The organism is Allobacillus halotolerans, assembly GCF_018967645.1.
Classification (GTDB): domain Bacteria; phylum Bacillota; class Bacilli; order Bacillales; family Alkalibacillaceae; genus Allobacillus; species Allobacillus halotolerans.
Map to the genome: position 1 here is coordinate 57,672 of NZ_JAHLZF010000008.1, position 49,351 is coordinate 107,022.

The 49,351-nt window shown below is 39.8% G+C and carries 42 protein-coding genes and 1 pseudogene (1 of these 43 running past the window's edge); 11 read left to right on the forward strand and 32 right to left on the reverse strand.

The genetic code is table 11. The annotated features are described in order from the left end of the window. From KQ486_RS07040 to tnpA, 9 genes are all read right to left on the reverse strand, one after another. On the reverse strand, nt 1-498 hold the 5' portion of the coding sequence (locus tag KQ486_RS07040) for a response regulator transcription factor (protein WP_216687161.1). The gene continues 186 nt to the left of window position 1, outside the view; only the first 498 of its 684 coding nucleotides appear in the window; it begins with the start codon at nt 496-498; the stop codon falls past the left edge of the window. 36 nt (nt 499-534) lie between these two features. Beyond that, the gene (locus KQ486_RS07045) at nt 535-1,113 is read right to left on the reverse strand and encodes a peroxiredoxin family protein (protein WP_144163203.1); all 579 of its coding nucleotides are present in this window, start codon (nt 1,111-1,113) and stop codon (nt 535-537) included. Between the two features lie 15 nt (nt 1,114-1,128). After that, nucleotides 1,129-1,887 carry a cytochrome c biogenesis CcdA family protein gene (locus KQ486_RS07050; RefSeq protein ID WP_144163202.1) on the reverse strand — a complete coding sequence of 253 codons (759 nt, stop codon included), beginning with the start codon at nt 1,885-1,887 and terminating at the stop codon, nt 1,129-1,131. After that, on the reverse strand, nt 1,887-2,534 hold the full coding sequence (locus tag KQ486_RS07055; protein ID WP_216687162.1) for a hypothetical protein: 648 nt from the start codon (nt 2,532-2,534) through the stop codon (nt 1,887-1,889). The genes KQ486_RS07050 and KQ486_RS07055 overlap by 1 nt, the downstream gene beginning before the upstream one ends. A gap of 576 nt (nt 2,535-3,110) precedes the next feature. Beyond that, entirely contained in the window at nt 3,111-4,502 is a 1,392-nt protein-coding gene (locus KQ486_RS07060; RefSeq protein WP_144163200.1) for an MATE family efflux transporter, read from the reverse strand. Beyond that, the gene (locus tag KQ486_RS07065; protein ID WP_255439848.1) at nt 4,503-4,946 is read right to left on the reverse strand and encodes a MarR family winged helix-turn-helix transcriptional regulator; all 444 of its coding nucleotides are present in this window, start codon (nt 4,944-4,946) and stop codon (nt 4,503-4,505) included. It lies immediately after the preceding gene. A gap of 153 nt (nt 4,947-5,099) precedes the next feature. Beyond that, the gene (locus tag KQ486_RS07070; protein WP_186278631.1) at nt 5,100-5,273 is read right to left on the reverse strand and encodes a hypothetical protein; all 174 of its coding nucleotides are present in this window, start codon (nt 5,271-5,273) and stop codon (nt 5,100-5,102) included. Between the two features lie 158 nt (nt 5,274-5,431). Next, nucleotides 5,432-6,511 (reverse strand): RNA-guided endonuclease InsQ/TnpB family protein, encoded by a 1,080-nt coding sequence (locus KQ486_RS07075; RefSeq protein ID WP_144163198.1) that lies wholly within the window; start codon nt 6,509-6,511, stop codon nt 5,432-5,434. A gap of 6 nt (nt 6,512-6,517) precedes the next feature. Beyond that, nucleotides 6,518-6,916 (reverse strand): IS200/IS605 family transposase, encoded by a 399-nt coding sequence (tnpA, locus tag KQ486_RS07080; RefSeq protein ID WP_144163196.1) that lies wholly within the window; start codon nt 6,914-6,916, stop codon nt 6,518-6,520. A gap of 210 nt (nt 6,917-7,126) precedes the next feature. Between tnpA and KQ486_RS07085 the strand changes: the two genes are divergently transcribed. Further along, the gene (locus tag KQ486_RS07085) at nt 7,127-7,798 is read left to right on the forward strand and encodes an RluA family pseudouridine synthase (protein WP_144163194.1); all 672 of its coding nucleotides are present in this window, start codon (nt 7,127-7,129) and stop codon (nt 7,796-7,798) included. A gap of 37 nt (nt 7,799-7,835) precedes the next feature. Here KQ486_RS07085 and KQ486_RS07090 read toward each other — a convergent pair whose 3' ends face one another. From KQ486_RS07090 to KQ486_RS07100, 3 genes are all read right to left on the reverse strand, one after another. Further along, on the reverse strand, nt 7,836-8,237 hold the full coding sequence (locus KQ486_RS07090) for a hypothetical protein (protein WP_246569229.1): 402 nt from the start codon (nt 8,235-8,237) through the stop codon (nt 7,836-7,838). Between the two features lie 276 nt (nt 8,238-8,513). Beyond that, on the reverse strand, nt 8,514-10,448 hold the full coding sequence (locus KQ486_RS07095; RefSeq protein WP_216687164.1) for a coiled-coil domain-containing protein: 1,935 nt from the start codon (nt 10,446-10,448) through the stop codon (nt 8,514-8,516). A 3-nt stretch (nt 10,449-10,451) separates the two neighbouring features. Continuing rightward, nucleotides 10,452-12,446 (reverse strand): efflux RND transporter permease subunit, encoded by a 1,995-nt coding sequence (locus tag KQ486_RS07100; RefSeq protein ID WP_216687188.1) that lies wholly within the window; start codon nt 12,444-12,446, stop codon nt 10,452-10,454. A gap of 224 nt (nt 12,447-12,670) precedes the next feature. On the opposite strand from KQ486_RS07100, the gene KQ486_RS07105 reads away from it, so the two are divergent. Further along, nucleotides 12,671-13,243, forward strand: coding sequence for a TetR/AcrR family transcriptional regulator (locus KQ486_RS07105; protein ID WP_216687165.1), 573 nt, complete (start codon nt 12,671-12,673; stop codon nt 13,241-13,243). Between the two features lie 549 nt (nt 13,244-13,792). Here KQ486_RS07105 and KQ486_RS07110 read toward each other — a convergent pair. From KQ486_RS07110 to KQ486_RS07140, 7 genes and pseudogenes are all read right to left on the reverse strand, one after another. Beyond that, complete coding sequence (locus KQ486_RS07110; RefSeq protein ID WP_216687166.1) at nt 13,793-14,443, reverse strand: SDR family oxidoreductase; 651 nt, start codon at nt 14,441-14,443, stop codon at nt 13,793-13,795. A gap of 16 nt (nt 14,444-14,459) precedes the next feature. Then, the gene (locus KQ486_RS07115) at nt 14,460-15,791 is read right to left on the reverse strand and encodes a CoA-disulfide reductase (RefSeq protein ID WP_216687167.1); all 1,332 of its coding nucleotides are present in this window, start codon (nt 15,789-15,791) and stop codon (nt 14,460-14,462) included. 319 nt (nt 15,792-16,110) lie between these two features. Next, a complete protein-coding gene (locus tag KQ486_RS07120; RefSeq protein WP_216687168.1) occupies nt 16,111-17,277 on the reverse strand; it encodes an MFS transporter in 1,167 nt (388 codons plus the stop codon). Between the two features lie 123 nt (nt 17,278-17,400). Beyond that, on the reverse strand, nt 17,401-17,814 hold the full coding sequence (locus KQ486_RS07125; RefSeq protein WP_274236889.1) for a YbaN family protein: 414 nt from the start codon (nt 17,812-17,814) through the stop codon (nt 17,401-17,403). Nucleotides 17,815-18,198: 384 nt separating this feature from the next. Continuing rightward, a complete protein-coding gene (locus KQ486_RS07130; RefSeq protein ID WP_216687169.1) occupies nt 18,199-19,329 on the reverse strand; it encodes a CaiB/BaiF CoA transferase family protein in 1,131 nt (376 codons plus the stop codon). 156 nt (nt 19,330-19,485) lie between these two features. Beyond that, nucleotides 19,486-20,020: pseudogene (locus KQ486_RS07135) on the reverse strand (hypothetical protein). Nucleotides 20,021-20,124: 104 nt separating this feature from the next. Then, nucleotides 20,125-20,688 (reverse strand): TetR/AcrR family transcriptional regulator, encoded by a 564-nt coding sequence (locus KQ486_RS07140; protein WP_144163176.1) that lies wholly within the window; start codon nt 20,686-20,688, stop codon nt 20,125-20,127. 141 nt (nt 20,689-20,829) lie between these two features. Between KQ486_RS07140 and KQ486_RS07145 the strand changes: the two genes are divergently transcribed. After that, entirely contained in the window at nt 20,830-21,750 is a 921-nt protein-coding gene (locus KQ486_RS07145) for a DsbA family protein (RefSeq protein WP_144163174.1), read from the forward strand. Between the two features lie 173 nt (nt 21,751-21,923). Here the strand turns inward: KQ486_RS07145 and KQ486_RS07150 are convergent, their stop codons facing one another. Then, on the reverse strand, nt 21,924-22,835 hold the full coding sequence (locus tag KQ486_RS07150) for a cation diffusion facilitator family transporter (protein WP_216687170.1): 912 nt from the start codon (nt 22,833-22,835) through the stop codon (nt 21,924-21,926). A gap of 268 nt (nt 22,836-23,103) precedes the next feature. Here KQ486_RS07150 and KQ486_RS07155 point away from each other — a divergent pair, with 268 nt between their 5' ends. After that, complete coding sequence (locus tag KQ486_RS07155) at nt 23,104-24,243, forward strand: tetratricopeptide repeat protein (RefSeq protein WP_216687171.1); 1,140 nt, start codon at nt 23,104-23,106, stop codon at nt 24,241-24,243. A 56-nt stretch (nt 24,244-24,299) separates the two neighbouring features. On the opposite strand, the gene gdhA is transcribed toward KQ486_RS07155, so the two are convergent. Continuing rightward, nucleotides 24,300-25,676, reverse strand: a complete 1,377-nt coding sequence (gene gdhA, locus KQ486_RS07160; RefSeq protein WP_216687172.1) for an NADP-specific glutamate dehydrogenase — start codon at nt 25,674-25,676, stop codon at nt 24,300-24,302. A gap of 119 nt (nt 25,677-25,795) precedes the next feature. On the opposite strand from gdhA, the gene gltC reads away from it, so the two are divergent. The 3 genes from gltC (at nt 25,796) to KQ486_RS07175 (ending at nt 27,791) form a co-directional block, all read left to right on the forward strand. After that, entirely contained in the window at nt 25,796-26,707 is a 912-nt protein-coding gene (gltC, locus tag KQ486_RS07165; protein ID WP_216687173.1) for a glutamate biosynthesis transcriptional regulator GltC, read from the forward strand. A gap of 76 nt (nt 26,708-26,783) precedes the next feature. Continuing rightward, nucleotides 26,784-27,491 (forward strand): SDR family oxidoreductase, encoded by a 708-nt coding sequence (locus KQ486_RS07170; RefSeq protein ID WP_216687174.1) that lies wholly within the window; start codon nt 26,784-26,786, stop codon nt 27,489-27,491. Next, on the forward strand, nt 27,492-27,791 hold the full coding sequence (locus KQ486_RS07175; protein ID WP_216687175.1) for a hypothetical protein: 300 nt from the start codon (nt 27,492-27,494) through the stop codon (nt 27,789-27,791). Nucleotides 27,792-27,813: 22 nt separating this feature from the next. On the opposite strand, the gene KQ486_RS07180 is transcribed toward KQ486_RS07175, so the two are convergent. The 11 genes from KQ486_RS07180 to KQ486_RS07230 form a co-directional block, all read right to left on the reverse strand. Continuing rightward, the gene (locus tag KQ486_RS07180; protein ID WP_212367865.1) at nt 27,814-28,467 is read right to left on the reverse strand and encodes a class A sortase; all 654 of its coding nucleotides are present in this window, start codon (nt 28,465-28,467) and stop codon (nt 27,814-27,816) included. 63 nt (nt 28,468-28,530) lie between these two features. Further along, the gene (locus KQ486_RS07185; protein WP_216687176.1) at nt 28,531-38,139 is read right to left on the reverse strand and encodes a Cna B-type domain-containing protein; all 9,609 of its coding nucleotides are present in this window, start codon (nt 38,137-38,139) and stop codon (nt 28,531-28,533) included. A gap of 172 nt (nt 38,140-38,311) precedes the next feature. Then, nucleotides 38,312-39,436 carry a response regulator gene (locus KQ486_RS07190; protein WP_274237397.1) on the reverse strand — a complete coding sequence of 375 codons (1,125 nt, stop codon included), beginning with the start codon at nt 39,434-39,436 and terminating at the stop codon, nt 38,312-38,314. Further along, a complete protein-coding gene (locus KQ486_RS07195; RefSeq protein WP_216687177.1) occupies nt 39,423-42,491 on the reverse strand; it encodes a hybrid sensor histidine kinase/response regulator in 3,069 nt (1,022 codons plus the stop codon). Before KQ486_RS07195 ends, KQ486_RS07190 begins: the two co-directional genes overlap by 14 nt. A 256-nt stretch (nt 42,492-42,747) precedes the next feature. Next, nucleotides 42,748-43,530, reverse strand: a complete 783-nt coding sequence (locus KQ486_RS07200) for a sulfite exporter TauE/SafE family protein (protein ID WP_216687178.1) — start codon at nt 43,528-43,530, stop codon at nt 42,748-42,750. A gap of 70 nt (nt 43,531-43,600) precedes the next feature. Beyond that, entirely contained in the window at nt 43,601-44,731 is a 1,131-nt protein-coding gene (locus KQ486_RS07205) for an MBL fold metallo-hydrolase (protein ID WP_216687179.1), read from the reverse strand. Nucleotides 44,732-44,793: 62 nt separating this feature from the next. Then, a complete protein-coding gene (locus KQ486_RS07210; RefSeq protein ID WP_216687180.1) occupies nt 44,794-45,366 on the reverse strand; it encodes a sulfurtransferase TusA family protein in 573 nt (190 codons plus the stop codon). A gap of 18 nt (nt 45,367-45,384) precedes the next feature. Continuing rightward, nucleotides 45,385-45,681, reverse strand: coding sequence for a rhodanese-like domain-containing protein (locus KQ486_RS07215; protein WP_144163149.1), 297 nt, complete (start codon nt 45,679-45,681; stop codon nt 45,385-45,387). An 18-nt stretch (nt 45,682-45,699) separates the two neighbouring features. Further along, entirely contained in the window at nt 45,700-46,179 is a 480-nt protein-coding gene (locus tag KQ486_RS07220) for a DsrE/DsrF/DrsH-like family protein (RefSeq protein WP_144089519.1), read from the reverse strand. A gap of 100 nt (nt 46,180-46,279) precedes the next feature. Next, nucleotides 46,280-46,507, reverse strand: coding sequence for a sulfurtransferase TusA family protein (locus KQ486_RS07225; RefSeq protein ID WP_144163147.1), 228 nt, complete (start codon nt 46,505-46,507; stop codon nt 46,280-46,282). Nucleotides 46,508-46,608: 101 nt separating this feature from the next. Next, nucleotides 46,609-46,869 carry a metal-sensitive transcriptional regulator gene (locus KQ486_RS07230; protein WP_144163145.1) on the reverse strand — a complete coding sequence of 87 codons (261 nt, stop codon included), beginning with the start codon at nt 46,867-46,869 and terminating at the stop codon, nt 46,609-46,611. Nucleotides 46,870-47,052: 183 nt separating this feature from the next. Between KQ486_RS07230 and KQ486_RS07235 the strand changes: the two genes are divergently transcribed. From KQ486_RS07235 to KQ486_RS07250, 4 genes are read left to right on the forward strand one after another with little or no spacing between them, the layout of a single operon-like run. Then, nucleotides 47,053-47,556, forward strand: a complete 504-nt coding sequence (locus KQ486_RS07235) for a sigma-70 family RNA polymerase sigma factor (RefSeq protein WP_216687181.1) — start codon at nt 47,053-47,055, stop codon at nt 47,554-47,556. Continuing rightward, the gene (locus tag KQ486_RS07240; protein ID WP_216687182.1) at nt 47,549-48,565 is read left to right on the forward strand and encodes an anti-sigma factor; all 1,017 of its coding nucleotides are present in this window, start codon (nt 47,549-47,551) and stop codon (nt 48,563-48,565) included. The genes KQ486_RS07235 and KQ486_RS07240 overlap by 8 nt, the downstream gene beginning before the upstream one ends. After that, on the forward strand, nt 48,550-48,843 hold the full coding sequence (locus tag KQ486_RS07245; protein WP_144163139.1) for a hypothetical protein: 294 nt from the start codon (nt 48,550-48,552) through the stop codon (nt 48,841-48,843). Before KQ486_RS07240 ends, KQ486_RS07245 begins: the two co-directional genes overlap by 16 nt. Nucleotides 48,844-48,854: 11 nt before the next feature. Next, a complete protein-coding gene (locus KQ486_RS07250) occupies nt 48,855-49,151 on the forward strand; it encodes a hypothetical protein (protein ID WP_216687183.1) in 297 nt (98 codons plus the stop codon). The last annotated feature ends 200 nt before the right edge of the window (nt 49,152-49,351 follow it).

Below are 49,351 nucleotides of genomic sequence, written 5' to 3' on the forward strand. Positions count from 1 at the left end.
ATTCTCCATAAGATAAAAGAGTAATTGAAACTCATGCTTGGTTAAGGGTAGTTTTTCATCAAACAACAGCACTTCGCCTTTACGTGGCTTAATGCACAATCCATCATGAATAATCTTCTGACAGAATTGACCGGTGCGTCTTAAAACTGCCTCGACATGAGCCATCAATTCTTCTGGGACAAATGGTTTCACCAAATAATCATCTGCTCCCAATTTCAACCCATTGATTTTATCTTCCGTACTCGACTTTGCTGATAACATAATAATCGACACTTCATTCTGCTCTTGCTTACGGACCCACTGGCAAACTTCTTCACCAGATAATTTAGGTAACATCAGATCAAGAATAATCATACAAGGATGCTCTCTCAAGAAAACTTCCTTCGCCTCTTCCCCATCTGCTGCTTCAACGACAAAATATCCGTTTTCTAACAAAGCATTTTTAACTAACTTTCGATTGACCGGATCGTCTTCAACTACCAAAATGGTTTGGCTCAACAGCATTCACCTCAAGCTCATTATAACGAAGGAGCCTTACTCAATCTTCCCTAATGCTTGCATCATGAAATCGTGATTCATCGCACCTTGTACGACATATGCTGTACGACCTTCTGAATCAATGATATAGGAGGTTGGATAGGCATTAATTTGAAAGTGATTCGCCACTTCTCCTTCTGTATCCATCAATACAGGAAAAGTCATTTCAAACTCCTCGACAAAATCTTGGACGCCTTCTACGCTGTCTTCTGTATTGGTCATATTAATAGCCAAAATTTCTACGTTTTGATCTTCATCGTCATAAAGCTTTTGAAAATCAGGAATTTCAGCTCGGCAAGGTGGACACCAGGTTGCCCAAAAATTTAAAATGACCGGTTGACCACGATAGTCTGACAAACGTACTGTCTCTCCATCGATTGTTTCCAACTGAACATCCGGTGCATATTGTCCTTGTTTAATGCCAGTTCCTACCTTTTGGTTAGGTTCATCGAGTTCAGGATAAATCACTGCCCGATCGTCTCCCTCACTGGCCGAATCATCTGAGGCAATGACAAAATCGTAAAGTGCATAGCCTAGCATCAATACAACGACAGCAAGTAAAATCCATTTTTTCATTGATAACAACCTCCATTAACCTAGATTTTCCATCCAAGTACCTTCGATTAAATCAAGCAAGTAGCTAGAAATCAGTGGCATCCAGCCGAAGAACAACACGAGTCCCATAGCAATCATGAATACTGCGCCGACTTTCATGATGATTCCACTATATTTAACAATCCATCTCGTTGAACCAAGAAAGAACGTCAAAATAATAAATGGAATGATGAAACCAAGTACATACATGACCGTATAAAATATGCCTTGTCCTGGATTACTTGCCGCAAGCAATAAAATTGATCCGAAAATTGGTCCAATACATGGCGTCCATCCGGCTGCGAAACCAAGACCAATAAAAAACGTTCCCAAAAACCCTGCTGGTCTTTTTGAAAAATGCATTCGTTTTTCTCTCATTAATGTTGGTATATTGATCCAACCAGCAACGAAAAAGCCCATGAAAATAATGAACACACCGGCAATTCGCTGAATAAGCAATCCGGATTCACCGACAAGCAACTGTTGAGCCCACTGCCCTAAGAAGGATGCACTCGCGCCTAGTGCGATGAAGACAAGCGAGACACCCGCTAGGAAGAAAAATGAATGGCTGAGTAACTGCTTACGAATTTTACTCGTTTGATTCCCTTGCAACTCTTTTACGCTAACTCCTGTTATATATGAAAGATAAGCTGGAAAAATCGGCAACACACAAGGAGACAAAAATGACAACGCCCCTGCGCCAATGGCCATAATCATTCCGACCAATAAAAATGTATCTGTTTCAATTCCGCCCATTAATTATCCCTCTTTCTGCGATGCAATAAAATTAGTGCAAACATCCCTACAAAAAACGTACCAATAAACCATGGTTTCATCAGATAATCGAAGACGGTGACGAATGGTTGCATAAAAGTAAGCCCCATCATACCGACTGACCATCCAACTAGCATGATCAATATAAGTAGATCAATCGATACCTTCCCTTGAATCCAATAAAAAACAATCAACAACAACCCAGATAATACGATTTGACTAATCGCATATGATTCATCCATGACAGTGAACTGCATGAATTCAAAGAGAAAAGTGCTTATCAAAAATACCGGAATAAACGTCATAATCAATGGTATGACCTGTAATTTTTTCCGATAGGATTGAATGGCTAAAGTAATCACACTGAATAAAGCAGCCAGATAAAAGGCCTCTGCACTACTAGGATAAGCCAAAACTGCCATTGGGTCAGTGATAAAGAGTGACAGATTTAGAAGAATTTTCGCTATCCATATGTAAATAACAAAATTAACAATTTGTGAAGTCAATTCATCGATCTGCTTCTTCTTTTCCTTTTTTGGGAGATCCGTCATCAAGTAATAGACGGCCAGCGCGACAACCATAGAAATCACAATCATCGCAATCGCATATATTTTTGTAGTTAAAACCATGTCTGCTCCTCCAACGAAACGTCTACTATTAAGTATATAGTGACTCTGTGAAAATTTGATGAAACGATAGGATTTATTTTTATAATCATTACGAAAACCTAGCTGGGGCGCTCTATACACCCGAATGAGCGTGATTTCTTCTCGGAAAGTCCTATAGAAACGTTCTATTCTCCCGAACGAGCGCGATTTCTTCTCGGAAAGTCCTATAGAGACGGTCTATACACTCGAATGAGCGCTGTTTCTTCTCGGAAAGTCTTATAGAGACGTTCTATTCTCTCGAACGAGCACGATTTCTTCTCGGAAAGTCCTATAGAGGCGCTCTATACTCCCGAATGAGCGTCAGTTCTTCCCGGAAAGTCCTATAGAGACGTTCTATTCACTCGAACGAGCACGATTTCTTCTCGGAAAGTCCTATAGAGACGTTCTATTCTCCCGAACGAGCGTCGTTTCTTCTCGGAAAGTCTTATATATAAACAACCGATTCAACCTCAATCAATAAAAAAGCGTAAAAAAACCGCCCAATCTTAGAATAGCAAACGCTACGCAGTTGGGCGATTAATTGAACTTATATATGACCTAACTCATCACAGGTACATTCTTCTTTTCTGAATCCTCGTCTTTTCCTTTTACCAACATTGGAGCTCGGTCTCGGTATAATAAGTATACGGCTAACACGACCGCTAACAGATCTGATATCGGAAATGCTAACCATACGCCAATTACACCGAAGTATGGTGGAAGGATTAATACGAGCGGAATGAGAATCAATAGCTGTCTAGACAATGAAAGGATTAATGCTTGCTTCGGTTTTCCTAAAGCTTGGTATAATCCTCCAGCTACAATTTGTACGCCGACGACGAAGAATACGGCAAATAAAATTCGCATCGCTGTTGAACCTTCTTCAATAACTTCCGGATTTGCCGTAAAAATACGTAAAAACGGTCCTGGGATTGCTAGTAATATAATCGTGATAGAGGTAGCACTGATCGTTACAACCTTTAGCGTTAACCATATGGTTTCTCTCATTCGGTCATAATTTTGTGCCCCATAATTGTAACCGACAATCGGCATCATCCCCTGCATGACAGCCATAATTGGAAGTGCCATAATCATGACAATACGCTGGATGATTCCATAAATACCTACATAAAACTCGGTTCCATATTCGATGAGCATCGCATTAACAGCGATCACCAAAATGCTTCCTGCCGATTGTTGAATAAACGCCGGCATACCAACGGATAATGTTTCTTTAACAATTGCCGATTTCAACTTCATATTTTCAAAAAAGAATTTCAACGAACTTTTGCCTCGTGCGTAATAATTAAAGATCATACCGAAAACAGCTGCTTGAGAGATTACTGTCGCAATCGCTGCTCCTTGCACACCCATATTCAAGCCAAAAATGAAAATTGGATCAAGTGCAATATTAATCGCAGCAGGGATAATCATCAAGACCATTGCAAATCTGGCATTCCCTTCCGCACGCACGAGATTGTTCGCCGCGAAACCACTGGCAAAGAAAAATGTTCCAAGTAATATTGGGAACATATAATCCATGGCATACCCGATGGTTGATGGTGTTGCACCAAATAGGACAAGTAATGGTTCAAGTGTGAATAACGCAATCAATATTCCTGCCACACTGACTAAGAGAATCAATGTAATGATATTGCCGAATATGAGATTTGCTTCTTCTGGCTTTTGAGCTCCAAGGCGTCTGGAAATAACGGACGAACCACCGACACCGAGTGCTGCAGCGACAGCCAACATAATCATCATCATCGGAAACGCTACCGTCGTTCCAGCAACCGCTTCAATTCCGACACCGTAGGAAATAAAAACCGTATCTACGACATTATATAAAGTCATGACAAACATGCCAATTAACGCAGGTACAGATAAATTACGAAGCAGTGTCGAAATCTTTTCGGTACCTAGCTGCTCTGTTTGTTGTTTTGGCTCCATCTACTTCACTCCTTCCTCTTGTATAAGTAAATTACTTTTCATTCGTTGTAACCATTTCAGGAACAAAGCTGCTTCCTCTTCAGAAAATCCGTCCATTAATTCATTCTCTTGCACGTTTAGATTTTCCCAGAGATCTTGATCAAGCTTTCTGCCTTTTTCATTGATCGTAATAATTTTTGAACGTTTATCTACTTTACTATCCGACTTCTCAACTAAGTCTTTCATTAATAGCGAGTCTATAATCCCTGTCATCGTCGAGCCTTTTATATATAAATATTGCTGCAATTCCACTTGTGATAACGGACCATTCTCAACGAGTAAAAAAAGAACCTTAGATTGTGCAACCGTTAATCCGTGGACAGCGAGTTGATCGTTATATTGATTTTCCAACAAATGAGCTACCATTCCTACCTGGTAGACTAGCTTTTCTTGCATATTCCTCACCAAATTACTTACCTCCCTAACTAAATAACAAAGAATATCTTACCTTTTTTGCACGTTAAAAACAAGATATAAGTTTTATCTTTTTAGGTGCCTAACAATCTTAGTGAATAATGTCCGATTTTTTTCACTAAAAAAGCAATGTAGCCATAAAAATTACATTGCTTTCTTCTCTTCAATTTCTTTGAATAAAGATTTACCTAAAATCAGCCATTGAATGATAAATAACAAAAGAACCGTGATTGCCATTCCATTTAAGAACACACTCACCCACGTCTGAACCGCTTCTTGACCGATGACAAACGTTCTCTCTGTAAAAAATAAAAACATACCAAATTTGATACTCCCACCCCTGAAGGGGCAAGCCCAAACTAACGTTTGAGTAGGATTCTTAAGTGATGAACCGTTTCCGTCCGTTTCCGGTAGAAACCACCCTTAAGCTTAAGGGTGTATCAGCACCCCGTCCTAAGACAGTGCAATATAGCATCTTAGGCTGATGCACTTTTACCATGCATCAGAGGTGCATGAATAATATTCATGGCACCCACTCTGTCTCTATGAGTTGAAAAACCGCAGTTTTTACAGTGATATTGTCTATCCGCAGCTTTGTTCCTTTCAGAACAAGATGGACACTTTTGAGACGTATAAGCAGGGTCAACATACTCAACTGCAATACCAATGAGATTCGCTTTATATTCAATAAAGTTCGCTAATCGATAAAAAGACCAAGAATGTAGGTTTTGATTGTTTTTTCGGCTTGTTCTTGCCGTCTGTCGAATGTTCTTAAGTTTTTCTAAACGAATGACAGAAACATCGTTTTTGATAGCAAAATCAACTATCGCACGACTTATTTGATGGTCTTGGTTTTTCATCCACCGTTGCTCTTTATCATGAATAGTGCGAATCGCTTTGATTTTTTTAGCTTTCCCTAATGATTTGCGTTTTTTTCGAAAATAACGCTTTTTGAATTTGTTCATGCGGCCATTACCGAAGAACTTTGTTTGACCGCCTTCTGTAACGGCAACAGCCGGGACTTTTAATCCCAAATCGACACCCATCAATTGGTGTCCGTTAATGGGTTTGGTCGGAATAGTCACCGAAATTTGCGCTATCCATTTGTGAGATTTTTGGGTGATGCGTAGAGTCCCACGCTTCCCTTTCATTAATTCTTGGAAACGATTGTTCTTTTCGTTCCATTGCACTCGAATCGGAATTCTTTTAGATCTACCATCAACAAATAAAGGCACAGAAATTTCACGTTCGCTAACTGAATAGTTTTGATTATTCCATATACAAACGGGTTTTTTTAGGATAGGAATCATAGCGTATCCAGTCTTTTTAGACTTAGTGAACACGCTTTTCGCATCTTTGATAGCTTGGTTTTTCACAGCGCTTGGGAGTGGTGCCACAACATTTTTAGTAGTTTTCTTCGTTGGTTGTTTGTATTCAACCATTTCAGAAACCAAATCATTTATGACGCAGATATACGTTTTAGACATTTTCTCCAACAACTTTTTTTGAAAGCGATTGGGTTGAAGCTTCAATTTAATGGTGATTGTTTGTTCCAAGGATTATCAACCCCTTGTTTTTTGTTCTTCAACATAACGTTTGATGGTTTCACTCGACATATTCCCCGCAGTCGATACAAAATAAGAGCGCGTCCATACGCTCGGCAGATGGTTAAGATGTTCAAACTCCTTTCTAATGGCTCTGGATGTAGTACCTTTAATTTTCGCCATGATGTCTGAAGGACTTAATGTTGGAACCGACTGAACGAACAAATGAACATGGTCTACGTCACATTCCATAGAAATGATATCAATACCTAGCTGATCACAAACTTCTTTTGTTTGTTTTTTGAAAAACTCTTCGACCGCATGGTTGAGAAAGATTTTCCTGCGGTATCGTGGGCAAAATACAAAATGATAATTCAATAAAGAAACCGTTTTGTTCCTACGTTTAAAAGTATTCATATATTAATTGTATCATTAAAACAGTCATAGTGAGACAAAAAAGGAAAAGCATTAACGATTCATACCACACCTGAAGGAATTGGCTTTCTCGTTAAAAAGTTCTGTAACATACACGGTCAGCCGTATCATGAGTTATATGAGAACGGCTTTTCATTTTCCCGCTGTTTTGAGATAATAAAGCCAAATCTCAAGTTATAGAGGAGCACAATAATGAACATACCGATTTTATACGAAGATAACCACTTATTAATTGTCGAAAAACCGGTCAATATACCAGTTCAAGAAGATCAATCGAAGGATAAAGATTTATTGACGTTACTAAAAGAAGACATTAAAGTTCGCCATAAGAAGCCAGGTAATGTGTTTTTAGCTCTCGTTCACCGGTTAGATCGCCCAGTTGGAGGTGCGATGGTTTTCGCAAAAACTTCAAAAGCCGCTTCTCGCCTATCGGATCAGCTACGAAGAAAAGCCATTGAGCGAACTTATCTTGCTGTCGTACATGGCGTTCCATCAAAATCTAAGGATCAATTGGAAGATTATTTAGTCAAAGATCACAGGAAAAATATTGTGCGCACAGCGAAGCCAAAAGAAAAAGAGGCCAAAAAAGCGGTGCTTGATTACGAAGTAGCCAGTGAGAAAAAAGGATTTTCATTGTTGTCCGTCAAACTACAAACTGGTCGACCTCATCAAATCCGTGTTCAGCTTTCGTCTCGCGGATTTCCGCTTTATGGGGACCAAAAGTATGGACAACGTGTCAATAAACCAGGTCAGCAAATCGCACTTTGGTCAAATAAATTAGTATTGGAACATCCAACAACGAAAGAAGAGATGGAGTTCACTTCCACACCTCCTTATGAGTATCCGTGGAAACTTTGGCAATAACGATAAAAAAGGTTGGGGAAACGTCTTCCCAACCTTTTTATTTATTGACGATATGCTCCAAATAGACAATTCCCATAAAAATAAGCCAAACGCCAAACGGAAACGCAAAGCTTTTTACCGCTTGTAATGGTTTATACGTTCTATTTCTACTTACGAGGATTCGGTCTGTCATAAAAAATAGCATGGAGGCACCTAAGCTATATAATAATAAAATAAGTCCGAACAAGGCATGTAGAATTCCTGATAGAACCGTTTCAATTTGATCATCTTTCATTTTCGCGGCAAAAAATTGACTCATTTTATCACTTAGGATGGAAGCTAGCACTCCGTACGTTAAAATCACTGGAAAACTATACATTAAATAGATCGGTGTGCTTAACGTGAAGGAAAATAAATAATTCGTTAGTGATGAAATGTCTTCCCTAAACGGATTGGGCATGATCAAACCTAATAGAATAGCGAATATAGAGCTAGATATAGATGCTGAAATAATTTTACGTGAAATGATTTTGTTTCCCTCCAATTGTATAACTGAACTTTGTAATTTGTTATGTCGTTACACTTCATAAAAGTCATTATGTTATTGTTATCTTCCTAATTATACCCATCAACAACCCACCATCAATACGTTAATTGAACTAACTCTTGAGGGCATTCCTTATAATAACAAAAACAGAAGCGCTCCACCATCAGGGAGTCACTTCTGCTTTCAACTTTATGAAAATAATGCTTTAAATTTTTCCCAAAAACTACTTTTTTCTTCTTTTTCAGGCTCTTCTTCATCAGGTTCATCTACTTCAATACTTTTCGTTTGGATCACAAACTGAACGTGGTCCACTTGTTCATTTTTCTCAGAAACAAACGAAACGGGGTCGAAATCTGATTTATCATATTGTGAGATCATCTCGTCAATTTCTTCGGTCATCTCTTGTGGCATATCTTTTGTTGAATCATGAAGCTCTTGTGTGCCGTCTTTCAGTTCAACGACGCCTTCTTCCAATTCGCTGACACCTTGGTCGAATTCATTGATTCCTGTATGAATGTTTGAATAAGAATTCGAAAGTTCACTGACACCGTTTGTGTATTCAGCAAGACCAGTATGGAAGGAGCCGTATTCTTTCGTTAAACTGGCAATTCCATCTTTTAATTGTTGCAAGCCGTCTACGCCATCTGACGCAGGTGAAATCTCACTCGCCATCGTATCAACGTTAGTAGTCATTTCATTTAATCCCGCAATCGTCTCTTCTAATGAACCGACTACTGCTCCAAGAGCTGCTTTTGCACCTGGTTTTTCTTTGTTACCGAAATATGTGCCTTTAGCAGCTTTCACTTTATTAAAAGCACCTTCTAACTCTTTTATCGTGGATGAGAATTGTTCATTGCTAGATGGACCTTTTTGTAATTTTTGTAATGTTTCCTGTTCAATACCTGCTTCCCGTAGTGCTTCGATTTCTTCTTCATTGAATGTAACCGATTGTTTTTTCCATTCATTAAGAGCTGCAAATTCTTCGCTTAAATCGGATGGAATGTTAGCCATCGCTCCATCTAACGCTTGAAAAGCAGTAGAGTAATTGTCTTTAAGCTTTTGCAATCCGTCTTTCATTTCCGACAAACCTGCAGATAACTGCTTAAGTCCTTCGACCAATTGATCCTGCTGACTTGTATCGACGTCAACATCACTTAACGAACCATTCATCGATTGTAGTGCATTCTCAATTTCTTTTGATCCATCAACTAATTCTCCTGATGATCCATCAAGTTCTGCAATCCCATCTCGATATTGAGCGGACCCGCTAACCAATTCAGTGGCGCCGTCGTTCATTTCTTTGATTCCAACGACTAAGTCACTGACACCAGTATTCAAATCAGCAATCGCATCGGATAACGTTCGAATATCACCCGTCATCTCATCCGTTTCTGGATCTTCAATCGACATGGATGATGGAACACCCGATATTTCGATGCCGTCGAATTCAAATTGAGTCGTATTCGCTTCAACGGTAAATGTTTTTTCTTTTTCAGGCATTAACGTAAATGTGACTTGCTGTGTTTTCCCTGCGTTCGCTACCATTCCATCTGGTGCTTGGATATCGGAAAATGATGCCGAGTCAAACGGTAGTGTCAATTGTAGCATATAGTTGTTGAAAAACGCTGAACCATGATTCCCATTGGCTTTTGCGTCCACTTCAATTTTCACTTGACCTTCTTTTCCCGCCAATTTTTCCGGCGAAATTTTTTCTCCATCCAAATAATACGTCACACCGATCGACCATGGGAGCTCAGGGTTTTCCATATTTCCTTGATAGTAAAATTCTTCATCAGACGCTGTAAATTCGACTTTGTCACCATCCAACGCGACCTCTGTCATATCGGTCAAATTTCGAACACTCGTATAGTCACCATAGTCCACAATCGTTCCTTCATCTACTACATCGAAACGATTGACGACATATAGTTCTTGCTGTTCACCAGTCGGTGATAATGTTGCATAAATCACTTCATCTTTCCCCGACATTTTCCCCGTCTCTTCACGTTCATTATCTTGATTCGTCTTGTTATCACTCGTGTTCGCTGAAACCGTCGTAAGCAGTGTTGACACGAGTAACACAACGATCGTTAGCAGAAAAAGAATCTTTTTTATATGTTTCATGCATCATTTCTCCTTATAAAAGTTGGATTTCCATGTCGTTTTTCCAATGACTCTATCAAATACAAACAACATCGCCGGTAGGAAGAAGACGACCATAATGAATGCCAATAAAGCGCCTCGTCCCAATAACAGACCAATCGCTGATACGACCGGATTTGTGGATGTCAGCCATAAAATGAAGCCGACACTCGATAAAATAGATGCCGAAATGGCTACAGCAAATATTTTTTCATCGATCGTTTTCTTAATCGCTTTAAAGGCTGTCATTTCTTTTCGGTTTTCCGTGTAGTTCTCTGTAAATAGTATTGCGTAATCAACCGTAGCCGCCAGTTGCACTGTACTGACTATTAAATAACCGACAAATACTAGTGCTGAATCGGTGAAATATGGAACAGCCAAGTTAATCCAAACGGCCGATTGAATCGTCAGCAACAAGATCACTGGGTAGGAAATCGATTTAAATGAAATTAATAATACGAGCGCAATTGTGACAACTGTTAATACGTTTACAACCGTGTTATCTCGCTCGACGACGTTTTTCATGTCATATAATGTCACGCTTTCGCCTAGTGAGTAGACTCGATCTTCTGCATAATATTGATTTGCTTTATCTTGAATTTGTTCCACGACGTTGAAGGCTGTCTCCCCTTCTTTATCCGTGTTCGTCTGTAAAATAATCCGGCTGTAATTTTCTGAATAGAACTGCTCGACCTGTGATTCTTCCAGATATTCTGGTGGAATCGCTGGATCAACGGTATTCACATAAGCTAAGACACTTGTCACATGCTTCATATCTTCTAGTTCATGTACGAGTTGCTCTTCTTTAGCAACTTCGCCTTTTGGAACGAGCAAGACCATTTGTGTATTTTTACCAAATTCTTGTTCTATTTCAGCAATGTCTGCTCCAGCCCTTGTGTTTTCAGGCTGGTCACCAATTCCGTAAATAAAGTCTATTTCACTTTGAGCCAAAAACGCTGGTATGATCAACGCAAAGACAATTAATAGGCTTGGGACCTTAAATTTCATGACCCATTTTCCAATTCGCTTGAATTCAGGAATAATCGGTTTATGTTGTGTTTTATCAATCCATTTATAAAACATAATCGTCATCGCAGGTAAAAAGACCATGACACTGATAAAACTTAACACAATCCCTTTCACAAGGCTGAAACCTAAGTCTGAACCGATTTCGAAATTCATAAACGTTAACGCAATAAACCCGAAAAAGGTTGTTGAAGCACTAGCGATGATTGCTGGGAATGAGCGTTTCATTGCCAGAGTCATCGCTTCTTTCGGATCCGCTACCTTTTTCCGATAATCACTGAAACTATGGAGTAAAAAAATTGCATAATCCAGTGAAACGGCGAGTTGCAGTATCGGTGCCACTGATGATGTGACAAATGAAATTTCTCCGGTGAAAATATTTGTCCCCATATTGATCAAGACTGACACACCGATCGCGGTCAAAAAGAAGATAGGTTCCGCCCAGGAGTTCGTCGATAAAATTAGTATGATAATGATGGTTGGTATAAGCAATGCCGCTGCAAACATTGTTTCAGAAAACGCCATCTTTTGCTGGGTCGCTGTATCTAGGGCTTCCCCTGCCATCGCATTTTCTTCACCGATTAATTCATAGATTTCATCGGTTACTGCGACTTCATCGCCTTCACGGATTGTAAAATTGAAAAGCGCATTACCGTTTTGATAATAGGATTCGACCGTCTCTTCATTTGCCATCTCAAGTGGCTGCTTCAAATCAACGGCATCATCCAGCCAAGTGACATCGGATACACCATCGATTGCTTCTAATTGTTCCTTAAACTGAAGTGCTTCTTGAATGGTAATGTCTTTCATCATGACATTCGTATTCGGAACAGCACCATCAAACTCTTCATCCATAATATCCATTGCTTTCGTTGATTGAGCATCCTCCGGTAAATAATCAGCTACATTATAATTAACGGATACTCCAACTTGCGCAATGGCACTTAAAATCATTAACGCGATAAATGTAAAGAAAATTGATTTTTTATATTTAATAATCTTAGCTGCAATGTCGATTGCCACGCACCCTCTCTTGCATCAAACAAATTTCCACTATATCATTATATAAACACCGTGTTGGATTTACAACAAACAGTATTGTATCTCATGTCTGAAAACCAACACATTGCAAGTAAGTTGTTGGATATCCATAAAAAGTTCACAAAGAAGGTGCTGAAATGAACAAACGGTTAGATCGAAGAAAGCAATATACACGCATGGTTCTAAAGGAAAGCTTAATGGATTTAATGAAAGAAAAACCTATTTCCAGTGTGACGGTGAAAGAATTATGTGAACGGGCAGACATCAACCGATCGACATTTTACACACACTACGCAGATCAATTCGCTTTAGTCGAACAGATTGAAGACGAACTGATTCAAGATCTTGAAAAATACTTAAACACAGTTAACTTTGATACAGAAGAAGAGACGAAGGAAATGACGGAAAGGCTCCTTGAATACCTCGCTTCAAGGGCAGATGACTGTAAAACATTATTAAACTATGATGGAGACTCTACTTTTCAGCGAAAAGTGACACTGGTTGCTTATCGTTTTATATTAAATGAACAAATGACCGCCAAACAAATTGACCCAACCATAACGGAATACATCAGCTCTTTTATTGTGAATGGATGTATTCAAATGATGAAGCTGTGGCTCTATAACAATATGGACAAGAGCCCAAAAGAAATGTCTCTATTAATCAACAATTTCATTAATAAGGGGCTATATGGGTTAAGTGTGAAGTAGAAGATCACTTCCTAAAGCTCAATTCGCAGATAGAGTGCTATAAGGTAGCGTTATCTTTAATTCGACGAGCTCTATTCATAGTTAGCACACTAAATTTTAGTTCTATTTTTGATTAGATGCGTTCTATTCAGGGGTAGCACAGTTGATTTTTGCTCTACCCTCGATTAGAAACGTTCTATTCAGGGGTAGCTCGGTTAAATTTTGTTCTACCCTCGATTAGAAGCGTTCTATTCCGGGATAGCACAGCTAATTTTAACTCTACCCTCGATTAGAGGCGCTCTATTCAGGGGTAGCTCGATTAAATTTAGCCCTTCCTTCGATTAGGAGCGTTCTATTCAGGGGTAGCACAGTTAAATTTTGTTCTACCCTCGATTAGAAGCGTTCTATTCCGGGATAGCTCGATTAAATTTAGCCCTTCCTTCGATTAGGAGCGTTCTATTCCGGGGTAGCAATTGAAAAATCACTTCTATCCCTGATTAGAAAGTGCTCAAATCCAGACAGCTCATCCAAAAAACTAAAACGCTTGGACAAATGTCCAAGCGTTCCCATCTAAACTGATTTCACCGCTTCTTCCACCGGTGTTTCTCCACTAATGACTTGAAACTCTTTTCCGATTGTTGAATCATTTTTCAACGTAGCGAAAATTGTTTGTGCAACGTCTTCACGTGGTACCTTTCCAAGCTCTCCACTCATACCGACAGTCACTTTACCCGTCGCTTCATCGTTTGTGAGACCGCCTGGATGAACAATTGTATAATCAAGGTCAGTGTCTTTCAACCACTCATCTGCATAATGTTTCGCTGCAACGTACGGTGCGAATGATTCAGGTGCTTCTTGAATCGCTTTTCGTGTTGTGTCAAATGAGCTGACCATTACAAACCGCTTCACCCCAGCTTTTTTCGTCGCTTCAATGGTTTTAACCGCACCATCCAAGTCAACCATAATCGTCTTATCTTTTCCGGTCTTCGGTCCAGATCCTGCAGTGAATACAACTGCATCAACATCTTTAGCCGCTTCAGCTATGTCATCGATTTCACCTTCTAAATCAACAATGGCTGTATCTGCGCCTAACTCCTTAAAATAAGATGCTTGCTCTTCTTTGCGAATCATCGCTTTTGCTTGTAAGTCATCTGACTTTTGAATGAATGAAACTAAATGTTTACCGATTTGTCCGTTTGCTCCGACAACAAGTACTTTCACACTACCACTCCTTTATTTATTTAGCTTTTCTACCCATTTGCTGTAGCGGATCCCATACTCCGTTATAAGGTGGCGCATAGGATAGGTCGACATCAACGAGTTCGTGAATGGTCATGTCGTGATATAATGCCATCGCCAAAACATCGACGCGTTTATCGACGCCTTTCTTTCCGATAATTTGCCCACCGAGTAGTTTTTTCGAATCGCGATGGTAAATTAACTTCATATGAAGCGTTTCCCCTCCAGGATAATAGCCAGCATGAGAATTTGCCTTTGATGTTTGGACTTCGTAAGGGAATTTCAACTGTTCAGCTTCACGTTCAGATAAACCGACTCGACCTAAAGTTAAATCAAAGAATTTAATGATCGATGTGCCAAGAACTCCTTTGAACTGAAGTGGGTTTCCTGCCATATTTGCGCCAGCGATTCGACCTTGCTTATTGGCCGTCGTTCCAAGCGGAATATGGTCATCCTTCTGTTTTATCCGATGAAAATCCGTCGCGCAATCTCCCGCTGCATAGATATTTTTCAGTGACGTTTCCATATATGGGTTCACTAAAATAGCTCCCCTTGGATTTAAATGAATGCCGGTTCCCTGTAAAAATTGGGTGTTGGCCAAGACACCGATCGCCAATAATACGAAGTCTGTTGAATAAGTATGCTGATCGGTTTTCACACTTTCCACTCGATCTTTCCCCGAAAATCCTGTGACGGATTCACCAAGTTTCAGGTCAATTCCCTTTTGTTTCGCTTCCTCATGGATGAGGTCTGCCATATCCGAGTCAAAAATCGGGGCAACCTGTTCTCCACGTTGAATCAATGTCACTTCTTTGCCTAATGTTTTGAAGCTTTCAGCCATTTCCAGACCGATATAGCCTCCACCTACTATTGTTACATGTTCCACACCTTCATCCAAGTCTTGCATGATTTCTTCAGTATCCGTCAATGTTTTCAACGTATGGACACCCTTCAAGTCAATTCCTTCCCATTTCGGTTTGACAGGATCTGCTCCGGTTGTAATCAACAGCTTGTCGTAGGAAACTTGAAATCCATCTCCTGTCTCCAGGTCGATTCCATAAACGATTTGATCTTTTACATTAATATTCGTGACTTCTGTGGAAATTCGTGCATCCATTCCATACTTCTCTCTAAACGTTTCAACCCGCCGTGCAACGACATCCTCCAGCTCAGGAATCACATCATTAATGACATAAGGCAACCCACATTGCCCGTAAGAATAATCTTCACCACGTTCAAGAACGGTAATTTCTGCTGTTTCATCCGTTCGATAAATCTCCATCGCTGCACTCATCCCTGCAGCCACACCACCGATAATGACATATTTCATCTCTATTCCTCCTCTGCTTTCTCAATACCCGAAAAATGGAATTGTTATTTTTTGTTGGTCGTATATATTTTGAATTTGGGTCCATATATCTGATGACCGGGAGCATATCTCACCCGCTTGGTCCCATATCCATATGTAATAGGCACATATAACGAAGATCATGGCTCATATATTGCCCAAAAGGTCACATATCGTCACATTCATTTGACTTAATTCAACATACCAAGCGCATTTTTCTCCACAAAAATGCTCAGAAAGTCAAAGATCACCTACTTAAATCCATATAGAAAAACAAACCCAGTGAAGATCCCTGAGTTTGTCATCCAATAGATAGTTTATTCCGTTTGATATAAATCATGAACAGTCCAAATGCGATCGCAGAAAGAACGATCCCTGATACATATGGCAAGCCAATCCAAACCATGTATAATGCTCCACCAAGGACCGGACCAATAATTCTTCCTAACGAACCGAAAGAAGATAAATAACCAGTCACTTCACCATAACCTGACTTGGCTTGTTTCGTCAGTAACGACGATACGCTCGGTCGAATGACTCCGTTTCCGACACCGAAAATCGTTAAGAAAACGGCTGCGGTAAGGAAGTTTTGCGTTAACAAAATCAAGCCCATACCTAAAGCAGAAACAACAATTCCCATTTGAATGATTTTTATTTCTCCAAATTTCTTTGTCAGCTTTCCCATCGAACCTTGGACCGTCGCACTTGCAAGGCCCATAATCATGAAAACGTAACCCATCGACACCGCATTTAACCCAGCTTTTACAGCGGCAAAGTATGCAAATGTCGCTTCAAGACCCGATAACGACACGGCGATAAAAAATTGTAAGAAGTACAACATCGCCATCGGGCTTTTCATTGCTTGTCCAAGTGCTTTTGTCCTTTTCTCTTTCGGCTGCTGTTTTCGATCAGAAAGTTGTATAGATTCCTTCAAAATAAAGAAAACAAAAATCATCGTTAAAAACGACACCGTTCCGGCTATGTAAAAAGGAGCTTCAAGGCTTATTTTTGAAAACACCCCACCGACAGCAGGACCAAAAATAAACCCGAGCCCAGTCGCCGCTCCGATGATGCCCATTCCTTTACCACGATCTTCTTCAGAAGTCACATCAGCTACATACGCCATAACTGTCGGCATATTGGCGGCTGATAAAAATCCACCAATAACTCTTGCGACGAAAAGCATCCATAAATGTGTCGCAAATGCGAGAAGAAAAAACGATAGGGATAACCCGAAAATACCGAGCATGATCACCGGTTTCCGGCCAATTCGATCGGACACCCTCCCCCACATCGGTGCAAAGACAAATTGCATGAATGAATAAACGGCCATCAACAAACCGAGTTCAGTTGCTGATGCACCTATTTCTTCCGCATAGTAAGGAAGAACGGGAATAATAATCCCAAACCCGAGCATAACGAGAAACATGATTAAAAATAAGATCGGTAACACACGTTTTGTAGTCAAAATATTCACCTAGTTGCTTGTTTATTTACTTGATTCCATGCACATTATAGCACAATGATTTCTGTTCAAAATAGTCTTGTCCATTTTTCGGTCACCGATTGTCATCTAATTTATATAAAATCCTTAATAAGATTGTCTTTCATCGCTTACTTGATTAGGTGGTAACGTAGGGATTTTTTTAATGAAATAGTAATGCTTTATAATTCCTAACGTGAAAATAATTAGTTTTACTGCCCATATATCTACAATAATAATAGATATAATGATGAAAAAGTCCGCCACTATATTAATACGCACCTTTTCTTTCATCGTCATTCCTTTATTTTCACGAAAACGGACAACGTAATTTTCGTAATACGTTGTTCCTTTAAACCATTTCTCCAGTCGTTTTGAACTTTTCAGGAAACAATAGGAAGCAAATAAGAAAAAAGGAATCCCTGGTATGAGCGGCATAATCACACCGACGACACCCATAGCAAATGAAAGTAAACCGAGTACGGCAAAGATAAATTTCCTTACAGCTATTATAGTAATCACCTAACTTATCTTCTATTCTTATCTGTCTCTATTGTACATGAGAAATGTTCAATAAATCATTGAAAAGAGAACAGTTTAATGAACAATGAGCTTCGAGGTAAGGATAGAGAGCACTTCTATAAGACTTTTCGAAAAGTTATCATGACCATTCAGGGGTATAGAGTGCTTCTATAGGACTTTCCGGTAACTTTTTATGGCCTTTCGGGGGTATAGAACCCTCCTATAGGACTTTCCCGTATTTTTTTCACGTCGTTCAGGGGTATAGAAGCCTTCTATAGGACTTTCCCGTATTTTTTTCACGTCGTTCAGGGGTATAGAAGTCTACTATAAGACTTTCCGGTAACTTTGCACGGTCGCTCGAGGGTATAGAACGCCGTCTCCCCACTAAACTTGCTTTTTATCCGCCAATTCTTCAAGGATTTCTTCCGTATGTTCACCATGTTTGGGTGACGGGTCAGTTGCACGACTTTTAGCATTTGATAATTTTATCGGATTTCCAATCATTTGCTTCAACCCCGATTCACTCGATTGAATCATCTCACGTTCTTGTAACTGAGGATTTTCTAGCATTTCATCGAACGCATAAACAGGTGTCAAACAAGCCTCCAACTGTTCAAAGTTTTTGAGCCATTCCGACTGGGATTGTTGTTTCATAATCATTTCGATTTCAGCAATCATCTCATTTTGAACATCAAGAGCGGCATGTTGTAACGGAACAAAATGTTCACGATTGATTCCTTCACAAAACGCCTTCCAAAATTTCGCTTCAACCGCACCGAGGGCGACATACTTCCCATCCTTCGTCTCATATACCTGATAACATGCATAACCGCCATTCAACAATTCTGATCCACGCTTTGGCGAAACCCCCGCTACATGGTTTGGCAGCATCATATGTAACCAAGAAACCACGCCATCCAACATGGAAATATCAACAAACTGACCTTCCCCCGTTTTCTCTCGTTCGATAATCGATAGTAAAATGCCAACCACTGCCGGATAGGCTCCTCCACCGATATCTGCAATCTGGGTCGACGGTACGATTGGTTTCCTCTCTTGATCTCCCATTAATTGCAGTAAACCAGCATAGCCCAAATAGTTTAAATCATGTCCTGGTTCTTGTTGAAATGGGCCATTTTGCCCGTAACCCGTAATAGCACAATAAATAAGACCTGGATTCACAGACTTTAACGTTTCATAGTCCAAGCCAAGACGTTCCATCACACCTGGACGAAAAGACTCAACAATGACATCAGCCGTTTCGACCAAATTCAGAAAAGAATGCTTATCCGCTTCATCTTTTAAATTTAGTACTACACTCTTTTTATTCCGGTTCAGTGAATGGAAGACAGCGCTATTTTCATCTACTTTTGGTTCAAAATCCCGCAAATAATCTCCTCGGCTAGGGTCCTCAATTTTAATGACTTCCGCCCCAAAATCCGCTAACATCATCGTACAATAAGGACCTGGCAACAATCGTGATAAATCTAATACTCGAATGTGATTCAAAATCATTTGCATTACCCCATTTAGCTATCGTATTTATCTTAATTGTAGCTGGAAAATTGTTTTATTGTAAGAGTAATTAGACATTTCACGCAATTTATTCTATGTGCACAAAAAAACTCAGACTAAGTCTGAGTATCTTTTCGAATGTTCTCGTTAAACGATTTATTTCTCACGAGGCCATATAAAATATGTTAGAGAAATCACATTATCCACAATAACAATAATTCCCCAAAACTTCAGCGTACTCTCTAGGACGGTGGTATCTGTGTCATTTCCTATGTAATAAATCATAAATAACAGGACTGCTCCCCCAATCATATAAGCCAAAATATGTTGGAGCGAGCCTTTCATACTATGTTTCGCATATGCGATACCAACACGACGGGATCGGTTTTGGCCCTTCTCGTTTTACATAATACGCAAAACGTTCGTCAGCCCATTGAATGATGCTTTTTCCATAAATAATAGAGACCGCAATATAAATAGGCGCAATCGCATCAGCAGTAGTCGGCTCTCCACCTCGATACATATCAATCCCAGTCACTAAAATTAAGATTAGATCAACAACTGGCGTCATCGCTAAAAGGAGGATGCCTATTCTTTTTTGGTTAAAGATATACCTCATCACTAATCCAGCAATAATAAAAATCCAAAAACCAACCTCACAAGCTACAATTGTCCAGGCGATTAAGTTCATGTGTCACCCCCATCAAATATAATTGCCGTACAATATACACTATTTTCGCGACATTCATAGAACCTTTATTGTTCTAAATACGGCTTCATTGTATTAAAGATGTTTTATTCTTTTACAAGTTTGACTAGATAAGGAATGACAGATTGGATATACCCCTCTGGTTTTTCATCAAAATGGTATTTTTTCCACTGATCAGACGCGCCGTACAATCCCCAGGCGAGCATATTAGACAATATTTTTAATCCTTGCTCTTTGAAGTCCTTCTCCTCTTGTCCGTTTGCCAACAGTTGAAAAATAACTGTTTCAAGCTGTTCACGAATGATACGGGCGATCGTCTCTTCATACCCACGATGACATCGATTGGAAAGAGATTGTTGGAATTCAGTAATGGCTAAAAACATATCGGTTATTGATTGCTCGTCAAGCGTTCGTCCGTCGAATTGGTCAGCACTCAAATTGATTAACAGAACTTCGGATAATGCTTTTTCCAACAGATCGTGTATGTCTTCAAAATGATAATAAAAGGTCGCTCGGTTGATCATCGCTTCTTCCGTAATATCTTTCACGGTAATATCCCGAAATTCTTTTTGTCCGGAAAGATTGATAAACGAATCCATAATAAGCTTTCGGGTCCGCAAAACTCTTAAGTCTGTTTTTGCTTCGGACATGATTTTCACCTCATTATTTTCAACACTTTCTTAAATGTGTCGGATATACAACAGATTCAATGTTTTACTGGTTTTTCTCTTCTATATTATCGACTATGATGGAATCACAAGCAAATTGAATGTTTAAGAGGAGGAGTTTCAATGAAAAATAATTTAATATGTGATCCAAATACAGGTGTGTGCGGTGTCGGCGATGAAGAAGAAATGGAGGTAATTGATTTGAATCAACCACAAAAAACAATCGACGTTTATTATGTTACGGACCCAATGTGTTCACATTGCTGGGCAATTGAACCAGTACTACGACGTTTCAGAAAACAGTACGGTCACTATTTCCGTTTCCATACGGTGATGGGTGGTTTGCTGGAAAAATGGGGAGACGGACCTGTTGACCCAGCTAACGGAATTTACGGACCTGCTGATGTCACAAAACATTGGCGCGAAGTCGGTGAGCAAACACGGATGCCAATCGACGGATCACTCATGCAAGACAATCCAGTGCAATCATCATACCCTGCATCAAGAGTATTTAAAGTCATTCAAAATATGCACGGAGATGATGTTGCAAGCACTTATTTACGTCGTACACGGGAAGCTGTTTTTGCTTTCAACAGAAATATTTCTGATAAAGAAGTACTCGTGAAAATAGTAGATGACATGGGGCTCGAAGGTGAAAAAATCGTTACACAAGCGGAAGAGCCTAGTGCACAAAAATTGTTGAACGAAGACTTCCAGCAAGCGAGAAATCTTGGTGCGATGGGCTTCCCTTCTATTTTAATGATTAATGAAGAGAAGAAAGGCATTAAGATTGTCGGCGGTCGTCCATTGGATGCATATATTCAAGGATTGAAACAAGTGTTAGGCGTAAATGAATTAGAGCCGAAAGAGCAACCAACGCTTACGGAACTACTCGCTGAAGAAGAGCTTTTATTTTCTAAAGAAATTGAAGTGATGTATGACGTGGATCAAACGAATATCGCAAGCTTTATCGATGAGCATCTGAACTCGGAACAATATGATGAAAATGAACTGCTCGGTGAAAAGTATATTCAAATAAAATAATGTTACTGAAAAGCCCACGAAACGTTGATTTTGTGGGCTTTTATTTATGAGCGTAAATACTTAGCGACTGGCGTAACTCTGCCCGATAAATGTGGTGAACCGTCCGACAAACGCGACGAGCCGCCCGATAAACACGCCGAACCGCCCGACATATGCGAGGCTAAGTTTGTTATTTATGCCTTTTGATCATGATGACAAACCAATGAATCTCCATGTCCATGATCTTCACTCTCGAGCTGCACCGTCACATGACCGACTCCTTTTTCTTCTAAATCCGTTTCAATTTTTTTCAAAATAAGTTGACAGTCACGAATTGGAAGGTCGGGGTCCACTACAGCGTGGCAAGATAAAGCGTTTTGACCACTTGTAATACTCCATACGTGTAGATCATGAATAGAATGAACACCATCGACATTTTCAATCGTTTCAATAATTTCATCCATATCGACATTCTTTGGCGTTCCTTCCATCAGCACATGAAAAGATTCCTTCGTCACTCGAAAACCACTGATTAAAATCAGTATGGACACAAGAACACTCGCTAATGGATCGGCCCAGCCCCAACCGAAGAACATAATTAGTAAGGCTGCGACAATGGCACCGACGGATCCTAACAGGTCTCCTAAAACGTGTAAGAACGCCGCTCGAAGATTCAAGTTTTCTTCTGTATCGCCTTTTTTCATAATCCAGGCAACAATCAAATTGACGACAAGACCAATTGTCGCAATTAAGAGCATACCTGTTGATGCAACTTCCGGTGGGTTAACGAATCGATGATAAGCCTCGTAAAAAATGTACCCAGCAATTAAAACTAACGTGACGCCATTGAATACCGCCGCTAATATTTCAAAACGTTTGTAGCCATATGTTTTATCATAATTGGCCGATCGTTCCCCTAATGTAAACGCCAAAAATGCGACTCCCAATGAAATGGAGTCACTGAGCATATGGCCTGCATCGGCAAGCAAGGCCAAGCTATTGGTGATCAAGCCGCCGATGACTTCAACAACCATGAAAACAGTTATAATAATGAAACTGAACATTAATGACTTTTTATTCGCAGAATGTGAATGATCGTGTTCCAAATACAATCCTCCTTACAGCACAAGTAGCCTTTATGGTTTTCCAGAATCCATTTTTTAGAAAATACGATACGCTCTGTAGTCTACAATTCCCGAAATGGACCATACATAACACACTGTTCATTCCAATGATACACAATAAAATCCGGAAATTAAGAACTTCCATCTTTATTTTACGCTTTAATCGGACTATAATTCAACCGTAATGACTTCATTATTCAACCAACCATTGATAAACTAAAAACAGAAGAACAATCGAGGTGACAAAATTATGGATCTATTTGATATTGACGCACAGCTTGAACCATTAATCACAGAAACAAATAAAGAAGATTTGGAAGACATTAAGGACGAGTTTAAAAAAGCAAACTTCCGTAGCTTGTTGACAAAAATCGAACCACTTCAAGAAAAATATGAAGAGAACACCGAGCTGGTCACTGTTTTATCACTTATTCATGCAATCAGCTATTCACAAGTCGGTGATCAAAAACAAGGTGCGGCGATCATTCAAGGGCTGTATGAGGAGCTGGAGCAACCGACAATTGATGACCTCATGCTCTATAGCCACCTTGCTTATTTAAATGATTATAAGCTTTCAAGACGAATCATGTCGGACGCAGTTAAACGATTTGATGGAGAAGAAAACGTAGACCGCAACAAAAAGTCTCAAGCCTATTTATTGCTTGCGGAGGCTGAAGAAAAGTTACAAAAGTTCGGTCGAGCGATCAAGTACTATACGATTGCACTAGAACAGCTAGACCCAGATCATGAGGAAGAATATGATCTCGTACTTTACCAAATGATCAAACTTGGGAATCTTCATTCGATCAAAAAACAAAATGATGATGCTATTTATTATTTCAAGCAGGTTGTTGAATTGGCGAACGAAGAATTTATTCAATACAAAATCGACAGTTTAATTAGCTTAGGAAAAATCGCATCAACGAAGAGCGAGTATGAGGACGCTGTTTCGTATTTGGACGAAGCCATTACGCTATTAGAGAAATCATCCATTCAAGACAAAAGTATTTTCATTGAAGCCTATGTTGAAATGGCATACACCTATTTCATTCAATCGAAATGGGGAGAAGCCGTGCCATTTTATGAAAAAGCAATGAAGAAGTTACGTCAATTAGTAACCTATCCGAAAAGAGACTATGGAATGGTACTCATGCAATACGCATATAGTTTGGAAAATAAAGACCATCCGGACCAAAAAGCTGCCGGCAAAACATATGAACAAGCCATTGATGTGTTAGAAGAAGTGAATGAACCACAACTACTAGAAAGTGCGCTTGGTGATACGATTAAATTTTTCGATAAAACCAACCAACAGAAAAAGAAACAGCACTATGAAGAAAAGTTTGTTCAATTGACAAATGAACGTTCACTGCATAACCACATCCATTAAATAAAAAAGCCAACCAGGAGCTATACAGCTCTTGATTGGCTTTTTTTAATGAGAATTTATACACCTTGTGCAACAATCGCATCGGCGACTTTTATAAAGCTTGCGATATTCGCACCGACGACGAGGTTCTCGGAATCATCATATTTCTTCGCGGCTTCAATGCTTTCCGCATAAATATTTTTCATAATTTGTTGCAAACGAGCATCGACTTCTTCTTTCGTCAAATGTGTCCGCATATTATTCTGGGCCATTTCTAATGCTGATACAGCGACACCACCCGCATTGGCAGCCTTTGCTGGAGCCATCAATACGTCTTTGTCCAGTAAATAATTTACCGCATCATACGTACATGGCATATTCGCGCCTTCACCAACCGCTTTCACATTATTTTTCACCAATGCTTTTGCGGCATCGAGATCGAGTTCATTTTGCGTGGCGCATGGCAATGCGATATCACAAGGAAATGACCAAATATGTTCGCATCCTTCTACATACTTTGCATTTGAGTAGACGGTTGTATAATGCTGGACACGTTCTTTTTCATCTTCTTTAATTTGCTTCAAAAATTCAATATCCAAACCGTTCTCATCATAAATGCAGCCAGATGAATCACTGCATGCTACGACGGTCGCACCGAGTTCAGTCGCTTTTTCCATGGCATACAAAGCAACATTCCCGGAACCGGAAACAACGACTTTTGCACCTTCAAAGCTGTAGTCGTTATCTTCAAGCATCTCTTTTACAAAATAAATGGTTCCATAGCCGGTTGCTTCTTTCCGTCCTAAACTTCCACCAAACGCAAGTGGTTTTCCAGTCAATACGCCTGGTTCAAAACTATTACGCATTTTTCGGTACTGTCCAAACAAATAACCAATCTCTTGTTCGCCAACACCGACATCCCCTGCAGGCACATCGACATCCGGTCCGATGTGACGGCTCAATTCGGTCATGAAGCTACGGCAAAAACGCATAATCTCCAGGTCAGATTTCCCTTTCGGATCAAAATCCGCTCCACCTTTTCCACCGCCAATGGATTGTCCGGTCAATGCATTTTTGAAGATTTGTTCAAAGCCAAGAAATTTTACAATACTGGAATTGACCGTCGGGTGAAAGCGTAGGCCTCCTTTATATGGCCCGAGCAAGTTATTGAATTGAACTCTGAACCCACGATTTACTTGAACATTGCCTTCATCATCGACCCAAGACACTTTGAACGAAATCATGCGATCCGGTTCAACAATACGCTCCAAGATATTTAACTTCATATAAGCGGGATATTCATATAAAACCGGCTTAATTGTATCAAAAATCTCCCTAACGGCTTGCAAAAATTCGTATTCGCCCTCATTACGCTCTTCAACTTTTTTATAAACGCTTTTCATGTACTCATGTACTTGGTCTGTTTTCACTTCATTTAACTGACTGATAGACATAGAACAACCCCTCACATGATAGACTTTCTCTTTTATCTATCTTATAATAAACCAAATAATCGTTTCAATATAACAATTACATCAAACCTATGCATTAATTGCATAAATGGAGGTAAATGATGGAATTTAGACAACTGGAATACTTTATGGAAGTAGCCAAACGCGAGCATATGACTGATGCAGCAGAAGAATTGCACGTCTCACAATCCTCTGTCAGTCGCTCTATTTATAATTTGGAAGAAGAGCTTGGTGTTAAATTATTCATACGCGAGGGAAGAAATGTCCGCTTAACGCCAACAGGACAAATTTTTCTCGAGCGAGCCACGCAAATTTATAATTTAGCCGAAGAATCCAAACGAGAAGTGAAGGAATCGTTAAATCCTTATTCAGGTACGGTAAGAATTGCTTTTCCGATCAGCATGGCAGCACACACACTGCCTTCGATCATATATGCGTTCAGAAAAAAATATCCTGATGCGAAGTTTGAAATGAATAATGCATTGTTCAATGACTTAATCGGTGGCGTTAAAAAAGGCGATTACAATATGGCCATTACTGCACCGATTCCTAATGATGAGCAAGATACGCAAATCAAAAGTCGAACGCTATTCCGCGAAGAAATTGTCGCTCTACTACCGCTTCACCATCCATTGGCAAAGAAAAAATCGATTTCTTTACTCGAGTTAAAAGATGACCCATTTTGTATCCTGCCTGAAAGCTATATGTTCCACCAACTTGTGCTAGACTCTTGCCAGAATGCGGGCTTTGAACCTGAGATTGCCTTTGAAGGAACCGATATCGATGCACTCAAAGGATTGGTTTCTGCAGGACTAGGTGTTGCCCTTATGCCAGAGATGACGTTAATCGATAACATTCCACGAACAGCGGCCGCCGTTCGAATCAATGACCCGGTCATTCACCGCCCGGTTGGTGTCATAATCCCGACACAACGACAACTCTTACCGACCGAGCAACTCTTCTATGACTTTTTACATGAATATTTTGAGCGGTTGGATCAGTTTAGGGCGTAAATTACGGACGCGGACACCAAAATTGAAGTATGATAGAGTAAATTTTAGTTACGATTTTCTAAAGGAGGTCATTCCATTGAAACAACTAACTGGAAAAACAGCCATCGTCACCGGAGCAAGCAGCGGAATTGGAGCTGCGATTGCGGTTGAATTAGCTAGTGAAGGTGCAAATGTCGTGCTGGCTGCTAGACGGACGGAGAAATTAGCTGAAACCGAACAGCAAATCAAAGATCAAGGCAATGACAACGTGCTTTCTGTTCAAACGGATATTTCCAAGCAGGAAGATGTTGAAGATCTTATCAAACAGGCTGAAAATAAGTTTGGCCAGATCGATCTTTTAGTCAACAATGCAGGGCAAGTGCTGACTGGTCCGGTTCGTTCCGGAAAAGTCGATGAATGGGAAAAGATGATCGACACCAACATTAAAGGAACCTTGTATGCGATTGATGGCGTATTGCCAAGCATGGTCGAACGCTCAAGTGGGCATATCATCAATATCGCCTCCGTTTCCGGGTTCGAGGTCACGAAAAAAACTACCGTTTACAGTGCAACCAAATATGCCGTCCGTGCCATTTCGGCTGGTTTGGAAAAAGAACTGGCAAAAACCGGTGTCCGTGTCACAAATATTTCACCTGGGATGGTCGGTACCGAGAGAAACGGAAACGCACCGTGGCCGGGTGAACGGAAGAAATTGGAGACAAAAGATATTGCACGCGCAGTCGTCTACGCTGTGACTCAACCGGATTATGTGAATGTGAATGAAATTACGGTAAGGCCTGTTTAAATGGATGAGAAAAGCGTTCGATTCCCGTTGTGGTTACGGGATCGAACGCTTTTTTACTGGACTCATCACTTGATTTCTATTGGAAATTACCTCGTTCTATTGGACAAACCGCGAGTACTATTGGACAAAGTTAGGCTGCTATTGGACGAAATTTGGATTCTAATGGACAAAATCACGATTCTATTGGACAAAAATGCATTTCTTATGGACAATAACCCATCCTATTGGACAAAAAATACCTTTAATGGACAAGTTACCATTCTATTGGACAACTCACGTAATCTATCTTACTTCAATTGAAGAATTAGAGACCATCCATCATTCAGTTAAAGATTTCCTCCGAATAATCATAGATCATTCGCAAATCCCCCTGGACCATGACCCGATTATGCGGTTCGCTCGGGATGTCGCACGTCAGCAGTGTGATTTCATCTTTCCCATTATCTTGAATGACCTCTGTTTCACTTTCTTCAATGACACTCGGATCATTCACTCGATATTCGAATACCCTTTCCATATCCGTCACATAAACGATATCGCCATGTTGCAACCGGGGAATATCGTGAAAAAGCAATCCTTCTTGTTTCATTCGATGCCCAATAATTGAATAGTTTCCTTGTCCTAGCTCTTCGTAATCTTTCATTTCGCCTGCACCATACAACAAATTGGTGTTATTTACAGTCCCATAAATCGGCAATTTCAAACCTGTTCTCGGAATGTACATGAATGCGACTGGATCACCTTTGAAATTCATCGATTTAAAAACATCCATTTCGCTCGGTAGTTCATTGACAGTTTCTTCTTTTCCGCCTTTTGCCCGATTCATTTTTAAGTCTTCACTATTGAGTCGATTCATTTCATTCATGGTTTTATCAACATTTCGATCAATAATGTAATCTTTCAGAAAGGGAGCTGCGATGAAAAATACTCCAAGCACCAAGAATGTACCGACTAGCCCGTATTGCCATTTTTTCATAAACCCTCACCTTTTGAAGAACCTAGCCAAGAGCATCTCAGCTAGGTTCCTATCAAATTGAATTTACTCTTCTGACTGAGCGTTCTTTCTTCTGGAAAAAACGATGATGCTAACAGCTAATGCGATAAAGATTGTACCAATTCCGATCATAATCGCTCTTGAACGTTCCCCAGCTCTAGGAAGATTCGTATCATCACTTTCAGATTTGACGGAATCATCGTCTGCGTTGACATCCTCTGTTTTCGTATTCACAATCTCAAATCCATCATCTGTTTCGTGAATCGCTGACTCGTACCCTTCGACTTCATCCTCTTCAACCGTATACGTATACGCTCTTCCTTCTTGATCAAACTGATTTAAATCTAAGAATTCGTGCGTCCAATCCGTATCAGCGGTTAATTCAACCGTTTCAAGCACCATTCCGTTTTGAAGGAGATGGACCGTAATCGATCCCGGACGATTTTCTTCATCGTCATTCTTCCATTCTTTCAAAACTTCAATCGAATGTTTCCCGATTCGGGTATTGGTGATATCAAAACCGTTGACTTCGGATGCATAGCCTTCTACAGGTTCTTCTTCAATGGCATACGTATAAGCCACACCATTTTCGTCAAATGATTCTAATTGATCAAATTCATAGCTCCAGCCATCCGCTTCTGTGATTTCAACCGTGTCATACACTTCTCCATTTTGCAGCAAATGGACGGTGATGGATGCTGGACGTGATTCAGAATCATCATCTTTCCAGCTCTTTGTAATTTCAATCGATTTTTGTTCAGACCTTGTATTCGTGATGTCAAAACCATCTACTTCTGATTGATACCCTGGGACATCTTGTTCCTTGACGGTGTATTCGATTTCGACACCATTCTGATCATATTTGTCGAGGTCTGTGAATTGATATTTCCAATCCTCGTCAGCCGTAACGACTCTCGTATCGACAACGGTTCCATTTGCCAATAGATTCACAGAAATCTGTTCTGGACGGTCTTCGGAGTCATCATCCACCCACGTTTTCTCACCGGATACAGATGTCTGGCCGACACGCAAATTGGTAATATCATAGCCGTCTACTGTCGATTCATAACCATCAACCGGCTCTTCTTCCACCGTATAATCATAAGCCACACCATTCTCATCAAATTCTGGTAGCTCATCAAATCGATAGGTCCAATTGAATTCAGCTGAAACTTCTTGTTCGTCGATGACTTCCCCATTTTGTAACAAGGAAATGGAGATGGATTCTGGTCGCTCATCTGAGTTGTCATCCAACCAAATTTTCTCACCTGCTACTGATGTTGTACCCACACGGAGGTTTGTGATGTCGAACCCGTTGATGATTGTTTCGTAACCTGAGATTGGTTCCTCTTGGATACTATACGTATATTCAACACCTTCGTTATCATACTGATCCAAATCTGAGAATGTATGGGACCACTGATCAGATGCAGTAATCGTTGCTTCTTGAACAATTTGATCGTTCTGTTTCAGATAAACTTTGATCGATTCTGGACGGTTTTCTGAATCATCGTCTAACCATGTTTTTGTCACAGTCACGTCTGTCTTCCCAGAGCGAGTGTTTGTTAGATCATGTTGGTCAGTTTCCTTCGTATATCCCTCGACCTCTTCTTCATCAATGGTGTAATCATACGCTGCACCCTCGTCATCAAATTGATCCAAGCCAGTGAATTGATACTGCCAATCTGTTTCCTCACTTACTTGTTTCGTATCAATTACATTTCCGTTTTGCTTTAACTGGACCGTAATTTCATCTGGTCGCTCCGGATTGTTATCATCCAGCCATGTTTTGGCGCCTTCAATAGAAGTCTCACCTACACGGAGGTTCGTAATATTAAATCCGTCGATGCTTGTTTCATAACCTTCTACCGGCTCTTCTTCAACCGTGTACGTATATGCCTGACCATTCTCATCAAATGCTTCAAGGTCTTCAAAAGTGTACGTCCAACCGTCTTCTTCTTTGACGGTCACCGTTTCAAAAACGTCACCATTTTGAAGTAAGTGAACTGTTACTTCGCTCGGTCGTTCTTCTGAATTGTCATCTAGCCAACCTTTTGTGACGACAATATCTTTTTGCTCAGCTCTCGTATTGATTAAATTGAAACCATCATTGTCCGAGTCATAGCCTTCGACATCCTCTTCGGCAATTTTATATTCGTAAATGACGCCATCTTCATCGTATTTGTCTAAATCACCGAAATGATACCTCCAATTATCCTCAGCAGAGATATTTTTCGTATCGATGACAGCATTATTTCTCAGTAGATTCACGGTTACAGAGTCTGGTCGATCTTCTTCATTGTCATCATTCCATGTTTTCGTGCCTTCAACTTCAGTAGTTCCGACACGGACATTGCTTACAATAAATCCTTCCTCTGAGTTTCCAGTAATACTGGAAAGATTATAATGATCAGTTAGCCCTTTTTCTTCAACTGTATACTCATATCGATCTCCTGTTGGATCATATACCGCCAGATTCTCAAATGTATGCTGCCATTCACTTGAATCGTCAATCGTTTCTTCCGTCAAATATTCTCCATTTCGATGTAATTCGATCGTTACTTCTTCCGGACGTTCTGTATCATTCTCATCATCTAACCATTCTTTTGTGACATCAACAGAAGTTGTTGACACGTTCGTAATGGCGAATCCATTCTGCTTATCACCGAAAATGCTTTCTTGTTTATAACCATCCATAGGCTTTTCTTTTACGGTGTATTCATAAGCAACCCCGTTATCGTCGAATTCATCCAAATCGGAGAATGTGTGCTGCCATTGACCTTCTTCATCTGAAGAAATGGTGGCAGATTGAAAAGGGTCACCGTTTCGGTATAAATCCACTTCTACCTCTTCAGGGCGTAAATCTACCTGACCACCATCGTTCCATTCTTTTGACACATCAATCGAGATGACTCCTTCACGTACGTTGGTAATTTGAATCCCATCCGGCGTTTCCTGTTGAGTTGTTTTATAACCATCCACTGGTAATTCTTTCACCTCATACGTGTATGGCTGTCCTTCATCATCGAATAATGCCAGCTGATCAAAAGTATGCTCCCAATCATCTTCTGGGCGAATAACCTTTGTATCAACAGCCTGATCCTCATTGTCACTACGATAAAGCTCGACCGTAATTTGAGCTGGTCGGTCATTCGTCGCGTTTTCATCGTCCAACCATTCTTTCGAAACTGTAATAGATGTTTGGTCCGAACGTGTGTTAATTAGGTCATAACCGTCGACTTCTTTCTCATATCCATCTACCGGCTCTTCATCGATGATATATTCATACTCCACACCTTGTTCGTCGTATTGGTCTAGATTTTCAAATCTATATGACCGATCATCTTCCGCGTTCACTGTCTGTGTTTCTCTGAATTCCAAGTCACCTTCACGGGTCAAGACTACAGTGATTTCTTCTGGGCGATCGGACGTTTCTTCTTCATCTAGCCATTTTTTGGTGCCTTCAACATTTATTTTTCCGGTTCTGGTGTTTGTGATATCAAACCCATCATAAGATGATTGATAACCTGAAATTGATTGCTCTTCAATGTAATATTCATAAGCTTCACCATTGTCGTTATACGAAGCCAATCCACCAAAACTATATTCCCAATTTTCTTCAGCTGTCACTGTTTGTTCTTGAACAAAATCATCGTCGCCTTCTCGTTTAAGCTCTACGGTAATTTCCTCAGGACGATCTGGTGAACTGTCATCGAGCCACGTTTTCGTACCGGAGAAGGATGTCGTTCCAGTTCGGACGTTTGTGATTTCAAATTCTGTATAGTCATCCCCTACTGGAGTAACGACGGTAGAGTAACCTGGTACGTTTTCTTCCTCTACTGTGTATTCGATGGTTTGGCCTTCACTGTCAAATTTATCAATGTCAGTAAACGTATGTTGCCAATTACCATTTTCATCAGGTCTGATAACTACAGATTTAACTGTTTCTATCTCGTTGTTTTCCTTCGATTTAATTAAATTGACGGTAATACTGTCTGGGCGATTGGCAGTTTCTTCTGTATCCAGCCACTCTTTTGATACATCAATGTCCATTTTCTCGGAACGTACATTTGTAAATGTATAGCCTTCGTCATTATTACCAGAGCGTTCAGAAGTATAGTTATCTCCCGGATCAACTTCTATTACTTCATATCTATAAAGCTCACCACCTGGTGCGTACACCGGCAAATTATCGAAAGTATGACTTTGACTATCTTCGTTACCGTCAAAAGTTACTGTTCTATAATCTTCGTCTGCATTTCGTTGCAAATGAATGGTAACCGGTTCACGGTCAGCTGGATTTTCATCTTTCCAGATTTTTTCGACGTCAATGGACGTTTCAGTAACGTTTGTGATTGTATATCCGTCTTCTGCGTTACCTGAGATTTCTTGTCTTTGGTACCCTTCTACGTCACTCTCTTCGACTGTGTATGCGTACTTTTCTCCATTTGAATTAACGGCGTCTAAATCTTCGAAGGTACCATACCAGTCGTTTTCTTCATTTAATTCAATGGATTGGTCTTCAAGTGACGTTCCATTTTGAAGGATATCTACGGTGATCGATTCTGGACGAAGACTTTCGTTGTCACCGTCATTCCATTCTTTTTTTACCGATATGTCGACAAGTTCATAGTTATCAACTGTAATACTCACTTCATGTTTCTCATTTTGTAGCTCAATTTCAAACTCAATATCCTTCCAGTGTTTTTGATAACCCTCAATTGTTGACGTTTCCACGAACTTATATGTTCCAGGTCGAAGGTCATTAATGAAAATCTTTCCGTCGCTGTCTGTCTCATGTTGTGTCGAAACATAACTACCTTCATTGACCAATGAAACGTTTTCTAGAGTAAAATGAACACCTTCTAATCGTTTCTCTGTGTCTGCATCTTGTTTAATTAATTCCACAGAGCCTTTGATAATGTCATTCTCAATTGCATCGTTACCTGTATAAGCAATGTATTTTGTATCTGTTACGCCACTCTCTACACTAAATGATTTTTCATTATCTGAACCAATTGTATACCCCAGTGGAGCTTCTGTTTCAACTAGAGTATAATCACCCTCTGGCAATCCAGTAATGTCAAGTAATCCTTCATCATTCGTTGTTAGTTCAGTGTACCCTTCAACATCATTCCCTGAATTATCAATCACCTTAAATTCCGCGTTTGATAAAGGGACATTTGTTTCGCTGTCGACTTTCAATACTTCAATGTGTGCTAAAGGTTCATTTTCAATTGTTCGACTAAGCGTAGATTCTAAGTGAACGTCGTCTATTTTAACTTCAACCTCAATTGCTTCGTCAAGTAGAATGTAACCTTCCGGAGCTTTGGTTTCTTCAATTGAATATATACCTGGCTTGAGATCAGTAAATTCCACTTTACCATCTTCATCAGTTGTTTGAGTCTGTGAATTAAAATCCTCAGAGTAAAGTCCACTATCATAGTTTAATTTAAACTCTGCTCCTGCTAACCTTTCTTTTGTCACACTATCTATTTTAGTCAATTCAATTGAAGTCGTTTTGACACTGTTTTCAATTACCCCTAATTCTAAAGGTTCAGGATTTTCTTCCTCACTGCGATCAATTGTAAAATCGATAGGTGTATCATTTATTGAAAACCCATATGGTGCTTGAGTTTCTACCAGCTTATAATCACCTGGGCGTAAATCCTTAATCTCTACCAAGCCATCTCCATTAGAGGTTACTACTCTATCAACATATCCATTTGTATCTTGTATTTTAAATTCAGCACCTTGCAAACCAACATCTGTATGATCTGCATCCACTTTTTCAAATTGGACCGTGCGAGGGATTAATTCATTTTCAACCTCGATAGTATCAATCTCAATTTGTTCTGGTTCAATTGTAAAATGATGTTCATCATCATTAACTTTATAATGTGTAGCAGGGTCTGTTTCAATAAAGTAATAATCACCTGGTTCTAAATTTTCTACAAAAATGGTGCCTTCTGAATCAGTTGTATGAGTACTCACTTCAGGATCATCTGCATTTATCAACTCAAATTTGACACCTGATAATTCCGTTCCATCTGTTCCATCTACTTTAGTTAGCTGAACATGTCTCTTTATCTCATGGTTTTCAACTGTATGCTCTGATAACTCTGAATCAACTGTCACGGTTTCTGTATCATCTATTCCGACAACATAACCTTCTGGGGCTTCTGCTTCCTTCAATTGATAGTCAGCATGCAATAGATTTTCAAAAGTCACGACCCCATCAGCATCCGTTGTTGCCGAATCAATCAATACTTCTCCTGTTTCGTCGTACAACTCGAAGATCGCTCCTTCAAGTGTCGTGTCAGAGTCATCCGCATCTACTTTGGTTACTTGAAGTGAACCAACCTCACCGTAGATAGTTCCAGAAATCGTTGAAAAGTCGATCTCTCTGACAATGTTCGAATCGGTTTCAAGTTCTCCTGTTTGTTCAGCATCGAACTTCAATTCATTTGAAATACTTTTCTCTTCACCCGCATAGAGGATATACGAGTCATATTCCAACACATACGGCCTATGAATTTCATCTGTGAATGAAATAGTGAACTGGTCTTGCCCACTCTCGTTTTTCATAGTCTCTAATTCATAGTCTCTTCCTTCTTCTAATGGATCTTCGTTTTTAGTAATACCTGATTCTGTTACATCTGTGCCATATACTTCAATAGTGTCTGACAGCAATCTTTGGTTGATACTCAGTGTATCTGTAAGTGAGAGATTGTTTACCGTTGATTGCGTATAGTTGATTCGGATATCCCAATTGACTATACGCCCATTTTGAGAAGCTTCTTTATTGGTATATTCTCCTCCATGATCAGGACTAACCGTTGCATCAACTTGAATATCATCAGAATTATCAACCGTAATCAATGCCTCATTCTCATATGATCGCTCAATTAACATGTCATTTAAGTCTGTTGTAAATTCAATCAGGTAAGGAGAGTTTATATTCCTGAGAGCGACATTAAAACCAGGCTCGTCATTTTCACCTGAAATATCAGTGAGACTGAATTGGTCAGTCACATCTTCCCCTTTGCTGTAACCCTTTTCTTCACCTGTCAACTCCATCTTGTATACAGCAACTTTATTAATGTCAAAGTTTTGTTCGCCTTGAATAATGTCTTCTACCTCAACGTTTTTTAACGTTTCTTTATTGTAGTTAACGCCAATTCTCCAAGTAATTTCTTTTGTTTCTGGATTATAGGAACCATTTTTAAACCCATTATTTTGTGTGTATTCATCAGGTGTAAATGTTGCTGTTCCTGTTTTCGTTACTTTTTGGGTTTCGTTTTCCGGAATCCACTCTAAGGAAGCATTATTGACGAAACTTCCTTCTGAAAGATCCGCCTTATCAAAATCAATTTCAGTGGTATAAGTAATAACTACTTTTTCAGTTAAGATTTGATTAAAATTAATCTCAATTTTACCGGTGTCTTCGGCAAAATCAAAAGTAAAATGGTTACCTTCTGTCCATTCATTCCCACCGTGGGTCACTTCTAGGTTCTTTGGTGTAAAACCGTTCGGTAATGTATCAAACACACCCACGTCTTCCATCACATGTTCATCCCGATTGATTTCAATACGCCAATTCGTCTCTTTTGCATTGTAATTAGTATTTCCGTCGTGAGACTTCGTGAAGATTCCTTGGCTGACAAACTGACCGCCACTTATAATATTATCAAATTCATCTTTAATTTCATTTTCAACTGTAAATCCTTCGTCAACTCGATCTACAACCGTGGTTTGATATAAAATTTTATACGGTTCATTAATTGAATCTTGAAATTGCAATTCAAAACCTTCATCCGTTTTAGTCATCGTATATCGTGATTCATCAATCGTTTCCGTACTCGCTTCCTCTCCTGTATTAGGGTTAATTGAAACTTCCAACACTTCAAAACTATCATCTACTAATTGTTGATTCTTTCCAAAAACATCAGTCAGCTTGGCATTTCCTTCGTCAATCGCTTTCTCATCATAGTTATACTTAACTTCCCAATCAATTGTCTGTGCTACATCATCATATTCAATAGCATCTTTTTCCAATGGTTGACCACGTGTTACAGCAACTGACGCTTCAGCATCTAAAGGGTCGATATTATTCCCGTTTATTGTTGCTTTATTCGTATAACTTTCCCCAGTCCGATCGTTCACTTCCGTGTCATAAACGACCCGGTAGGCAGAATCGATTTCTCCCAATTCAAGGGGGAATCCAGTACTAAATTCTTCCGTCACTTCTGTTTCACTAACAACAGTTCCGTCAGCATTCATTTCTAATTCATAAACGTGCATCGTACCATTTACAAACGAATGATCTCCTTCAGTTATTTCATCATTTAGTACAGCATTTTCTATCGTTTGCAAGTTTTTATTGAAATCTACTGTCCAAGTGATTGTCTCGGTATTATAGTCTTTATTTGGAACACCGTTTTTATCTATTGAAGAACCGGACGGTATGAATTTGATAGGAAATTCAAGCGATTCTTCACCATTGATTGGTATGGTGATCGGGCCAGGTTCTGCTGGTCCATTATAGTCTTCATCGAACGAAGCTTTTAGCTTAATCTCACCAGCAATGTTTGAGTGATTGGTAATTTGCTCGTTGAATTTGATTTCAATGTTATTTCCATTTGTTGTAAATGAACCAAAAACTGTATCGCCTAGCGACAGTTCTTCTGGTTCAGCCACTTGTGGAATCGAAAACACTTCCGGAACTTCAATCGTATAAGTAGAACCATCCCCATAGTTATGTCCATTGGGTAGCTTGAATTTATAGGTCATATTAACGTCCAAGCGATTATATGGAGGTTCGATTATGATCGGCTCTCCTGGTGTTAGTTCCTCGTTTTCACCATTCATGATCTTTTGCAAGGTTACACCTGTAATTATGTTTTCAGTTATTTCGCTATTCAGTACTTCACTGGATGAATGAGACTGAATTTTTCCTTGGCCAGCATCCTTTGTTTCTTCTGTTTCATCAGTTGGATTTACCGCCGACTCATCTTTTTGCTGCGAATCTTTTTGAGAGGTTGCTGATGAATCCTCTCCGCCTTTTTCATTCTGTCCTTGTTCATCTTGGTCTTCTTGCACCTCTTCATCCGCCGCTTCTTGCTCCTCTTCATCCGTAATAGTGTCAGATCCATCTACTGAATCCTTACCATTTTCATCCATATGAGATTCACTCGCTGACTCTTCAAACTCCTCCTCTACGGCTGGCTCTTCATTAACTTCTTCGTTAACATTCGTCAAGGTCACATCTACTGTAAATTGCCCGCTTGCTTCTGGAGCACCCTCAATTTCCTCATTAAAAAACACCTCTACAAGGCCTTCAGTAGAAGCAGTAAACGTACCGACTTCAACATCTTCAATTTGAAGTGTTCCATCTTGATCTTGTTCAATCAAGACGTCCTCTGGAACAGTGAACGATTCAGTGTATTCATACTGGATGTCTTTACCGTTCACATCCCATTGAACATGGAGCTGCGCAGCCCCCTCCTCTGTTTCACTCTCCTCTACTGTCATTTCTGTAAATACACTGTCATCTTCCTTCTCATTTGTTGGTTGTCCGGTCAATCCTAAACTGGTCGTAAATGTTTGTAACATCATTAGGAAAATGACTGATAACGCGATTGTACGTTTCATTATATATGCCCCTTTCTAGTCCTACTGTATATGTAGAAAATTTAAGTTTACATTGACTAAATTTTGATTTTATCTGCTTATAAATTACTAGAAAAGAGTATACAGAAACTATACATTGCTAATTTTCTTCATGAAAAAAGAGCGCTATCGATTCAGCGCTCCAGTTTCGACATTATTTTTTATTTAGTGAACCGATCTGACTCTCGTACCAATCGATCACTTTTTCACTTAGTCCAACATCCAATTCTTCCTCTAACATATTGGTCAACTCATGATAATATTGATTGACGAGCATCGTTTTTCCGTCGGCAGCATATGTTTTCATTAATTCAAAATAGCCTTCTTCTTCCATGGGATACCGTTGATAAATTTCGAAAGCGTGTTTCAACGCTTCGTCCAATTGTTGATTTTGACGATACCAATCGATCACCTTCATTTTTGAAGTAAGCCAAAGCATTCTCATGCGAAATTGATCATTGTCCGCCCAAATGAAATCATAGCCTTGAAAATATTCTCCTGTGAAAAAGGTTAATGCTCGTTCATATTCTTCAATGTTTTCCTCACAAACGGACTCATTCAGTCTGAGAAGCTGTTCGAATTGATCAACATCTACTTTTACATCCTTCAATGCTATACGATATCCATTTCCCTCACTGAGGATTGAAATTTTTTCCTTGAAAATCTTGATTGTTTTTCTCACCTGATAAACAGTCGAGTATAACTGCGTTTGTGCTTTTTCGATGATAAAATCTGGCCAAAGCAGTTCAATCAATTCTGATTTACTGACCATTCGGTCCCGATGATGGATCAAGTAGAAAAAGAGTTGCTGGGCCTTTGATGTCCTCCACTTCAATGAGACTGCTCGGCCATCACGAACTATTGACGGGTCTCTGAATAATTGGATGTGTAGAGATTCTTCTTCTGTTTGACGGTGATTTTTCAACAGATCCATCTGCTTTTTCAGTCGCTTAGTCGTGGATTGTATTCGTTCGAATTGAATCGGTTTTAACAAATAATCGAGTGAATTCAGTTCAAATGCTTTAATCGCAAAATGATCAAAGGCTGTTACAAACACAATGGAGGAGTTTGGGTTCATTTCGGTGATCTTTTCAGCCAATTCAATTCCGTTTAAACCAGGCATTTCAATGTCCAAAAACACAACATCCACTTTCATTTCGGTCAAAGCTTTTTTCGCCTCGATAGGATTCGTATACTTCCCAACGATTTCATATTCAGCTATTTTATTCAACAAATGTTCCAGGTAATCCAACGCCAACGGTTCATCATCTATGAGCACGGCTTTCAACAGATCCACCTCCAGTTGATTGAGTAGGAAAAGAATTTATATTAAAAGCAATGACAGTACCGATTCCTTGTTTACTTCTCACCTTCAAACCTTCGCCAAAATGTTTGATGAGCCGTTTATTTGTATTTAACAGTCCAACACCTTTTGTCTCATGATCTTCAATCGATTGAATGACCGAGTCTTCCATTCCAACACCATCATCCTTTATGATAATCCTCAAATAATCTATTTTTCGAAAGACTTTTATTTCGATTCTACCACCATCCGGTTGTTTCATAATTCCGTGTTGAATTGCATTTTCCACAATCGGTTGAATGGTTAAAGCCGGTAATTGAAAACCTTCAATATCACCGATCTCCCACCTTACATCCAGTTTATCACCGAAACGAACCTGCTGGATATATAGATAAGAACGAACGATCGAAACCTCTTCATCCACTGTGATCCATTTATAGGCCGCGTCAAAATCAAATTTGTTTCTCAAAAACTTACTGAATTCATCAATTAACTTTTGTGTTTTTGCAGCATCCATCATACTTAATGCATTGATCGTATTTAATGTATTAAAAATGAAATGAGGTCGAATTTGAGCTTGCAACCACCTTGTCTCAAGCGCTAATTGTTCCTGAGTCATCTTTTTCAAATTTGTGAGGTGGCGGACGCGGGCTCTCAACTCCTTTGTCTCTACTGGTTTGCTAATATAGTCATTTGCGCCAACCCGAAAGCCTGTATCAATGTCATTCGGGTGGTTTCTCGCTGTCAATAATAGAATCGGAAGTTCAGTTTGATTGTAACGTTCTCGGATTTTTCGCGTCAGATCATACCCTGACATCCTTGGCATCATGACATCGATAATCAATAAGTCCCATTGCTCGTTATCCAGATAATCCATAAACTCTTCGACGTGCTGAACACCCATCAGCTCATAGTTTTCCTCTGATAGTACAGACTCAATGACATTCAGATTCACCAAATCATCATCAATGATTAAAATTTTCGAATGCAAGTCATCAGATTCACCTTGAACAGGTTCTACTAAATACTTTTTAGGCAAAAATGGTTTTACAGCAGACGAAATTTCAGGAATCTCTTCCTCACTGATCGGCAACGTAAATCTAGCAATGGTTCCTTTGTTTTTTTCCGAATCAATAGAAATCTCTTCACCATGCAGTTCGACTAATTGCTTACTGATGTTCAGTCCAAGCCCAAATCCTTCCGATTGGTTACGTGTGTTCCTTCCTTGATGATAGGGATCAAAGATTTGTTGGACAGTCTCCTCGTCCATACCAACGCCAGTATCTGAGATCGTAACAACGACCTTGTCGTTTTCAACTCGAGCATCTACGGTAATCTCACCTTCATCCGTGTATTTAACCGAATTATGAAGGAGATTATACAACACTTGAATGATCCGATTTTGATCTGCCTGAACTACCGGCACATCGTCAGGCACCCGGTTCACCAGTTGAACCTTGTTTTCATTGATCGTATACCGAAACATGTCAAGAACCCCACCCACAATCGACTGGAGGCGAAACGGTGAAGGAGAAATTGTTGGCTTGGTTATTTTCAAATTAGCTATCTCAAATAAATCATCAAGCAATAGAGATAGACGGTTACCAGAAATCAAAACCGTCTCCAATTCCTTTACACTTCGTTGATCCAATCGATCTTTGTTTCGCTCAATGGTCGTTTGCGTTAAGTTCAACATGCTATGTAGTGGATTTCTTAATTCATGTGATGTTTTGACCAAAAATTCATCTTTCTCATCAGAAATTTTCCGTAATCGATGTGCTTGCTCCTGAGAATTTTTATATAGTCCAACATATTGAATGATCCACATCATCGTAAAACAGCCGATGGTAACCAGTAAGTCAATCGGATAAAAATACGTGTTGATCCCTTGTATATTCCAAATCCCCCACCAGATATAACTATTTAATAGAGCGATTAAGGCTAGCTGCATCCATACGCTGTTTTTGTTTTGGTTTTTGAACAGTAGAATGATTGCAAGAACCAATGCTACGATAAAAAACAGACTAAAGAAACCTTGTAATTGCTCCAACGATTGAACTGGCATAGCAAAAATCGCAATCGTCAAAACAATTGTGAGATAAGCAATGATTCGTTGCGCGTTTTGATTGATCGTTAACGAAGTATTTTTCACTAACAGCCATAAAGCGAATACCAATCCGACCGATGCTGCGTTCGCTAGTTTCAAGTTCCATAGATAATCAAGGTCTAACCAGACAGCCAAGAGTTTTTCATCACTTCCCAATGAATGGGTAACGATTGCGCCAAATAATAATAATGAGACTTGTATGAATGACCAATTTCGATCATTGATGAAAAACAAACTGACTGCATAAATGGCACAAAGTACAAACGCGACGAAAATGATTAACTGCATAGTATAGGATGATTGATTCTCGGAAAGCACTTGAGAGGTTTCTCCGAATTTAACCGAGCGGACGATTCCGCCGTCAGAGGGGTTCAAATGATTGGCAGCCTGTAACTGAATCGTGATGACACCATCCTCATTCGGTGAAAATGTAGCTGTATATGGTAAGTTTTTTGCAACATAATCCGCTCGGGATGTAGCGATTGTTCCTGACTGTTCGACCTGTTGCCCATTAACAAATAAAGCCGAAGCATTCCTGATGCTCGGAAAATGTAAACTATATGTATACGGTTGATCAGGGTCTACTAAGATGGTCAGTTCATATGTACCATAGGCAACCGATGAATCTTCCTCCGCTAAGCTCTCGGACCATTGGCCTGGAACGTCGACCGTCGAGTACGCCTCCCCCAGATCGGACGAAAGCCTATTTGGAAAAAATCGCCACTCCCCATCCAAGTTGACCGTTTGTCCATCGATGATCGAAGTATCGCTTAGATCCAATAACCCTTCCTCAATTGCGGGCCGACCCGCTTCGCTTGGAACAAAAATCGTCATCCAAGCCATGCGTAATAGGGCCAATAGCAATATAAAACCTATGATTATGAGCCAAACATTCTTTTTATTCGTTTGACCAGAACTATTCATTAGTATACGACCTCTTTTACGATTTCATTATGATTCAAACATATACTATTTTCCTTTGTAGGTAAATACCGGTGCTTAATTTTGGACAGATTAATTAATGATTTGGTTGATAAACTGATGAGACTTTGTGGCCGGTTGAGAAATGGTTCTTAACTTATGAGATTCGGAGATATTTTGATAGATTTATGTGCCCACCAGCAAAATAAATGGGCCCATATACGGAATATATGCGCCCATTTCCAAAATATATGGTCTATTAAATAAATTCCAACCATATTTTAATCGCTGAAGCAAAAATCAATACAGATAAAATCCACTGTAAGATTTTTGTATCCATTTTCTTACCCATCATCGCACCGATTGGAGCTGCGATTAAGCTAGCAACAATCATGACTGCAGAAGGAACGAAAAGAATTTGACCGGTCATTAATTTACCTGCTGTCGAACCGATCGATGATATAAATGTAATCGCTAAAGATGATGCGATTGTCATTCGTGTAGGAATTTTCAGGACGATTAACATAATCGGCACTAAAATAAATGCTCCGGCTGCACCAACTATTCCGGCTCCAATACCAACTGCCAATGCTAGACTAGATGCTAACATTTTGTTGAACGTTACTTCATCGAACGATTGATCATCCAATCCTTTTTTCGGCAAAAACATCATCACGACTGCGATGGTCGCAAGGATGGCATAGACAAAGTTAACGGATCCCTCTGAAAGGAAACGAGAACCAAAACCACCGATAAAGCTACCGATCAATATGCTGGCACCCATGTAAATAATAAGTTGTTTATTTAAATATCCACCTTTACGGTAGGCCCAGACACCGCCAATGGTCGCAAAGAATACTTGAATGGCGCTGATGCCAGACACTTCATGTGCTGTAAAAGCTGCAAACCCTAATATTGATGGTATATATAAAAGCATCGGATACTTAATAATGGAGCCGCCGATTCCGACCATACCAGAAATGAATGAACCGACAAAGCCAATGATAAAAATCAGTAATAGAAACAAAATACTATATTCCAATGAAATCTCCCCCACTTCATAAGAAGGAAGGATTAAGGACGAGCCTCAATCCTTCCACTCCTTTATTCATTTACTGGATCGCACAACGGTTTGGTCCAATTTCCATTTCACGTTGTCTATCGTGATCTGGTGAAATTTTACCCATGTTCGTTTCGCGAATTTCTTGGTGTGAATTTGGTTGTGGTGGTAAGTTTTCTGTTACCATGCTGCGGAATTCACTCTCATCCTCAACGTTTAATCCGTGGTTCTTTTCATATAAAGTTCCTAGCTTCTCACCAACTGAGCCATCTTCATTCAACTCATCATTCGTCATGAAGTGAGCTGGTAAAACATAAAGTTCAGAAGATACTTCTTTATATCTACTGTACAGTGTTTCACGTAAATCTCCTACCCAGTCCTCTGCCTTACCTGCCAAGTCTGGACGACCGATGGAATTCACAAACAAGATATCGCCGGACAATAGATATTGATCGTCTACAATAAACGAAGTAGACCCAATTGTATGCCCTGGTGAGTATAGGGCATGAACATCAATATTTGATGAACCAACTTGAATGACATCCTGATCGTTTAATGGCTTGTATTCATATTGAACTTCTGTTGCGTCTTTTGGTGGTAACCAATACGTTGCTCCTGTTTTCTCGGCTAAGCGACGGCCACCAGAAATATGATCTGCGTGCAAGTGCGTGTCTAACGCATGTGTGATTTTGGCGCCTTTTTCTTTTGCGAAATCAACAAACACATCCGTCATCCGTACTGCATCAATCGTTGCCGCTTCATCTCCAGAAATAATCATATAAGATAAGCAACCTTTACCTAAACGAACAAATTGATATAGCTCGCCACCATCAGTTAAGTCAGCAACTTTAATAGGCTCTAAATGTTCACTCCAAGCTTTCATGCCGCCTTCTAGTGAGTAAACATTTTCATAACCTTCTTCAACTAGCATTTCACCAACAAACTCAGAAGAACCACCTTTTGCACAGACAATTAAAATGTCTTGATCTGTTGGCAATTGGTCTTTGATCGGGTCAATACCGTCAATTAAATCGAAATATGGTGTATTTACATAGCTAAATTGTTCGCCTTCAATTTTCCAATCGTTAAAATCATCTTCGTTTCTGACGTCTAGAATAAACAATTGATCTTTATTTAAAACTTTTTTCGCTACTTCTTTTACATTCATTGTTTGAATAGACATTCCAAATTACCCCCTAAGGTATATAAATTTGTATAATGAAAACCCGTCCTTAGACGAGTTGATTATCCACTACGTTCGACGTCGCCGTCCCAAGTACTCATACCTGGCACAACATTATAGACGTTCTCAAATCCTTTTTCGGTCAATAACTGTGCAGCTAAATCACTACGGCTTCCTGTTCGACATACTACATAAACTTCTTGGTCCTTTTCAATCTCGTTCAAACGAGCTTCCAATTCGCCAAATGGAATCGATACAGCAGTCGGAATGTGACCAAAAGCATATTCTGCCGGTTCGCGCACATCAACTAACGTAACGTTTTCTGCTGTCAACTTCTGTTTCAATTGTTCATTATTCACTTTATTTTCATGAGTCGTTTCTTCGCTCACTTCGTCTGATGAAGCTTTACGGATATAATGTTTAATGACATCATCCTCTTCAACAACCCCTAAATATTGGTGTCCGCCACGCTCAGACCATGCTTTCAAATCTGCTTTGGACCCAGGGTCGGTCGCTTCGACTAATAATACTTTTCCTGGCTCTAACTGATCGATTTCCTTACGCGTTTTTACAACAGGCATCGGACAAGCCATTCCTTTACTATCTAAAACGTGATCTGCTTTAATTTCTGTCATTACAAATCCCTCCAATTGTTATTCGACTGGACCTTGCCAATCCAACATACCGCCAGTCATATTGGTGACGTTAAAACCTTTCGATTCAAGGTACTGCGTCGCTTGGCCACTACGCCCACCAGAGCGGCATACCATAATATATGCTGCATTTTTATCTAATTCATGCTCGCGAAATTCAACTAAACCAAGTGGCATGTGTAGCGCGCCAGGGATTTTCCCAGCAGCTACTTCTTCCGCTTCACGGACATCAATTAGATTCAATTGCTCACCATTTTCTAATTTTTCTTGTACTGTCTTTGCATCAATTGTTTTCATTCGAAATTCCTCCAACTATTAAATGAATAAATTAATGGCGCCATCTTCACCGTCAGCGATATAAGCTGCGACACCACCGTATTCGATGTCATCCATTAATTCTTCTTTTTTCAAACCTAAAAGGTCCATTGTCATCGTACAAGCAAGCAACTTAATATCCTGCTCTTTAGCCAAGTCGACTAAATCAGAAACAGGCATAGCATTGTGCTTCTTCATCACTTTTTTGATCATCTTAGGACCCATTCCTAGAAATTGCATTTTTGATAATGGCATATTTTCTGCCCCACGAGGCATCATTTTTGCAAACATTTTCTCCATAAATGATTTCTTCGGTTGTAATTTCTCATCTTTACGCAACGTATTTAATCCCCAAAACGTGTGAAAAATTGTCACATCATGATCGTATGCTGCCGCACCATTCGCAATAATATAGGCAGCCATCACTTTATCGTAATCACCACTAAACAAGATGATATTCGTCTTTTTTCTTTCGGACATTTTACTTCCTCCTAAATGGTTATTTGAAGAGAGAACGAAAGTTGTATTTCGCTCCCCCTCATACACATACCCGTACAGGTATATTATCATCTAAAAAAATTTATGCTTTTTTAATATAGAAATAGAATACGCCGTCTTCTTCTTTTAGATCAACGAGCTCATGTCCAGAAGACTTTGCCCATGCGGTAATATCACTCTTAGATCCTGCATCAGTTGTTACCACTTCGAGAATTTGACCACTTTCAATGTCATCAATCGTTTTCTTTGTTCTTACAACTGGCATTGGGCATGCAAGTCCTTTAGCGTCTAATGTCTTCTCAATATTCATTATAAAATTCCTCCTGTTAATTGTTTTTTATATTTTAATACCCTATGGGGTATATTATAAAATAAAAGAATGATTGTCAACAAGTAAATTTATTTTTTTACTTATCGACTTTTTACCAATAAATTCACAGCTTCCTTAACTTTATCATCTGTGTTCTCGCCGTTTTCTTCTGCTTCACGCACACATTCAATTAAATTTTCGCTGACGATTACACCAATTGCTCGGTCAATCGCCGTTCGACTTGCGGAAAGCTGCGTAATGACATCTTGACAATCCGAGCCTTCTTCCATCATTCGAAGTGCGCCTCTTAGCTGGCCTTCCAATCGTTTAATGCGATTCTTTATTTTATCATCGTATTCCATTGCATCTTCCCCCCTCTACTAATTAATCCCAAGTTTATCATGTGTTATTTCAACCGATATATTTACATCATATACCCCTAACGGTATAATGTCAAACAAAAAATTGTAACCATGATAAAATGTCAGTAAACGTGCAACTTTTTGTGCGGCTCATCCGTTGTTTGAGTGAAAGGGGGATCATAAATGGAAATTGACGATATATACAAAAACTACATGTACGATCTATATCGTTATTTATTCTCCCTTTCAAAAAATCACCATACTGCAGAAGATTTAGTACAAGAAACATTTTACCGGACTTACTTAAGCTTACCTGAACAAAATATTACGAACATCAAAGCTTGGTTGTTTAAAGTTGCCTATCATACATTTATCGATGATACGCGCAAAAATAAGAAACAAATTCCTAATGAAGAGATCGAACGATTAAAAGACAAAGAGTCCAGTGCTTGGACACCCGAGGATCAAGTACTTCAAAATGAAGAGTACCAACAACTTATCGAAATGGTCCATCAACTGCGGCCGAAACACCAACACGCTGTCATCCTTTGTGATCTACACGAACTTACATATGAAGAAGGTGCACAAATTATGGAACTAAACATCAATTCATTTAAAAGTAATTTGTATCGTGGTAGGCAAGCATTGATGAGTAAATTAAACGAACGGAGGAATCAAGATGAGTGATGATCAAAATTATTGGAAGATGATTGACCGATCAAAAAAGCAATTTGATGAAAACACAAATATTGATTCCAATAAAATACTAAAAAAAAGTCGCCATAAAGCTTTGACGACAAACATTTTAATTAGTTTGGCAGTTCTTTTGATGATTGTACCCACTTTAACACTGCTTACCTATTTTTATTATGGAAGCGGTGGCCATGACGGCCGGGCAAACACGCAAATCAAAGTCGCTAGTGACGTAATCGAAGTGACCGAGCCGAATATGTTTGTAAAACGAATGGAATTAGAAGAAACGATCGATTTCTTTTCAATGGATTTGAACTTTGATGTTTATAAACGGATTGGAAAAGAAGAATATCGAGTGGGAGAATATGACATCGATTATATGTTGGATCAACCCGCTTTCCCGAATCGAACGTTCTTTTTGGATCGACCGCATCCAGAAATACCGCCTAGAGATGAGCCTAGCTATTTTATCCATCCAGCACTCCATGTACCTTATGAATTCAAAAAAGAGTGGGAAATTGTTCAAAACGTCCCTGATGGAACGGTTGTAGAAGCCTATATATCTTTCAGCAATCCAATAAGACCAGATGACATTCGTGACATTAACCCCGGTCGCGACCCAGATATCGATTTTTTATGGTTAGCTGTTGATACAGGGGTCGAAAAGAAAGTCCTTGATAGTGAAGGACTGCCAGTTACACCAATCGGATACCCTATTTATAAAGATCCACCAACGTGGACGCCTTTTGATAACAGGCAGGATAATAGCGAAGTTTTTAAAGAGATTTTAAACCATTTAGAGAACCACGAAGAGCAAGCGACGAAAATCGCCCGAGCTAAAACATTAGCCCTTGATGAACGCATTGATTACATTCAAGAAAATGGTGTAAATATTTATGGAGCTGTTGTTACAGGACCAGCATCTGAAATTCGAAAGCTTCAGGACAACGAGTATGTTAGAAGCCTTAAAGTTGGCGAGGTGAAACTATGGAATTGGCGATGAAAATTAAATCGAAAGTAGCTGGTATACCTGGGTTGGTTTCGATTATTAGTGCACTTCTCGGTTTAGCCTATTTCAATGTTGAGTATTTAACGAAAATGAATACATCAATCTCGCCATACGTCTTTTTTATAATGGCATCAGTATTCTCGGGAATCGTCGGCCTATTTAGTAAAAAAAGTCGTTTGTATGCAATATGGGGATTAGGAATCGGAATTTTTCTTGTGGTTCATCTGATCTTGATGATTTTCTTTTCAATCAATATTAATTACAAACCGTAAAACTTTCAATCTTGACGGAGGGAATTTTTCTAAAACGTTTTCGTCGGGCGGTTTCGCACGTTCGTCGGGCGGTTGCACACGTTTGTCGGGCGGTTCCACGCGCTTGTCGGGCGGTTCCACACGCTTGTCGGGCGGTTCCACGCGTTTGTCGGGCGGTTCCACACGCTTGTCGGGCGGTTCCACGCGTTTGTCGGGCGGTTCCACACGCTTGTCGGGCGGTTGCTCGCGCTTGTCGGGCGGTTGCTCGCGTTTGTCGGGCGGTTCCACACGCTTGTCGGGCGGTTGCTCGCGTTTGTCGGGCGGCTTGACGCGTTTGTCGGGCGGTTGCTCGCGTTTGTCGGGTGGCTGCACACGCTTGTCGGGCGGTTCCACACGCTTGTCGGGCGGTTCGACACGCTTGTCGGGCGGTTCCACACGCTTGTCGGGCGGCTGCTCGCGTTTGTCGGGCGGTGGCACGCGCTTGTCGAGCGGCTCCACACGCTTGTCGGGCGGTTCCACACGTTTGTCG

What these genes read in the sequence shown, in the direction of transcription:
- KQ486_RS07245 (WP_144163139.1), top strand. Translation starts at nt 48,550, where the DNA reads ATGGAATTGGCGATGAAAATTAAATCGAAAGTAGCTGGTATACCTGGG.
- KQ486_RS07155 (WP_216687171.1), top strand. Translation starts at nt 23,104, where the DNA reads ATGGATCTATTTGATATTGACGCACAGCTTGAACCATTAATCACAGAA.
- KQ486_RS07095 (WP_216687164.1), bottom strand. Translation starts at nt 10,448, where the DNA reads ATGAAACATATAAAAAAGATTCTTTTTCTGCTAACGATCGTTGTGTTA.
- KQ486_RS07195 (WP_216687177.1), bottom strand. Translation starts at nt 42,491, where the DNA reads ATGAATAGTTCTGGTCAAACGAATAAAAAGAATGTTTGGCTCATAATC.
- gdhA (WP_216687172.1), bottom strand. Translation starts at nt 25,676, where the DNA reads ATGTCTATCAGTCAGTTAAATGAAGTGAAAACAGACCAAGTACATGAG.
- gltC (WP_216687173.1), top strand. Translation starts at nt 25,796, where the DNA reads ATGGAATTTAGACAACTGGAATACTTTATGGAAGTAGCCAAACGCGAG.
- KQ486_RS07055 (WP_216687162.1), bottom strand. Translation starts at nt 2,534, where the DNA reads ATGGTTTTAACTACAAAAATATATGCGATTGCGATGATTGTGATTTCT.
- KQ486_RS07230 (WP_144163145.1), bottom strand. Translation starts at nt 46,869, where the DNA reads ATGGAATACGATGATAAAATAAAGAATCGCATTAAACGATTGGAAGGC.
- KQ486_RS07225 (WP_144163147.1), bottom strand. Translation starts at nt 46,507, where the DNA reads ATGAATATTGAGAAGACATTAGACGCTAAAGGACTTGCATGCCCAATG.
- KQ486_RS07235 (WP_216687181.1), top strand. Translation starts at nt 47,053, where the DNA reads ATGGAAATTGACGATATATACAAAAACTACATGTACGATCTATATCGT.
- KQ486_RS07100 (WP_216687188.1), bottom strand. Translation starts at nt 12,446, where the DNA reads ATGATTTTAAGTGCCATTGCGCAAGTTGGAGTATCCGTTAATTATAAT.
- KQ486_RS07215 (WP_144163149.1), bottom strand. Translation starts at nt 45,681, where the DNA reads ATGAAAACAATTGATGCAAAGACAGTACAAGAAAAATTAGAAAATGGT.
- KQ486_RS07175 (WP_216687175.1), top strand. Translation starts at nt 27,492, where the DNA reads ATGGATGAGAAAAGCGTTCGATTCCCGTTGTGGTTACGGGATCGAACG.
- KQ486_RS07205 (WP_216687179.1), bottom strand. Translation starts at nt 44,731, where the DNA reads ATGTCTATTCAAACAATGAATGTAAAAGAAGTAGCGAAAAAAGTTTTA.
- KQ486_RS07240 (WP_216687182.1), top strand. Translation starts at nt 47,549, where the DNA reads ATGAGTGATGATCAAAATTATTGGAAGATGATTGACCGATCAAAAAAG.
- KQ486_RS07090 (WP_246569229.1), bottom strand. Translation starts at nt 8,237, where the DNA reads ATGCCCAATCCGTTTAGGGAAGACATTTCATCACTAACGAATTATTTA.
- tnpA (WP_144163196.1), bottom strand. Translation starts at nt 6,916, where the DNA reads ATGAATACTTTTAAACGTAGGAACAAAACGGTTTCTTTATTGAATTAT.
- KQ486_RS07045 (WP_144163203.1), bottom strand. Translation starts at nt 1,113, where the DNA reads ATGAAAAAATGGATTTTACTTGCTGTCGTTGTATTGATGCTAGGCTAT.
- KQ486_RS07180 (WP_212367865.1), bottom strand. Translation starts at nt 28,467, where the DNA reads ATGAAAAAATGGCAATACGGGCTAGTCGGTACATTCTTGGTGCTTGGA.
- KQ486_RS07130 (WP_216687169.1), bottom strand. Translation starts at nt 19,329, where the DNA reads ATGATTTTGAATCACATTCGAGTATTAGATTTATCACGATTGTTGCCA.
- KQ486_RS07210 (WP_216687180.1), bottom strand. Translation starts at nt 45,366, where the DNA reads ATGACAGAAATTAAAGCAGATCACGTTTTAGATAGTAAAGGAATGGCT.
- KQ486_RS07070 (WP_186278631.1), bottom strand. Translation starts at nt 5,273, where the DNA reads ATGTTTTTATTTTTTACAGAGAGAACGTTTGTCATCGGTCAAGAAGCG.
- KQ486_RS07145 (WP_144163174.1), top strand. Translation starts at nt 20,830, where the DNA reads ATGAAAAATAATTTAATATGTGATCCAAATACAGGTGTGTGCGGTGTC.
- KQ486_RS07140 (WP_144163176.1), bottom strand. Translation starts at nt 20,688, where the DNA reads ATGTCCGAAGCAAAAACAGACTTAAGAGTTTTGCGGACCCGAAAGCTT.
- KQ486_RS07060 (WP_144163200.1), bottom strand. Translation starts at nt 4,502, where the DNA reads ATGGAGCCAAAACAACAAACAGAGCAGCTAGGTACCGAAAAGATTTCG.
- KQ486_RS07185 (WP_216687176.1), bottom strand. Translation starts at nt 38,139, where the DNA reads ATGAAACGTACAATCGCGTTATCAGTCATTTTCCTAATGATGTTACAA.
- KQ486_RS07050 (WP_144163202.1), bottom strand. Translation starts at nt 1,887, where the DNA reads ATGGGCGGAATTGAAACAGATACATTTTTATTGGTCGGAATGATTATG.
- KQ486_RS07105 (WP_216687165.1), top strand. Translation starts at nt 12,671, where the DNA reads ATGAACAAACGGTTAGATCGAAGAAAGCAATATACACGCATGGTTCTA.
- KQ486_RS07085 (WP_144163194.1), top strand. Translation starts at nt 7,127, where the DNA reads ATGAACATACCGATTTTATACGAAGATAACCACTTATTAATTGTCGAA.
- KQ486_RS07115 (WP_216687167.1), bottom strand. Translation starts at nt 15,791, where the DNA reads ATGAAATATGTCATTATCGGTGGTGTGGCTGCAGGGATGAGTGCAGCG.
- KQ486_RS07220 (WP_144089519.1), bottom strand. Translation starts at nt 46,179, where the DNA reads ATGTCCGAAAGAAAAAAGACGAATATCATCTTGTTTAGTGGTGATTAC.